Source organism: Microvirga arabica (genome assembly GCF_016811235.1).
In the GTDB taxonomy this organism is placed as follows: domain Bacteria; phylum Pseudomonadota; class Alphaproteobacteria; order Rhizobiales; family Beijerinckiaceae; genus Microvirga; species Microvirga arabica.
In genome coordinates this window covers 1-43,842 of sequence record NZ_JAFBID010000052.1, presented here as the reverse complement: position 1 = coordinate 43,842, position 43,842 = coordinate 1, and the positions used below count along the sequence as shown (strand labels likewise).

Sequence of the window (43,842 nt, the reverse complement as noted above, 5' to 3'; positions counted from 1 at the left end):
GCTATCTGCTGTCCACGCGCAGAGAGCCGCTCGGTGAGCATTGTCACAGCAAAGTCCAGCCGAAGCCGCGTCATCGCCGAGGCTCCAATGAACGTCAACCAGACTGTCGCATAAACGGCCGACTCGTCGATCCAGTAGATTGGCAGACCCGCATACCGGGTTGTGACATTGATCAAAATCAGCAGGGTCAGGACGCCCATAAAGCCCATGATCGCGACGCGCTCGAAAGCCAGCAGTCCATTGGAGAGGGCAACGACGGCGCGTACTGGCCAAGGTGGCATGTGGGAGCTGGGCGATGGCTCACATGCCAGTAATGTATTCGGTTCGTTCACTCGCACAGCTCCATTGCCAGCCAACTGAAAGCATACCGTATACAATCTACGGATCAACCAAGATGTAGGGCGTTTCTCCCCGCCATCCCGTAGAGGACGGTCCTGATAGGGCCATTGACACTCGGAGATGGGGCTGCTCAAGCAGCCTCAAGCCCATGGCCTCGCGCTCAAGGGGATCAAGAATGGAAAAGGCCCACGGGCGAGTGGGCCTCTTACCTGTCTCTTAGGCAGCGTATTTCTGCACGGTTCCGGGCTGCCTGCTCCACTCCGCATACCATGCGTCGAAGAGCTTGAGTTGGGATTCAGCATAGCCCCGCTGACTATCTGAGAGAGCATCAGTTTCGTTGAAATGAAGCGCATATTCTGGGTTACCCTTCAGCGCCATCAGATGCTTATAGTACAATACCAGATCCGGTCCCTCGTCGAAGGACGACAGAACGTGCAGCGCCTCCTCCAGCTCCTTTGCCCGCTGGCGGGCCTCGGCATCACCCTTCGCAGCGGCCTGGGCAAGAGCGCATAGGTGCAGTACCTCGCGGGGCAGGACGTTGCCAATGCCGGTGATCGCACCGGTGGCGCCGCAATTGACAAAGCCGTGGAACACTGCGGTATCGACACCAACCATCAGCGTCACACCGTCGTCCTGGCTGGTGATGTGCTCGGCCGCATAGGTCAGGGCCTCGGTACCGCCGAATTCCTTGAAACCGATCAGGTTCGGATGCTCGGCGCGAAGAGCAAAAAACAGATCACCACGGGTCGCGAAGCCGTAGTACGGGCTGTTGTAGATCACTGCCGGCAGATCGGGAGCGGCAGCGAGGATCGCCTTGAAGTGGTGGCGCTGAGCGGTGAGCGACGACCCGCGGGAGAGGACGCGCGGAATCACCATCAGGCCCTGAGCGCCGACCCTCTGTGCGTGCGCGGCGTGGGCCACTGCGGCGGTGGTGTTGACAGCTCCGGTTCCGACGATGACCGGCACACCGGCCTTCACCAGGCGCTCCACACCTTCCATGCGCTGCTCGTCAGTCAGGAGCGGCCAGTCGCCCATCGATCCGCAGTAGACAACCGCGGACATGCCGGACGCGATCAGTTCCTCGCCTTTGCGCACGAGAGCGTCGAAGTCGGGGCTGCGATCGGCCTTGCAAGGCGTCATAAGCGCCGGGATGCAGCCGGAAAAAATCTTGGGTTCCACGCGGTTCTCCTCCAGAAGCCAGTGTCTCTGCCCGCATAGCTGTTGTGGGCAGCTCTAAGATCCGCCAAGTTTTGGATCAACTGGCGATTTTATACAATCTACATTATGTCGAGTCAACACGTGTTAACAGGAGCAGCGGCACAAGCGCCGAGATAGGAGAGTGGCGTCTCTCCAAATAACCTCTACAGCGCCCGTCGGGCGCGCTCAGCCACAGCCATCCATGATGTTAGAAGGCGGAGAATGCGTCGAGTCGACGATGGTGGCGACCGTGTCGATGGCACGTGGCCTCCGCGAAGGTGCAGGCTCTGTCCAATCAAGGGTGCACTTCGGCCATGTTCACGCTCCTCACACCGTTCTGCCGCATCTCAATTGCTCTCGCTTTGCCAAACGTTGGGTGCGCGGTCGTGCTTTGGTGCCAGATTCCTCCCTAGCATCGACATAGCTGGATTTACCAGGCGCAGCGGTTGCGCGATCGGAAGCGGTCGTTAAGTCCTGTCGCGCGCCGTCATCACATCCCGTCTCCCTGCAGAGTTCATAGACGACAAGCCCGGTTTTTCGAGCCGACTGCGTTCTCAGTTCAACATTAGTGATGAAATGTGTCCACGGTTATGACGCGGAGGACAATCTGATCTGAAGGAGAACGCTCCGCTACGCGACAGCTCCTTGCACTTCTTCGCCTAGTCCCCACTCACACGGACCAAGAGATAGGTCTTTCGGACGCCTGAAAAGGCCACTGACCCGACGAGTAGTATGCAATATCACCCAAACTTTGCCCTCAAAGAAGAATTTCCATATTGCAAATTGTATCCAATATGCGAATGTCCTGCCCGCTGATCCTAGGCGGGACTGCCGGGTTCGGACATGAATAAACAGGGAACTAAATAATGAAACTGAGGACAACAGCGGCAGCTATTTTCATCGGCATGCTCGCCGCCATGCCTGCCAAAGCAGACAAGCTCGACGATATTATTGCCTCTGGCACCCTGCGCTGTGCCGTCACACTCGACTTCCCGCCGATGGGGTCACGCGACGAGAAGAACCAGCCGGTCGGCTTCGACGTTGACACCTGTAACGATCTGGCCAAGGCACTCGGCGTGAAGGCCGAGATCGTCGAGACCCCGTTCCCGGACCGCATTCCGGCGCTCGTCTCGGACCGTGCGGACGTAGGCGTTGCCTCGACCTCCGACACGCTGGAGCGCGCCAAGACCATCGGCTTCTCGATCCCGTACTTCGCCTTCAAGATGGTCGTCCTCACCAAGGATGGAACAGGCATCGACACGTATGAGAGCCTGAAGGGCAAGAAGACCGGCTCGACCTCCGGCACCTACGAAGCGATTGCACTCGAGAAAGACATGAAGGCATGGGGCGGCGGTTCCTTCCGTCCTTACCAGACACAGGCTGACGTGTTTCTCGCACTCTCCCAAGGCCAGATTGATGCGACCGTCGTCACCAACACGGTGGCCCAGGCCACGGTCAAGTCCGGCAAATTCAAGGGCTTCGTGGTGAAGGGCGATGCCCCTTATGTGACCGACTATGTCGCCTTGATTGGCTTGCGCCAGGAGCAGGGCCTGCTCAATTACCTCGACCTGTTCGTGAACCAGCAGGTCCGAACCGGCCGCTACAAGGAGTTGTACGACAAGTGGGTAGGCGGCGGTGAGGCGCCTGACCTCACAGTCAAAGGCGTCTATCGCTGATTGGCTGCTGAACGGGCGGAGGCTAACACCGCCTCCGCCTTTCTCAGGGCACCTCAGTTGTTTGGACCGCGTTCATCATGCTGAATTACACATTTCATTGGCGCCCGGCCTTCAACGCCCTTCCCGACATGCTGTGGGGCGCTCTGGTGTCCCTCCAGATTGCCGTACTGTCGATGGTGATCGGCGTCGTCCTTGCCGTGTTTCTGGCGCTCGGGCGCCAGTCGAATAATAAACTTCTCTATGGTTTCTCAACTGGATGGGTCGAGCTTGCGCGCAACACGCCTGCTCTGTTCCAGATCTACATGACGTACTTCGGTCTGGGCTCCTTCGGTATTCACTTGGATTCCTATGTGGCGCTTCTCGCTGGGATCGCCTTCAACAATGCGGGCTATCTAGCCGAGACATTCCGCGGCGGCCTTCGTGCCATCCCGCATACGCAGACACGCGCCGCCCGCTCGCTCGGCATGACCGCACCGCAGGCGTTCCGCCTCATTGTGCTGCCGCAGATGTTTCGCATCGTCTTCTATCCCATGACCAACCAGATGGTCTGGGCACTGCTGATGACCTCGCTTGGCGTTACGGTCGGCCTCAATACCGATCTCACCGGCGTCACGCAGGATCTGAACGTGCGCACCTTCCGTACCTTCGAGTTCTTTGCCATCGCGGCGCTCATCTACTACCTACTGGCCAAGCTCATCACCCTCTCATCGCGCCTCTTCGCCTGGCGTCTGTTCCGGTACTAAGGGAGGTTGCGATGTTCGAGACAAGTCTCACCTGGAACGACATTCTTTTCCTTCTCCAGGGTGCGGGAACAACGCTGACCATTACATTCTGGGCAGTGCTCGGCGGCACCATCCTGGGGATGCTCTTTGGTCTCATCCGTGCCACGTCACCGTGGTGGGTCAACGCGCCGATCGGGTTCGTGCTGGATATTCTGCGCTCAGTGCCCCTCCTGATCCAGTTCGTGCTCGCAAACTCATTCAAGTCCATCCTCAAGCTCCAAGTATCTGCCTTCACGGTAGGCTGCGTGGTGCTTGCTCTCTACACGGCGGCGTACTGTGCCGAGATTGTTCGCGGCGGCATCCTGGCCGTTCCGCCGACCACACGTCGAGCCGCCCGCTCCTTGGGCATGACCTACACGCAGGATCTGACCAACATCGTCTTCCCTATGGCCTTGCGTGTTGCGTTGCCCAGCTGGATCGGCCTCACTCTGGGCGTCATGAAGGACACAGCGCTGGTTCTCTGGATCGGCATCGTCGAACTGCTGCGGGCGTCCCAGGTGATTGTGACCCGCATTCAGGAGCCGCTGTTCGTTCTCTCGATCGCCGGTCTGATCTACTTCCTCATGAGCTTCCCGATCGCACGGCTCGGGGCGCAGCTCGAAAAGCGGTGGCGCGAAAATGATTGAGTTAAAAGACGTTCGGAAAAGTTTCGGCAGCCTAGAGGTGCTGAAGGGCGTCAGCCTCACCGTTCAGAAGGGTGAGGTGCTCTCGGTCATCGGCGGCTCGGGCTCGGGCAAGTCCACGATGCTCATGTGTATCAACGGTCTGGAGCCAATCCAAGGCGGGCAGATCCTCGTCGACGGCACGGATGTGCATGCCCGCAGTACGGACCTCAATAAGCTGCGGCAGAAGATCGGCATCGTGTTCCAACAGTGGAATGCCTTCCCACACCTCACCGTGCTCGACAATGTCATGCTCGCGCCCCGCAAGGTGCTGGGCAAGAGCAAGAAGGAAGCGGAGGAGATTGCGGTCAAGCAACTCACTCACGTGGGTTTGGGCGAGAAGCTGAAGGTCTATCCCTCCAAGCTGTCCGGCGGCCAGCAACAGCGCATGGCCATTGCGCGGGCGCTCGCCATGTCGCCGGACTACATGCTCTTCGACGAGGTCACCTCCGCACTTGATCCGCAGCTTGTGGGCGAGGTGCTGGACACCTTGAAGATGCTCTCGGAAGAGGGCATGACCATGATCCTCGTCACCCACGAGATCCGCTTCGCGCGAGATGTGTCCGACCGGGTCGCGTTCTTCCACAAGGGCCTGATTCATGAGATCGGCGCCCCTGACCAGGTGATCGGAAACCCGCAGAGGCCCGAGACCATCGACTTCCTGAAATCCGTTCTTTGAAGGTACAGGTATCGATCTCGCAGAAACTCATCTTCAGACAGCCCTGCTCGGAGAGCTCAATGCGTACGTCGAAAGTCGTTCATGTCGTCAGCTGCCATGCGGAAGGGGAGGTGGGCGACGTGATCGTCGGCGGCGTCGCGCCGCCTCCGGGCGACACAATCTGGGAGCAGTCCCGCTTTGTCGCCAGAGACGAAACCCTGCGTAACTTCGTCCTGAACGAGCCGCGCGGTGGTGTCTTCCGGCACGTGAACCTTCTCGTGCCACCGAAGAACCCGCAGGCGCAGATAGGCTGGATCATCATGGAGCCCGCTGACACTCCGCCCATGTCGGGCTCCAACTCCATCTGCGTGTCCACTGTCCTGCTCGACACCGGCATTATCCCGATGCAGGAGCCAGAAACCCGGCTCACTCTCGAAGCGCCAGGCGGCCTTGTCGAGGTCACGGCAGCCTGCCGGGCCGGCAAAGCGGAGCGGATCACGGTTCGCAACGTGCCCTCGTTCGCCGACAAGCTCGACGTGAAGCTCGAAGTGGAGGGCGTTGGCACGCTCACGGTGGACACAGCCTATGGCGGCGACAGCTTCGTGATCACGGATGCGACGGCGCTCGGCTTTGCGATCCGCCCCGACGAGGCGAAGGATCTGGCGGAGATCGGCATCAGGATCACCCGCGCGGCCAACGAGCAGATCGGCTTCAGACATCCAGAGCTTCCGGGCTGGGATCACATTTCTTTCTGCCAGATCGCGGCGCCGCTCGTTGACCGACACGGTGTTCCACACGGCGCCAACGCCGTGGTGGTGCGCCCCGGCAAGATTGACCGCTCGCCGACCGGCACGGGCTGCTCGGCCCGCATGGCAGTGCTTCACGCGCGCGGCATCCTGAAGGTCGGCGACAGCTTCGTGGGCCGCTCTATCATTGATTCGGAGTTCATCTGTCGGATCGAGAGCGAGGTGACGGTGGGTGGCAGGCCCGGCATCATCCCGTCGATCTCCGGACGCGCTTGGATCACCGGCACCCATCAGCACATGCTCGATCCCGACGATCCGTGGCCGGATGGCTACCGGCTGTCGGATACCTGGCCGCAGATGTAAACCTGTCGACACCGCTATATGAAAGCCTCGGACACGAACGGGCCTGGACCAAATGAGTGAAGAAATCACCCTCCCGCTGGACGAGGTTATGCGGATCAGCATCGACGTTCTCAAGGCAGGTGGTCTTTCCGACGACCATGCGCATGCCATCGCCGAGATCGTCTATGCGGGCCAGCGCGACGAGTGTCATTCCCACGGTATGTATCGGCTTCTCGGCTGCGTACGTTCCGTGAAGGAAGGCAAGGTCAATCCGAAAGCGGTGCCGGACGTGGTGGACCACGCACCTGCCGTTGTGCGCATCGATGCCCATTTCGGGTTCTCTCCGCTCGCGTTCGAGCGCGGCAAGCCGTTGCTCGTCGAGAAGACCCGCCGGACAGGCCTCGCCGCCATGGCGATCAACAACTGCTATCACTTCTCTGCTCTCTGGCCAGAGGTGGAGGCGATCAGCGCGGACGGCCTTGTGGCGCTCGCGATGACCCCGAGCCACAGCTGGGTTGCGCCGGCAGGTGGCAATAAGCCCGTGTTTGGCACGAACCCAATCGCGTTCGCCTGGCCACGCCCCGATGGACCGCCCTTCGTGTTCGACTTCGCCACGAGCGCTATCGCCCGAGGCGAGATCGAGCTGCACCGGCGTGCGGGCAAGCCTATTCCCACCGGCTGGGCCATAGACAGCGAAGGCAATCCCACTAACGATCCGACGGCCGCTCTGGCCGGTGCCATGCTGACCTTCGGTGGCCACAAGGGTTCTGCCCTCTCGGCCATGATCGAGCTGATGGCAGGTCCTCTGATCGGCGACATGACCAGTGCGGAATCCATGGCCTTCGATGAAGGGGTCGGCGCCGCCCCTTGCCACGGCGAGTTGATCCTAGCCTTCGATCCGAAGGTGTTTCTCGGTGCCGATGCCACGCAGCACGTATCCCGGGCCGAGAAAATGTTTGAGTCGATCGTCGGCCAAGGTGCGCGACTGCCCTCGCAGCGCCGCTATGAAGCCCGTGCGCGCAGCAAGGTGAACGGGGTGCACATTCCCAAGGCGCTCTACAACGACCTGCAGGCTCTCCTGGCACGCTGATGAAAAGAACCATCATGAACGAGGCCGTTTTCCGCGGTGCCGCCTTCGGTCATGGCGAGGCTGCGGGCGAGATCATCGCCAGCGACGTGGAGTTGAGCTTCTGGGGCGGCGTCGATCCACTCAGTGGTGAGGTCATCGACCGGCATCATCCCCTGAGCGGCCAGATTCTGACGGGCAAGGTTCTTGTCATCCCCAGTGGACGTGGCTCCTGCTCGGGCAGCGGAGTTATCCTAGAGCTTCTTCTCACGGGAAAGGCACCCGCAGCCATAGTGGCCGAGCGTGAGGATGATATCCTCACGCTCGGCGTCGTGATCGCGGAAGAAGTCTTTGGGAAATCCATTCCCGTGGTCGTACTCAACCCAAGAGAATTCCTACAGGTAGCCACAGCACGTTATGCACGGGTTGACGGCAATCGCGTTGTATGTGGCAATGATCCTGACGCAGTGCGGGCGCTGCCGCTTGCCGAAAGAGAGCCGAGAAACAATGTTTCTGATCTCAGTATGAGCAAAGCGGATCAGGCATATCTGGATGGCACCTACGGTAAGGCCGCGCAGGTAGCCATGAAAGTCATTCTACGCATGGCTCACCTACAAGGCGCCAATCGGCTGATCGACGTCACGCAGGCGCATATCGATGGCTGCGTCTATACCGGTCACGGGTCGCTGAGGTTCGCGCAGCAGTTGCGGGACTGGGGTGGGAGGGTTACCGTGCCGACGACGCTGAATTCAATCTCTGTCGATCACCGCCGCTGGCGTGTACAGGGCATCGACCCAGCCTTTGGAGAGCCGGCGAGCCAATTGGGTGACGCGTATATTGATATGGGCGCACAACCCACCTTCACTTGCGCACCTTACCTTCTCGATTCTGCCCCAGACAAAGGCGAGCAGATCGTCTGGGCGGAGTCCAACGCTGTCGTCTATGCCAACAGCGTGCTCGGCGCGCGGACAATGAAATATCCAGATTTTCTTGACATCTGCATTGCGCTGACGGGCCGCGCACCACTGGCCGGATGTCATATTGAGAGCGGCCGGAGGGCGGCTCTCCGGATCAACGTGCCGAAGCTGAAGAATTTTGACGATGCGTTTTACCCACTGCTCGGCTATCACGTCGGCCTCGTGGCTGCGAACAGGATTCCTGTCCTGACCGGGCTCGAACAGGCTGCGCCCTCACAGGATGACCTGAAGGCCTTTGGGGCTGCATTTGCGACCACCTCAAGCGCGCCCATGTTCCACATTCTCGGCGTGACACCCGAGGCAGTGACATTGAACGATGCAACCGGCGGGACAAGCGTTCCGACTGTCGAGATTTCCATTGAGGACCTGCTCCAGAGCTGGCGCGAGCTCGACAGTGCCCCCAGTTTATCGGTCGATCTCGTATCGCTCGGCAATCCGCATTTCTCCTTCAGTGAGTGCGAAAAGCTCGCCATTCTCTGCCGCGGTCGCACGAAGCATAACGACGTATCGGTTGTCGTGACCTGTGGGCGCGCCACACATGACAAGGTACGGAAAGCCGGGATTCTATCGGAGCTCGAGCGCTTCGGGGTTCAGTTCGTCACGGATACGTGCTGGTGCATGATCACCGAGCCGATCGTTCCACCGACGGCTGCAACGATCATGACCAATTCCGGCAAGTATGCCCATTACGGCCCGGGCCTCACGGGAAGAAGCTTCCACTTCGGAAGCCTCGCGGCTTGTGTTGAGGCGGCCTGCACTGGGGTCACAAGCGATGGATCTCCGCCTTGGCTCAGAGATTGTCTGAGGTGACATTGGCGAAGTGGTTTAGTCATTCTGCTAATGCGAACTGCAGATCATTGTAGAGCATAGCCGGCATACCTGAACCATCCTCGAGCATCCCTTGCGGTGATGATGTCGAGGGCTGGTTTGAGTTCCGCCTCCAAGGCTTCGAGGCTGCGGGCCGCTGTCGCCTTGAGCCGCTCTTTCACCTGGCCCCAGGCGTGCTCGATCGGGTTGAACTCGGGCGATTAGCGCGGCAGGTACACCAGTCCGATGCCGGCTTGGTCGAGCAGTTCCCGCACTTTGGCGGCGTGGTGCGGGTGCAGGTTGTCCAGCACCAGGATGGGATCCGGCACGTTCTGCCACTGGCGGATTTTAGCGTGGGTTCCCCGTTCAAGCTCGGAAGGCATTCTCAGGGAGCCGGTCTCCGCAGTCGCTGCAAGCCCGTTTCGTGAGTTTTCTGCGCCTGTGGTAGGGTATGCACAATTGGCTGTTCAGCCTTGTCTCTTAGACCCGCCAGCCTCCGCCCGCAACAGTTCCAGGCCTGCCGCTACATGGACGAAAAGAACCTCCACATCCTGCGTCTTCTTCAGCAGAATGCCCGGCTCCCCCTCAAGACTCTCGCTGGCAAGGTCGGGTTGGCGCGCAGCTCCGTCCGCGAGCGGATCGCCCGTATGGAGGCTGAAGGCATCATCCTCGGGTATAAGGCTGATGTGCAAGCGGACCATCAGGGAGGGGGAGCGGTCCGGGCTTTGCTGCTGATCCGGCTGAGGCGAACGCCGGCGCGGGAGACTGTTTCCCGCATCACAGCCCTTCTGGCCGTTCGCCGGTGCCTTTCCGTCAGCGGCGACCTTGATCTTGTGGTCGAAATCGAGGCCGCTGCCATGTCAGGTCTCAACGCTGCCCGGGACGAGATCGCTCTCATGCCGGACATCGCAGACGTCACAACGGCGATTGTTCTCAAGGATGGGAAGCCTGCCTGACTGGAGGTGATCGATGGTCGAGCCGCCAAAATGGCGGCTCGACCGCCGTATTGGCAGGTGCAGCCGCCGCTCCGTTGGTGCCAAATTCTATGAAACCACGAACCCGGAATGCTATTGTGACCATCCTCAACGACCCTCGCCCCGCCTTTTCAAGCGCTGAGGCGCACAGGCATCTGCGGGCGCACTTTGGCATTGAGGGTGAGTTGACCCCTCTGCCAAGCGAGCGGGACCAGAACTTCCTGGTCGAGACACCGGACGGGCAGAACTTGACGTTCAAGATCATGAACGCCGCAGAGCCTCTCTCAGCCATCGAGTTTCAGACCTCTCTTCTGCGCCACTTGGAGATTTGCGATCCAGGCTTGGACGTCCCGCGTATCCTGCCCACGGTGGACGGGCATGGTTTTGCTCTGATCGATAGCGCGTCAGGACGGCACGCCGTGCGCCTTGTCACCTATCTTCCAGGGCGCCCGCTCGCCGAGGAGGAAAAGACACCGGAGATCCTACATGGGCTCGGGAGGCTCCTCGGGCAGCTCGATCGCGCACTTGCCAGCTTTGGCCACCCGGGTGCACACCGCTCCTTCGATTGGGAGATCCGGACGACGCCCCTGTCGCGGGAGCGCCTGCAGGCCGTCACCGATCCCGAGCAGCGTCGCCTCGTGGAGAACGCTCTCGACACCTACGATGCCCGTGTCGCGCCGGTTCTGAAGCACCTGCGCTGCGGAGTCATCCATAACGACGCCAACGACTGGAATGTCCTTGTCGCTGACGGACGCGTGAACGGCCTCATTGATTTCGGCGATGCCGTGCATTCTCCCATCGTCGCCGACCTCGCCGTCGCTTGCACCTATGCAATGCTTGATGTGATCAACCCCATTGAGGCGGCCGCCCGGATTGTCGCCGGCTACCATGCAGAATATCCGCTTCAGGATGCAGAGTTTGTCGTGATCCTGGATCTGATCATGGCCCGCCTCGCCATCAGCGTCACCATGGCGGCAGCCCGCCGCGCGGGCGCTGCCGATGATCCCTACCTCTTCGTCAGCGAGAAGCCTGCATGGGATCTGCTGCGAAAGCTCTCGGTGATCGATCATCGCATCGCAACTGGCATCTGGCGTCAGGCCTGTGGGCTTGAGGCTGCCTCAGGTGCCCGTCGCATCCGGGAGTGGCTCTCTGCCAATCGCCGGAGCTTGGCGCCCCTCATGAACCCGCACCCGGCGCGCCAGGCAAAGCATATCCTGAGTCTCGGCAGCCTTGACGAGCCCTTGGCTGCTGCAAGCGCTGCCCAAGACAATGCTGGCGCCGACCGCGCCTATGCCGAGCTCGCGCGACAGCACGGGTTCACCCTTGGCCTGGGCCCCTGGGGGGAGCGGCGCGTCATCTACACTGCGCCTTTCTTCGAATCGGTGTTGGCCGAAGGCGAGCGCCGCAACGTGCATCTCGGCCTTGATATCTTCGCGCCGGCGGGAACCGAGATGTTTACGCCCTTGGCGGCGACGGTCGTTGCAGCCACGATCAACCCGGAACCACAGGATTATGGCGGGCTCATTCTACTCGAGCACGAGCCGGAGCCTGGCCTGCGCTTCTGGACCCTGTGGGGCCATCTCGACCATGCCTCAGTCCGAAAGCGCCGTATCGGGGAGCGGCTCGATGTTGGCAGCTTCGTGGCCCGGCTCGGGGACTATGCAGAAAACGGCGGCTGGGTGCCCCATGTTCACCTGCAATTGATCACGGTGCCGTACGAGGATGTCAGCATCATTCCCGGCGTCGGCGAAGAGGCGTTCGTCACAGTCTGGGAAGATCTCTACCCGCGCCCTTACGATTTCGCAGGCTTGGCGCCCGAAACCTTCGTGAGGAGCGGCCGCACAAGGGAGGAGCTGGTTCACAGGAGGCGCGAGCGGCTGGGGCGCAACGTCAGCATGTCCTACAGCACCCCTCTCAAAATGGTGCGAGGTGAAGGCGTCTGGCTCTACGACGATTCAGGACGTGCCTATCTTGACTGCTATAACAACGTCGCACATCTCGGACACTGCCATCCAAACGTGGTGAAGGCGATCGCACGTCAATCAGCGCTTCTCAACACCAATACCCGTTATCTCCACGATGCCATCATCGACTATACGGAGAAGCTGGCCATAACTCTCCCGAAAGAGCTCGACACCTTCTTCGTTGTGTGTACGGGCAGTGAGGCCAATGACTTGGCCTTGCGCATGGCGCGAACTGTCACGGCCCGAAACGACATGCTGGTGCTCGACTGGGCCTACCATGGCCACACGCAGGCCCTGATCGACATCAGCCCCTACAAGTACAAGAGAAAAGGAGGCGGTGGGCGGCCTTCCTTCACCCATGAGCTACCGATCCCGGAGGTCTACCGGGCACCCATTGCCGGGGCACCGGAGGAGATCGCCTGCCATTACGCCAGCGAGGCGGGAAGGATCATTTCCAGCCTCACGTCGGGAGGCCATGCTCCGGCAGCTTTCATCGCCGAGACGATCCCGAGCGTGGCCGGCCAAATCTTTCTTCCTCCGGGATACCTGAAGGAGGTCTACGCCCATGTTCGTCGTGCAGGCGGCGTCGTGATCGCCGACGAGGTGCAGGTCGGGTTCGGCCGTGTTGGAAGCTCCATGTGGGCTTTCGAGGAACATGGTGTAGTTCCAGATATCGTCACGATGGGCAAGCCCATCGGCAATGGCCACCCTCTTGCAGTGGTCGCAGTCCGGCGGGACATCGCGGACGCCTTCGCCAATGGCATGGAATACTTCAACACCTTCGGCGGAAATCCCGTCTCCTGTGCCGCGGGCCTTGCGGTTCTTGAAACCCTTGAGCAGGAGAACCTGCTTGCCAATGCGTCCGAGCAGGGCGCCTATCTCCTGGAGGGCATGATGGCTCTTCAGTCGAAGTACCCGGCCATAGGCGACGTGCGCGGCCGTGGCCTGTTCCTCGGGATCGAGATCGTGCGAGATCGTTCAACGAAGGAGCACGCAGGCGACCTGGCCTCCGGGATCTCCAACAGAGCAAAGGAGCTTGGTGTTCTCATGGGCACGGATGGGCCCTATGATAACGTCATCAAGCTTCGCCCATCTATGATCTTCGAGCGCGAGCATGCGGATCTGCTGTTGCAGGTTCTCGATCGGTCGATGGCTGACGTTCTGCAGTAATCCCAGACATGGTGCAGCGCTCAGCTCAATCTCTGCGGTTCCGTCCAGCAATCAGGGCGTGGCAAATCCAACGGCGCGCACGGCAAGGGAGCCCGAGTGCGGGTCACGGGTGAAGAACAGCCCGCCTTGGCGCGCTGAGTGCCCGGGAACGTAGTCGAGGATGGCCTTGCTGGTTTCCTCGTCTTCGCCGGCTGCGGTCACTTTCCCTTCGATCTCCACCTGTGCAGCAGCCTCGCCGGCGTTGTTGTAAGCCCGGAAGAGAACCCGGTAGCCGCCCTCTACCGGGGCCACGTTCTCGACCTCAACGGTAATCACGGGAGGCGTGGTTGCGCCACTGAAGAGCTGCCAGCCGATCACGCCGAAGATACCGAGCACGAGAAGGAGGCCGATGGCGGAGGCGAGCCACTCCAGCCACGGCATCTGTTGCTCCGCCTTCGCGGGGTGGATGTCATCTGTCCTCGACTTGCGGTTCATCACAGCCTCACACCACCAGCCGCGCCGTCGCGGCGCCCAGGGAGGCTGGGAAGCCCAGCACCACCAGCATGTTCGCGATCTCGGCCACGGAGACGCCATCTGTCCGGCCGAAGCTCCAGAGCACGTAAAGGCTCACCAGCAGGGCGACGCCGTAGCCGGCCAAAGTGAAATGCAGGAAGGTCGACAGGAAGGTGCCGCCCTCGGGCCGGTTCTCCTGGCCCGAGAACCCGATGCTGTAGACGAAGACGTGCAGAAGCCCGAGGGACAGCACCCCGAGCGCCAGGGCGTGCCACGGCGTCATCTGGAACGCGATCAGGATCATCTCCTCCGTCGGCGCCATGTTGAAGGCGAGGAACAGCGCGCCTGCCAGCATGAGAAAGAGCTCGCCGCCATATCCGGCCTCCCGCTTGCGCTCCTCCTCCGCATCCATGTCCTGCTCATCCCCGAGCTGCTTGCGCCCGAGCATGGCGCCGATGCTCGCTGGCACGCTCTGCAGCGCCACCCGTCCGACGATATCGCCCCAGCTCATGTCGAAGGTGATCACCGCAAGGACCACAAGCAGCACCGCGGACGTGATCACGCCGACGCCGAAGGCGGCGAACGCATCCATGGCGTCCTCCTTCAGGCTGAAGGTCTTCTCGAAGCCGGAGAAGTAGGAGAGACCGACCAACACCGCGAGGGTGAACCCCATGAGCAGCAGCAGCCGGCCACGGCCCATGGAGAACCCGAGCGACCACATCTCCATGGTCATCAGCAGTGGGAGGCCGAAGATGATCGCCCCGCCGAAGGCGCGGGCCAGGCCAATGGCATAGCGTTCGCTCGTCACGGTCACCTCGTTCATCAACCCAATCCGGGCCCTCCTGCAGGAGCCGCGAAGCTTGGCCTTGAGGAGGAACCCGCCGCCCGACCCTGGGTTCCCCCCTGCCGCTCAGGATGCATGCCTTCGGATGGACCTGCCGCACCGCCGCGGTTCCGGGACGGAGGTCGAGACGCGAAGGCTCACAGACTCCACGGCTACGTCCATTAGGTCCCGGAGCTGTCCGGCTGGGCGCGGCATCCCTGGTACGTGTCCCCCGAGACCCAGGCCGCGAAGCCGAGAACCCCGATGCCATAGACCGCGAGGACTCGCGCGGACTCGATCATCATTGCCCCGAGTCCGCCGAGCACCAGGCATACGCCGCCGAACAGAATGGCAGCCATGAGAGTTGCGCGAAGGCGTGTCATTGGATTGCCTTCCGGCTCAGGAAATCGATCTGGGGCGCAGGATCAGTCGGTCCTGGATCGAGCGGATCCCCGGCGTGTTCTCGGCGGCAACCAGAACCGCCTCGCGTTCGGCCGCCGAGTCCACCAACCCGGCGATGTCCGCGTTGCCGCGATGCACCGAGATGTTGATGAGCCGGTGAGACGGCGTCACCACCTTCACCCGTGACGTCAAGTCCCGCAGGATGGCATTGTCCGTAGGGGGCCTGGCGAAAAGGGAAGGGCGGTGGCGCGCGACGGCCTTGACGAGATCGCTGCGGCTGACGATGCCCACGAGACGATTTCCGCGCACGACGGGGAGGCGCTTGAGACGCCGCTTCTCCATGACCTGGGCGACATCCGCGAGCGTCATGTCCTCGGTGGCCGTGGCGCCCCCCGATGTCATGACGTGCCGCGCCTTCCTGCCGTGGGCCCGGACGTAGTCGGCTGCCTCGGCGCTGATGTCGACAAAGACCTTGCGCCACCAGGAGCGCCGGCGCTCGGTTCCGATCTCGGCCCGGCGGATCAGGTCACATTCGCTCACGATGCCCACGAGACGCCCATCGACGCCAACCACCGGCACCGCACTGATCCTCTTGCCGGAGAGGACATTGGCAATCTCGCTGACTGGGGTTGCGGTCGAAACGGAGACCACGTCACGCGTCATGACATCGGCAACCGTCATGGGGTGCGTCGACCTGCGGTTCGTCTGGGGCGCGTCGGGTGCGGCGGCCGGACGTCGAGCCTCGTGGTTTTCGCCGCTGGGATCGGCTCCTTGATGCGGGCTGCTGACAGCCTCCCGTCTCAAGCGCCAGGGCCAGAGCGTGATGCGGCTGGTGCCATTCGGGGCAGGGGAGCCGTCGAGAGGCAGCAGAAGATGTGGGGTTAGCGGCTCATGAGTCCGGTGAGATCGTGCGTTCATGTCTTCTCCTTCGCGTCGCGGCGTGCAGGGTTCAGGACGAGGTTAACCCGGGCGCAACCCGCGATGACCCCTTGGGATGGGGCAGGTTGTTCGAAATTGTTCCGGAAACGTCATTCCCCAAAGGGCAGGCTGCCGGATGCGGGCAGGCCGGCCTTCGGGGTTCAGTGGCCTGCTTGCAGGCACCCCGTGCGAAAGCGAGAAAAATGGTGCAACGTAGTCATCATGATTTAGATATAAGTAAAAATTTTGTGATTTCAAGAACCCAGCGCCGATGCAAGATGACTTTGAACCGGATAGGCAGTAATCCTAAGTAAAAAGCTCCCATGTCCGTTGTTTTTAAAGGCTTGGGAACTCCCTCTGATGAGAAACGCCCTAAGCCCAGGCCCGGCAGGGTTCGTCACACGAAGAAGGGCAGCCCGCGTGTCCTCAGGGTTGGCGCAGATGTCTCTCCGCCGCGATCGCCTGGGCGGCTCTGATCCAATGCCTGAGCCGGCCTGCACCCTGCCGGTTGAACGCCGCTCGCCGCTTGAGATCGTCGAACGAATCGCTGGGGCGGGCACGCTCGAACAGATCCCGGGCCAATTCCTCGGCATCTTGCGGCATGCTCGGGTAGGTGTGTGCAAACGATGGTCGATGTGAGGAAACCGACACAGTGCTCTCCTCTCCAATATCGCAGTCGGCGGCTCGTGCAGATGGGCTTTTTGCTGATCCAGCAGGACAATCCCTCAGGGGTGCATCCGCTGGACGTAATCCCGCGCGATCTTGCTGACCTGGCTGGGACTCAGGCCCAGACGGCAAGCGATGGTCGCGTAGTTCAGGCCTTGTGCCTTCAGCAGCATGATGTACTCGCAGCGCTTGTTGACTTCGGCCTGACGCTTGGCTCGCTCTTCGGGCGTCGAGACCCGATAGCTCAAGGATTTCTTTTTCGATTCTTTGTTCATCTCACTCAGCTGACCTATCGTGAGGTTCCGGTCATAAAAGGAGTTGCTTTCCGCCCCGCCAAGACCGTGCTGAGCAGCAGGCGAATTGAGTCGGTGCCGATCAGCTGTCGGATTTCTTTGCTCAGATTGTTTGGAAAGCCTCAGGAGCCCCGGGTCCACGCACCAAGCTGCGGGACACGGGGTTAGTGTCCTGCGATCAGAGTTCCGGCGTGGCAGAGGCCACGGACATATGCTAAGAGCCACATCATGATAGGATCAACTTAGGCCGATCGGCTGTTTTGTCAAATGATGCTTTCCGACGCAGTCGTTCAACTTGACATTGGCGACTCTGTAGCCGACCTTAGTTGTGTCATGAACACATTCCGCACCATTTCTACTTTGCGTGCAGGCCGCCTGAAGACGGGAGCCTGAGCCCCGGACGTCACGTCGAGTCCGGGGATGAGTGCTCGAAACCTGAATTCGTCCATCGATTAGCTCTTGCAGTTGCACGGCGGGCTGATCCGCCCGCGGACGAATTCTCTTGCAAACACAAGCAAGCCGTCAGGAACAGCACGCTCGTCGGAGCGGCTGGCTGGTGAAGTCATGTCAATTCTCATTTTTGCAACGATCGTCACGCTGACGATCGCACAACTCGTGTTCTGGGAGACACTCGGCGAGACGCTCGGTTTCGCAGCGTCGGTGAGCGTGTTGGGGCTTTCCGCATCGCTTTCGCTGATCCTGGCGGCCTATGTCGCAGCGACACACGCGTTTAGGCCGGAACAGCACCGGTAATTCCTTGTCGCAGCCCAACATCGAGGAAGTCCATCATGCATCGTCATGACCGCCGAACTGTGTGCAAAACTTGCAAACGCAATCTGCCGCGGGCTGCCGTGCGATGTCCCTGGTGTGCCTACGGGATCGACCCCAGGTGCGGTGAGCACATCGCAGAGAGCTGGACGCCACCGACCGGCAACGGGCAGGGCCGTGAGCGGCCGGTCACCCGAATTCCAGAATCGTAATCAATCGAAAGGACCATACCAATGATGAGCAACAGTCTCAGCTCCCCAATCCGGATCAACGGGTTTCAGATCGACCTTGGAGAGGCGCTGCCTCAACATGTTCAAGAGAGGCTGCTCACGACGACTGAGACGTACTTCCAGGAGCTGAAGCACGGAGCCGTCGGCTTCCGTCGCGAGGGTCAATCGTATTGCTGTACGATCAATATCCAAGTCGGCAACTTTCGGATGATGATCGGTGAGGCGTCAGCGCCCGACTGCTATCGAGCCTTCGACCTCGCGCTTGAAAAGGTTGCGGTGCAACTTAGACGGAGGAAGCGTCGTCTCGACGGTGCCGTACGCGAGGAAGTCCTGGCAGGAGCCACTGCGTAACAACGAGGAAGGGCCGGAGTTAACTCCGGCCCTGCTGTTCAGGCGAGCAATCCAAGGTGGCGATGGAGCCTGGTCAGGGCTGGGCCGAGACATCCTTCTGGCGTGCTTCAGGGTGACGGATCACCTGGATGACCCGCAGCGTCCACCGTTCGCCGGTTGCCCCGCGCCATTGCATCGACTGCCCTTCCGCCAGGCCGATCAGGGCAGAGCCGAGAGGCGACAACACGGAAATCCTGCCGACCTCCTGATCTTCTTCGCCGGGGTAGACGAGGGTGGCCCGTCGGACCTGGTCGGTGATCCCGTCCTGGAAATCAAAGATCGAATGCATGGAGATGACGTTTTCCGGGAGGTTTGCGGGACTGACAACCTTTGCCCGGTCGAGTTCAGCCTCCAGCCACCGCGCCGATGGCGGCACCCTTCGAATCCGCATGCCAGCCGAGGCAATCCGTCGAAGCCGGGCATGATCGGCCGTGGAAATGATGACGGACGCTTCTGACAAAGACACTTTCTTCTCCTCAAATTGATGATCGTCTTCAGGCGGATCTCCCGCCGAAAGGGATTGGCAGCCAGATAGACCTCAGCGGGCTGTCTGACGCTTGGCTTGGCGTAGGGTTGACGACGGACGAGACCCCGAGCGCAGGACGCGTGCCTGGCACCCGGGCTCAGGAGCCTGAGGGGAGGCGGGCCGTTCTAACGATCGAATGGAAAGGGTTCGCGAGCCTCGACATCGTAGCCTCAACATAGGCTGCAACGACAGCGATTCAAGAAAGCAGGCTTATCCAAGCCTCGATCCGTCTTTTCAGGAAGCTCTTAAGGATAGCCATCAGCACCAGCTTGAACTTACCTTCCAAGATCGCGTTGGTGTCATGTCATGAACGCACGGACCATCTTGCAGCGATTGCTCTACCGAGGAGGCCTCCTCCAAACTGGCACTTAAAGCCCGTGACGGCCTCCAGGAGCCGTCCGGGTCATCGCATCTGAATCCTGTTTTCTCGAAAGCATGAGGCGGCCTGAGGTTTTGGGCCGGCATTGGCGGTGGCACCTATCACGATGGCGTCTCTGATCACACGAGAACGCATTATTCCAAGACTGCGAACCTGCGACACAAAGCATGGCATCGGCCATTTGAGCCACGTTGCGGCTGGGGAGGTTTGTCTCGATCGTTGCACGGTCCAACAGGCGGTTGTCGCTCGTGGCGAGCACTCAACGTTCGGGTTCGGGCGGGGGGTTGCGATCCCGCACGCCATGCTTTCCGGCCTCGAGCACCCGTTGGGCGTTTTCGCCCGCCTTCGACCAGCCCAGGACTTTGGCGCGGCCGATGGAATCCCGTCGGATCTGGCATTTCTTCTCCTGAGCCCTGAAGGCGACGACCCAACGCATCTGCGGGCGCTGGCCTGCGTGGTGCGGCGTTTGCGGGATCCCGAGGTGGCTGAATGCCTCAGATCAGCCGATGACGCCGAGGCTCTTTACACACTGCTGACGAGCGACGCCTGGCGTGAGCCCGATGAGCCCGGGTCCGGACATTCCGCCACACCACAGGCCTACGATTTGACAAACGAGGCAATGTGCACCACCTTTAACGTATTATGTTGAGCATCGCACAATATCGTCGCGGTCTGCACCGGGCAGGCAACCTCATCGCGGGCAAGTAGCCCCGAGCTCAACGCGCGTGCGCGCCCCGAGCTCGGGGCGCTCCAGGATATCTAAACCTTCAGAGATCTTGTGAGGCCGGCTGCTGACGCAACCGGTACCGCGGTATGCTTATCAACATCTTCAAACGCATCCTCCGCATGGCGGAGAACGACGCCGCATATCCAGCAGACCGACACAGCAGGCTGCGGATCGATGGAGCGCGTCCGGAGTCTGAGCGTCCCACGGCAGAATTTCTGGCGAGGACGCTCAGGTCAGCACTTGCCCAGAAGCACGCTGAAAGCAGAGGAGGCCGTGCCGTGCAGCAGTCACCGAACGATCCACCAACTAATCCTGGAGGCCACGACACGGAGCAGCCGGATGGCAAGATTGTCCGGTTCATTCCGCGGCGACGCAGTGAGCCGGAGCGGAGCCCCGAGCCGCCAATGCCGGATGACGATGACGATCCAGGACCAAGTGCAGCGTAACCTGCACGAGCATCCACAATAGAACAGGAGACCGAACATGACGAAGAGAACCAGCGGTGGGGCCAAGCCCCGCATCACCTTGACAGCAAAAGATTACGAGAAGCTCTCGGTACTCGCCAACGCGGCCGCGCACACCATGCCCGAGGTCGCAGCCGAACTGAGCGAAGAACTCGACCGTGCACATATCCTTGCTGCAGGCCGCCATCCCGTCGATACGGTTTGCATGGGCTGCGAGGTGGATTTCCGCGACGACGTAACCGGGCGGGTGCAGACGGTGACCCTCGTCTACCCGAACGAGGCCGACATCTCGAAGGGACGCATTTCGGTCCTCACCCCAATCGGCACGGCGCTGATCGGATTGCCCGTCGGCAAGTCGATCGATTGGACCACCCGCACCGGGGACACGAAGCGTCTGACAGTATTGCAGGTCCGCGAACCAGCCGCTGCGGAGCCCCAGCCCGCTTAAACGCACATGCCCCGTGCACGCCACACGAACGATGCTCCACGCGGCCCCCGGTCGCGTGGTCCACCCTTGCCTTGTAACCGGCAGAATTCCTGCCAGCGGAGAACTGAATGGAAAAGACCAACCGCCTCAGCGTGATTGCCACCCCTGACCTGCGCCCGCCGGCGCACGGTTTTGAGGGCCGCTCGCGTCATGCTGATCGGGCCACACCTCTCGCGATCCTGCCCTCAACGCACCAAGCGGCCGATGACGGCCGTCTCGACCATTTTATCCAGCGCGATGGGCTACTTTTTGCCGGAACGCACCTGATCGTTGACCTCTGGCATGCATCCAATCTGGATGACCTGCCTGTCGTCGAGCAGGCGTTGCGGGATGCTGCTGATCGAGCCGGCGCGACGTTGTTGAACGTCGACCTCCACAACTTCTCTCCGAATGGCGGCATCTCCGGCGTGGCGATCCTGGCGGAGAGCCACATCTCGATTCACACTTGGCCCGAAATCTCGTACGCGGCGGTCGATGTGTTCATGTGTGGGAACGCGCAGCCCCATAGGGCCATCGAGGTCCTCAAGGGCGTGTTCCTGCCCGGGATGGTGACGCTCGCCGAGCACAAGCGGGGGGTGATCCTATGACGTGGTTTCAGGAAAAACTTTATGATCATTACGCCCAGACGCTTTCCATCGAGAAGGTGCATTACCACTGGCGGACCGAGTTCCAGGACGTGCTGATCTTTGAGAACGCGATCTTCGGCAAGGTGCTGGTGCTCGACGGCGTCGTGCAGCTGACGGAGCGTGATAACCACATCTATCACGAGATGATCGCCCACGTTCCATTGGTGGCGCATGGTTCCGCACGGAACGTGCTCATCATCGGCGGTGGCGACGGCGGCACCCTGAGGGAGGTGCTGAAGCATCCCGTTGAGCGGGCCACGCTGGTCGAACTCGACGGCGAGGTCATCGACCTGTCGCGGCGTTACCTGCCCAAGGTCTCGGATGGGGCTTTTGCCGACCCGCGAGCCAACGTGCTGGTGATGGACGGAACACACTATATCGCGGAAACCCGGGAGAAGTTTGACGTCATCATCATCGACTCGACGGACCCGATCGGACCAGGGGAGCCGTTGTTTACGGCCGCGTTCTACAGGGCGTGCCGGGCCCGCCTTCGTCCCGGTGGGATGATTGCGGTCCAGAGTGGTGCTCCGTTCTTCCAGCCGAAAGAACTGGAGGACGTGTGCGGACGGTTAGCTGGCTCCTTTGCCGGAGTGCGGCCCTACCTGGCACCGGTCCCGACTTATGCCGGCGGCATGCTGGCGCTCGTCGCGGCCGGTGAATCCCGCGATGCATTGCGTCCACCCTGCAAGGTCCTTCGCGAGCGCTTCGGCCCGCTGGAAGGCCAGACGCTCTACTACACGCCGGAGGTGCACCGGGCGGCGTTCACCCTTGCTCCCTCGTTCGAGCCGTCCTTCCGGAGCGACGATCCGATGCCGGTGGAGTTCCTGCAAACAGGAACTTGAGCCCCGCGGACGGCTGCCGATCTGGCACCGCCCCGGGGACCCTCACCAGCCTTCGTTTCAGATCATCATGGCTCCGCCCTTGCTGCGGAGCCATACAGGAGGACACCATGACTATCGTTCCACCGCCTATGACGACCCCGCTGCGCGAGATCAATCCGCCCAAGTGGCCGAGTCCACGCGGCTATTCGCATGCAATGGCCGGCACGGGCACCTTCGTGTTCATTGGGGGGCAGATCGCCACCGACAATGCGGGAAGGGTAACGACCGTCGGGCTTGTTCCTCAGGCCCGTCAGGCTTTGCGGAATCTCCGGACAGTCCTTGCTGAGGCAGGCGGGGCGCCTGAACATATCGCCCAGATGACCTGGTACGTGCTCGACATCGATCACTACCGGGCCATGCTCCGGGAACTCGGTCTGGTCTACCGCGAGATCATGGGCCGCCATTATCCGGCGATGGTGCTGGTGGAGGTCACGGGACTGGTCGAGCCGGCCGCCATCGTGGAGATCGCGGCAACGGCCATCCTTCCGCCAGGCTGCCCGCTTCCCGCGGACGGACGCCTGGCGAGTGAACTGAACCTCGATACCCAGAATTCGAGCTGGCTGACGAAGGAGGCCCGTCATGAATGACTTCCTGAAACTTCCCCCGATCACTGTGCCAGCCCGGGACTACAGCCGCCTGATGCGGACGGCACGGGAACTGGCCGAGCAATGCCATCCGCTCGCTGCACCGCTCCTGCAGGAACTGCACCGGGCGACCGTGTGCACTGCGGACGAGCTCCCGGCCGATGTCGTGACGCTGGACACGTTCGTGACATACCGGATGGGCGGTCAAGACACGCCGGACAAACGCATGCTGATCCACCCGGACGACCACATGTGGCCGCCGGCCGAACTGTCGGTTCTGAGCCCGGTCGGGTTGTCCCTTCTTGGGCTGCGTGCCGGCCACCGGATACCCGTGATCGGTTCAGCCCTGGCCTCAGATGCCTGTGTCGAGGTCGAAGCGGTCGGGCCGCGGGTGACCGGAGCCTTCGTGCCCTTCGGGACCGCGCCGCCGGATGGCACGGGCACCCGGTGGACCTGATGCGGATTCTGCTCACGCGCCCAGCGGGGCAATCCGAGGAGCTTGGGGCTGTTCTCTCAGCCCATGGCGTCGAGTGGCTTGGCGAACCGCTGCTGAGGATCGTTCCAGCCCCTTGGGATCCCAGCGTCCTTACGGGCAGAGCAGCGCTCCTGGTCACGTCCGCCAACGCCTCGCGGGAATTGCTCCGGATGCCCGGTGTTCGTCGGGATCTTCCCGTCTTTGCGGTCGGGCCGGCCACAGCTGCGCCGCTCCAAGCTGCTGGCTTCTCGGACGTCGATGCCGCGGGCGGAACCGCAGTGAGTCTCATCGCCCACGTCCGGCAGCACGCCGATCCGCAGGCGGGGCGGCTGCTCCACCTCAGCGGCTTCGACGTCAGCCTCGACCTCGGAACGGGCCTCGCGCCCGCCGGTTTCACGGTTGACCGGGTGGTCGTTTACCGCGCGGTCGCGGTCGAGCGCATGAACGCAGGGGTCATGCGAGAGATCGGCCACGACGGGTTCGATGCCGCCATGTTTCTGTCGGCCCGTACGGCGGCCGTGTTCTGCAGCCTGGTCATCGCAGCCGGAATCGTGGATGCCTGCGGCCGCATGACGGCCGTCGCGATCAGCCGCAAGGTGGCGGAGGCGCTCCGGCCAGCCGGTTTCCGACAAGTAGTGGTGGCCGCATCCCCGAGCCTGGATGGCGTCCTCGATGCCATTCTGCGCTTAACAACGCAAGACGCCTGACGCGCCATCGTTTTGTCGCCACTGCCCGGCCTGATGTCGGGTTCTCCCGATAGGAACGAGAGGTCCGGCCCCCATGTTCGATGCGATGTTTCTGGCGATCCTGGTCGGGGCTGGGCTGATCGTGATCTCCGCGGTCACCAGCCTCGTCGCCTTCCGGATTGGCGCGCCCTTGCTCCTCGTCTTCCTTGTCATCGGCCTCCTGGCCGGCGAGGACGGCCCGGGTGGTCTCCAATTCAGCGACGCCTCGGTAGCATACTTCATCGGGAGCTTGGCGCTTGCCGTCATCCTGTTCGACAGCGGCTTCAACACACGATTCAAGTCCCTGCGCAGCGCCGCGGCTCCCGCGCTCCTTCTAGCGACGGTGGGTGTCGTCGCCACGGCCGCCCTTGTCGGCGTTGCGGCCCATTTCCTGTTCGGTCTCTCATACCTTGAAGGCTTCCTGCTCGGCTCGATCATCGGCTCGACCGACGCTGCCGCGGTGTTCTTCCTTCTACGTGTCGGCGGCGTCACCATTCGGGACCGCGTCCGGTCGATCCTCGAGGTGGAGTCGAGCTCGAACGATCCCATCGCCATCCTGCTCACGACGGCCCTGGTCGACTTATTGGTGGCGAGCAAGGGCGCGGCTGGGCTGTCATGGGAGTTCGCTTGGCAGGTGGGCGAGCAGATGGGCCTTGGATTGGCGCTTGGCGTCGGCGGCGGCCTCGTTATGGCCGCAGGGATCAACAAGCTCAACCTGGAGGCAGGCCTCTATGCGGTGGTCACCATCGGGGCTGCCCTTCTGACGTTTGCGGCCACCGGGCTGGTGGGCGGCAGCGGCTTTCTCGCCGTTTACGTCGCCGGTCTGATCGCCGGCAACGCGCCCGCACGGGGCATGGCCTCGCTGCGGCGGTTCATGGACGGACTCACCTGGCTCTGCCAGATCGTCATGTTCCTGCTGCTGGGCCTCTTCGCGACCCCGTCGCAGTTCCCGCAAGCCGTGGTGCCGGGGATCGGCATTGCCGTCGTCCTGATGTTCTTTGCCCGTCCGGTGGCGGTGTGGCTGTGCCTTCTGCCCTTCCGCCTCCGTCAGCAGGAGATCGCCTTCATCGGCTGGGTGGGCCTGCGCGGGGCGGTGTCGATCCTGCTGGCCCTTCTGCCGATCATCGGAGGGCTTCCGAACGGGCAGACCTTCTTCAACGTCACGTTTCTCGTAGTGCTGACGTCCTTGGCCCTGCAGGGGTGGTCCCTTAGGCCTGTGGCCAGTCGCCTCGGCGTCGTGGTTCCGCCCGCCCTCGGGCCGCTGGAGAAGATCCAGTTGGAGCTGCCGGGCACGGCGCGGCACGAGCTGGCGGTTTACCACATTGTTCCGGATAGCCCGGTCGCCCAGGGCCAGCGCCTACCCCGGTGGGCACGTCCCTCGCTGATCATCAGGGAGGGTAACTCCATGCGCCTTCACGATGCGGGGCGGATTCAGTCCGGAGATTATGTCTGCATCTTCGCGGCCCCGCGCCTTATGCCGCTGCTCGACCGGCTGTTTGCGAGCCCAGTTCCTATCCCGCCCGAGGACCCGTTGTTCTTCGGGCAGTTCACACTTGATCCGCAGCAGCCCATTGGGCTTGTCGCGCGGAGCTATGACATGCCGCTGCCGCGCGATCCGGACATGTCTGTCGGCGAGTTCATCCGGCGCAGACTGGCCGGCCATGTTGAGATCGGCGACAGGGTCGGCCTCGGCGGCATCGATCTGATCGTGCGAGAGATCGACGGATCAGGACTGCCGAGGGTGGTAGGTCTGCACCTCGGCAGCGACGACGAACCCCGGTTGAACTGGCCGTTCTTTCTCAACTGGCATGATCTCAAGGCAGCCGCCCGTGCCTGGTGGCGAACGCGGCGTACTCATGCAGAACCTATGGAGCCGGCGTCCCCAACTTCCCCGAGAGCCGAGGACAGCCGCAGCGTTTAATTCCGTGCATCAGGCTTTGCGTCCGCTCAGTGGAGCCAGTATTCGCAAAGGCCCGCAACTGTTCCGAGCAGCAGGAGCCCCCAGACCACCGAGCGCATCAGCCGTTCCATCGCCGGCTCCGGGGCACGAAGGCAGCGAGGCACTGGCTCCCGCTGGGCTCCGATCATGCTCCTGTTGGGCAGACTGCCCGAACACGCTCTGTTCACCTGATCCTCCTGCCTCAGCGTGCGATGATGCAAGCCGCCGTCACCCGTTAGCCGTGAACGTCAGCCACTGTTCCGAGAGCTGACGGCCCAGGTCATCTGGAGCCGTCCTGCCGCCGATTGTGACGTGGTTCCGGGTCGACCGCCGAACATTCACTTTCGAACCTTGCGTTCGTCACGAGGGTGTTGGATTCCTGAGTGAATGGCTACCCGGTAGATCAGGTAGCAAGCCAGGATGAGCACGACGGAAGCAAGCTCCTGGTCCATCATGACAGTTCCCTCCATGGCTCAACGAAGCGTCCACGCGGCTGGTAGAGGACGTGCAGGAGCGTCAGGCTGCGCCATCCCTTCGGGGTTCGCCATGTGATCGACTGGCCCTCGCCAAGGCCGATCAGCGCTGCGCCTTCCGGCGACAGCACCGAGACCCGATCCGGCTCGCCATCGTCTTCGTCGGGATAGACCAGTGTGGCGCATCGGACATCCCAGGTGACGTCATCGCGGAATTCGAGCCGCGAGTGCATCGTGGCCACCGATGGTGGAATGTCACCGGGCGTCAGGATTGTCGCCCGGATCAACTCGTTGGCCAGCATCGCCGCTGCGGGGCGGTCCTGCTGGAAGTTCAAGCCGAACGATGCGAGAAACGCGAGACGGTCGTAATCGCCCGCCGAGATCGTCACAGGTGGAAGATTCTCTTGTTTGATCATGATGTCCTCCATTTGCCTCAAGCCCACGTGATGCCGCCAGGATTGCGGGTTACAAGCGGACCGTCGTCCAGGAACCGGAGGCCGATGCCCTCCACGAATACCTCGTGGGTCTGGCCATCGTCGTCCTGGAACGGCATGCGATCACCGACCCGCAGGCCGAGAAGAGCGGTACCGAGCGGCGTTGCGACTGAGACTTCGGCACCAGGCCAGATCAGCTCGTCGGGATGAACGAGCAGATGCGCACGCGATTTCGGCTCGTCGTCGATGCGATAGATCACGCGGCAGTTTGTGGAGACGACATCCTCCGGCAGTGCCGCCGGGTGACAAACCTCTGCCCGACGCAGTTCGGTGAGCAGGAAGTCAGGTGTCCGGCGGCTGTGCTTCTGCCGGATCATCGCGGTGAACAGCAGGCGGTTGTAGTCGTTGGCCGCGAGGATGATCGGGGGAAGATCGTGCTGCGCGTTCATGGAAAACCTCCTCAAGCCGGTTGTCCTACTGAGGGCGAACGCCCTCCTGCAGGGTGACTGGCAGCCATAAGAGACCGACACATGCCGGGTGGCACATGCAGCGGCTCAATGATGATGAGACAGAGAGTTCATGCCCCAGAGCTTTGGCAACCACGGCGGGTCAACCGGCTCCTGGGGCTTACCTGCCTGCTTTGAGGCAGCCCGCGTGCGCCAAAAAGCAAAGATTTTTCACGAGCTTAATCATGACACTTACAAGATAGCCCCATTACCTGCGAATGCAAGCCTGCGGGCGACGCAGGCGCTTGCGGGAAGGGGTACGGACCCTGCTAGGACAGTGGCCGGATGCGCATGTTCCGGATCAACGCAGTCTTCCCCGAGATGTTGCACTCCGCAGCGGAAGTCGCCATTAAGGCTTTCTGACGGCTACCTACCTTATCTGCATCACCGACACAGGAGTAAGATCAATTGCATGCAGCCTCCATGCTGGACCAGGCCCTGACACGCCTTGATGAAGCAGCCCGGCACCTCGACCTCGACGCGGACGTTCTCGAAAAGTTGAAGTACCCGCGCGAGACCACGAAGGTCCGCCTGATGATCCGCATGGACGACGGCTCGCGCAAATCCTTCATGGCCTGGCGCTGCCGCTATGACGACACCCGCGGCCCGACCAAGGGTGGCATCCGCTTCCACATGGCCTCGACCATGGAGGAGGTGGAGACGCTCGCTTTCTGGATGACCTTCAAGTGCGCAGTGATGAACCTGCCGTATGGCGGCGGCAAGGGCGCCGTGCAGGTCGATCCCCACACCCTCTCGAAAGCCGAACTGGAGCGCCTTTCGCGCGCCTACGTTCAGGCCTTCTCCAAGATCATCGGGCCTGACCGGGACATCCCGGCGCCGGACGTCTACACCAATTCGATGATCATGGGCTGGATGGCCGACGAGTACGCTTCCATCGTGGGCGAGGCGACGCCGGCGGTGATCACCGGCAAGCCCATCGCGCTTGGCGGCTCCCTCGGGCGTGACGACGCGACCGCCCGCGGCGGCTACTATCTTGTGCAGCGCTTGGCCCGGCAGCTTGGGCTGGAGCCGGGAGCAAGGGTGGCGATCCAGGGCTTCGGCAATGCCGGCCAGCACATCGCGCGGCTGCTTGCCGGCGACGGGTACAGCATCGTGGCGGTCTCGGACTCCAAGGGTGCGATCCATTGCCCATCCGGGCTCGATATCGAGAAGTTGATGGCCACCAAGAAGCAGGGATCGGTCGCGAGCCTTGCCGGAACGCACGGCATCTCCGCTCTTCCTGCCGACGAGATCGTCTCGGTTGATTGCGAACTGCTCGTTCCGGCTGCCTTGGAGGACATGATCCACGAGGGCAACGCCGCCGGCGTGAAGGCCCGTGTCGTCCTCGAACTCGCCAATGGCCCGGTCACGCCCGAAGCCGACGCAATCCTGGCCGCCAAGAACATCGTCGTTCTGCCAGACATTCTGGCAAACGCGGGCGGTGTCACCGTCTCGTACTTCGAATGGGTGCAGAACCGGCAGGGCTTCTACTGGCCCGTCGAGGACGTGCATGCGCGGCTGAAGTCGATGATGGAGCGGGAAGGGGACGCCATCTGGGCTCTCGCCCGGGACAAGGGTATTACCTTGCGTAGTGCCGCCTACGTGCATGCGCTCTCGCGGCTTGCGGGTGCCATCGAGGCGCACGGCACGCAGCAGTTCTTCACGAGCTGACGCCGGGAACGACACCATCATGAAACCACCGCCCCGATTACGGGGCGCGAGTGGGCCGCGGCGTCAAAACGGTGCCGTGGTCAGCCTGCCGCGCGCCCTGTCGAAGCTCGGGTTCTGCTCCCGGACGCAAGCCGAGGTCCTGATCACGGAGGGACGCGTGTGCGTCGACGGCCGGGTTGTCCGCAACGTGACGGCCCGTGTCGATCCGGGACGTGCCCGCATCACCGTTGACGGCCAACCGGTCGCGGCCGAGCGCAAGGTGTACCTGATGCTCAACAAGCCGCGTGGCCTGGTCACGACCCGCGACGACCCGGAGGAGCGGGCCACGGTCTACGACTGCCTGGAAGGGCTCGACCTCCCGTTCGTTGCGCCCGTGGGTCGGCTGGACAAGGCGAGCGAAGGCCTGCTGCTTATGACGAACGACACACGCTGGGCGCAGCGCGTGCTGGATCCCGCGTCGAACGTCGAGAAGGTCTACCACGTCCAGATCGACAAAATGCCGGACGAGAGCATGCTGGCACGTCTCCAGGCAGGCATGGTGCTCGACGGCGAACGCCTCGTTGCAAAGTCGGCAAGCCTGCTCCGTGCCGGCACGCGCACCGCTTGGCTCGAAGTGGTCCTGAGCGAGGGCAGGAACCGCCAGATCCGGCGCCTGCTCAGCGCCGTCGGGGCACACGTGCTCCGCCTCGTGCGCATCGAGGTGGGCGGCGTGCGGTTGGGGGATCTGCCGAGAGGCGCGGTCCGGCATCTCACGCCAAGCGAGAAGGCGATGCTCGACGTTCCAGTCCGGGCCGCGCTGGCCCCGGTCAGGCTTCCACAGGGGCGGTCAGCCCCAGGTCGTTGATCTTGGCCCGGACCTCGGTGATCGGGCGCTTCAGCTTGAGGCTGATCACCGAAGCGGGCGCGCCCTCCCTGACCAGGGCAATCAGGGTTTGGACGGCTTCATAGGTCCAGTGGGATCCGGTTGGGTTCATGAACACCTCCAGCTATGTGCCATGCTTCCCCTTGAGGTAGGATGGGGTCGCCGGGAATCCAACAGGGGCGGTTGCGGCCGCCTCCGCTGTCTGCTGGTTCAACAACGGGAGGGGCGACATGACCACCGCTGAGCGCTTTCTTTGCGAAGCCATCGATCTGGCGCGCGACAACGTTCGCAGAGGCGGGCGCCCCTTTGGGGCGGTCCTTGTCAAGAACGGCGCCATCATCGCCACGGGCGTCAACGAGATCCACACAACCCAAGATCCGACCACCCATGCCGAACTCCAGGCGATCCGCGCCGCAAGCCGGGCGCTTGGAAGCTCGCGCCTCGATGGCTGTGTGATCTACGCCAGCGGTCATCCCTGTCCGATGTGCCTTTCGGCCATGTATCTCACGGGCATCCGCGAAGTGACGTACGCCTACTCCAACGAGGACGGCGAGCCGTATGGTCTTTCGACGGCGGCCATTTATGCCGAACTGGCAAAGCCGCCGGCACACCAGTCGCTCAAGGCCACTCATCTGCCCCTCCGCCCTGATGCTGAGGGCGATCTCTACCAGATGTGGCGGGACGCTGCTCAGGCGAAACCTGAAGGGTCCGGCTCCGGCAGTTCCGCGTAGACGATCCCATCGTTTGTCAACCGGGCTGCGGGAGTCATCGACGCCGGCCCGATCTTGCCAGGTCCGAGGATGTGGAACACCGCACGGTTGGAGGCGAGCAGGTAGTCGGCGATAATCCGGCGGTGGCACCGCCACCACACCGCCTCAGCGCACATGATCGCCGTGACGCTCCGGCCACCGAGGTCGGTCAGGCGGTCGAGCCCCTCGCGAAACCGGCCCGTCAGGGCGTAGTCGGCATAGTTCCGGAAGCTCGTGTTCTCCCAGAAGCTGTTGGGGGATGGCTCGGCCTGGTGCTGCCTGCCGCGCAGCCCGCCAAGCTCGGCAATGTGCTCGTACCCGATCTGGTAGGCCGCGAGGCTGTCGGGCAGGGCGTCGCGGTTGAACTGCGGGTTCGTCCGGGAGCGTGGAACCGTTCGGACATCCACCACAAGGCGGACGTTCGCCTCGCGCAGGAGATCCACGAACTCCGGAATGGGTCGGGTGGAGTGCCCGATGGTGTAGAACGGGTTTGCCATGTGGTTTCAGTGAGGGCTCGGGGGAGCGGATGCCTCCGCCAGCTTCTGCTTCAGACCTCTGATCTCCTCGAAGCGGCTGGTCACGTCGCGCATCACGGCAGCGAGGCCTTGCATCTGACCTTGCTCGTCCTTGAGCGGCACGATGGTGAACTCCAGCGAGATCCGCTGACCATCTTTGCGAAGGCCCGGTACCGAGAGGAGGTCGCCTGCGCCGTAGTGGCTCTCACCGGTTGCCATGACGCGGTGGAAGCCTTCCCAGTGGCGCGGGCGGAGCCGCTCCGGGATGATTAGATCGAGCGACTGCCCCAGGGCCTCGTCGGCGCGATGGCCGAAGATCCGCTCGGCACCAGGGTTCCACACGCGGATGATCCCGTCGTGGTCCGTCGCCACCACGGCGTCGGCAGCCGCGGAGAGAATGGCGTCAGCCACAAGCCGGGACATGCCCATTCGGGCCTCCTTTGCTGTCCAAGTCATCTGGAGCGGGTCGGGCAAAATGCCACCTCGGGCGTCTTCCCGTTCAGGAGGCGGATGGGCCTGGCGCGCTTGGATCCTCCAGTCTGTAGTGGATCGACTGGAACCGGATCCTGCCGTCCCGGATGACAAAGCTGTCCGCTCCTTCCGTCGCGTTGAAGCGCGACGACCAGCCTCGCCAGATGAGCAGCACGTACGGGCCGTTGACCCGCTTGGCCAGGAACTCGTAGCGGGCATCGGGGAGCTGTTCCCGGAGCCGCCGCGCCGACATCCGGATCGCGTCGTGTCCGCGGGCATTGGAGTTCACGGTGAGCAGGACGACGTCCTCGGCGTAGTTGCGGCGGAGGTCCTCCTCAAGGCTCCCTGCCACTCTGAGCCTCAGGTGATCCTCAAAGACCTCTTCCGCCGAACGCGTCGTGATGCTCCCGGCGTCAGTGCAGAAAGACACTGTGAGTCCCCATTGGCTGCGAGCGATTGCTCAACTCCAGATTTCTTCTGCGTATCTTCCGTTTGATCTCCCCAACTGTTTGCATGGCGATGTACAAGTTGCGCCTGGCAGCCATGAGCGCTCTGCTCTCTATCATCACGCCGGGATCGTCGGAGAGAGAAAGCCTTTGATATTCAGATCGGGCGGAATGAAGCGTGATCAGCGCCCAGTCGAGGGCCTCATGCAGAAGGTGCAGTTGCTCGTCGTCCACGGCCTTGCTCTCCCATGCTGGCGATCCTGGGCTGCACCGGCGTGCACGGTTTCAACCGTCTGTCCGCAGCCCTCTTGCCACACCAGATTGCGATGTCCTTTTCGGAGCCTTGCATGGCCGGGATGATCATGGGCAAGTCTCTCCCACGTGCCCGCCCTTTGAGACATTCCGGTGGCTGCGCCGTGCGCTAACCCGTTGCGTCGAGGTTGGTAGATAAGGGCATGCTTAGCAAATGAATTATCTTGCTCTCTGAGACCACTTTCATTGCTCTACTGAACGTAACAGTGGCAAACTACAGCCTTCTCAGTGTACGCGACGTGACAGGCCATCCCGTGCCGCCGCCGGCCGGCAGCACGGCGCGGTGAAGCCACGGATCAGGCTCCCTGGTTCGAGACAGCAACCCGGTGGCGGTAGACCATCTCCCATCCGCGCCATCCGGTGTAGAGCAGGAGGAGAACCACGACGAGGGAGATGAGGAGACCTGTCGGCAGCACGGCAGCGTCCCCAGCCTCGTAGCGACGGTACCAGTTCCACAAGGAGAGGAGCACCACGATCACGTTGCCGACCATGTGGTGCCATGCCGCCGACAGACTGCGAATGCGCCTGTCCCCGAGAAAGTCGGTCAGGCCGGCAAGGGCCGCAAGGGCCGCCATGACGAGGGCGGCGCCCAGGAGATACAGCGAGGCTGTGCTCCAGGCCGTATTGCCCGTGTTCCAGAACAGCAAGTCACACACAAGGGTGGCCACCAGGAAAGCGATTGGGAAGGGGATCAGCATCGGATGCAGCGGGTGTCCGGCGACCTGTGCCGTGCTTTGGGGATTTTGGGTCCGTACGGTATTTTCGGCTCGCATGATGTCCTCCATTCCTCACTCACCGGAAAGTTCGGACACGGTGATGTCCGTGGCACTGTGGGCTGCAGCACCGTCATTCTTCCACGTGCTCAGGCAAGCCGAGCCGCTTCAGCACGGCGTCTGTGATCCTGGCACAGCGGGCACCTGCGCACGGGAACACGTCGTTCACGGCGGCGGAGAGCGTCCTGTCGAGGGACTGGCGCAGAAGACGTCTGGCGCGGTGAAGCCGTGTCTTCACCGTCTCTGGCCGCAGTCCCAGGTGAGACGCGGTCTCCTCGACGCTCATCTCCTCGACGTCGCGCAGCATGAAGACCACACGGAAGTGCTCCGGCAACTGGTCCACGGCGCGTTCGAGCAGGCGGCGCACCTCGGCTTGGGCGGCAGCCGCCTCCGGGTCACTATCCTGGCGCGCCGACGGCAGATAGATCACGCGAGCCTCTCCCTGATCGTCGATGGCATCGATGTCCTTCAAGGCGACCGTGAGGCGCCGCCGTCGCAGCCGGCCCAGCGCCTCGTTCAGCGCAATGCGTGTGAGCCAAGTCGAGAGCTGCGCCTCGCCGCGGAAGCCGTCCAGGTGGGTGAAGGCACGAACGTAGGTCTCCTGCACTACGTCTTCAGCCTCCGCATCATCATTGAGGACGCCGCGGGCGGCACGGAAGAGCCGACGGTTGTGCCGCTGCATGATGAGCTGGACCGCAGCGCCGTCCCGGCTGCGGGCCCGCTCCACCAGCGCCCCATCATCGAGCCCGTCCAACCCTGTTGCCGTGACCGTTGCCGTCTGCATGGCCAAGCTCCTGTTGCTGCTTATTAGATGGGACATCCGGACAAAGGTTCCCGGACTGGACCAACGATGGGAAGGGCAGGCTTTTTCAGTGCGACGGGCGCCCGGATGGCGGGAGCCGCCGAATCATCTGCGTCCGGGCGGCCGCTTCCGGGCCGGTGATCTCTGTGTCAGAGCCCGATTGTCTGTCCAGGCTCACGTGGAGCCGGCGGTGGATGGGTGGGAACACTAACCCCAGAGCAAGGCCCCAGAGCAACTGGGCCAGCAACAGACCGACAGCAGGATAACCGCGCAGGATCGGTTCGTCCGGCATCCATTGCAGCAGCGGGATGGGGCCAAGCATCCAGAGGACGAAGCCGAACGCCATTCCGAAGAGCCAGCCGCCCCGTGGGTCATTGGCTGCCCGCTGGAACAGCCAGCCGTAGAGGATCCCACCGAACAGCATCAGGCCGACATAGGCGAACCCGGCAATCAAGACGGACGTGCTGGTTGCCCGGGCGGGTTCGTCGAGGGACTGGAACCCGGCAAGAACCGCCAACGCCGGAACCGCCGCCAGCACGCCTGCCAGGGCTCCTGCGAGAAGCGGCCGTTGGGCTGGGCCAGCATCGAGGCCGTGGGCGTGTAGCATCCTAAGCATGAAGCCTCCTCGCATCCCGTGCCGTGATCCTCGACGCTTCTTCCAGCACCGCCTCAATGGACGCTGCCTCGCTGAGATCAGAAGCGAAGAGGCGCACGAGATGCTGATAGGCAAGGCCGACCGTCCGCGGATCCCGGTTGAGGTCGAACAGGCCAACTGGATTGACATTGCCGAGCGGATCCCGCTGGGCGATGTCCCAGTCAACCTGATCGGTGAGAGAGTACCAGGTGAAGCCCACCACCGGTACGCCGGTTTGACGGATCAGCTGCACGTTGTGCCACTGCCGCCAGAGCCAGCGCGGTGCTTCGCGCGCATCCATGCGGTTGGTCTCGGTGTGCATCATCGGCCGCTGGTAGCGCTGGTAGTATTGGCCGGCAATGGCGTACCAGCCAAACAGCTCACCCAGCGTCTGTGCATGGCCATTGCTGTCGATGAGCTTCTCGTTCCACTCGTAGTAGTCTACCCCGAGGATCGAGCGGCTGCGCACGTTCTGCTGCATGAACCATGCGTATTCCTCGGGTGGCATGCCGTGCTGGTAGAGGTAGGCCCGCATGTCCTCGTGCACGGGGCGGGCGTACAGGAGATCAAGCGGCAGGAAGCGCCGCTCGTTCTCGAAGGCGGCGATGCGGCGGACCTCGGGATCAGGGCAGCAGGGCTGGTAGAACTCGCCGCTCTCGCTGTTGACGAACACGGCGTCCGGGCGCTCGGACGCAATCGCCTGCATCATCAGCACGTTGGCCTTGGCGAGGTGACGAACGGCCGTGACGAAGGAGCGTTCGTCCCGGCGCTGCTCGTTCCACAAGCCTTCGAGCGCGCTGAGCTTGGCGCAGACATACATCTCGTTCACGGGCGTGTAGAACTGCACCCATGGATAGCGGAGGGCAAACGCCCGGGCATAGTCGGCGAGCGCCTGCGGCACCTCCGGGTTCTGGAAGTTCCGCAGCCAGTCCGGCAGGCCGAAGTGGCACAGGTCCATGATCGGCACGATGCCGAGCCGCTGCATCTCGGCAGCAACCTCATCCAGAAAAGCCCAATCATATTGGCCGGGTCCGCGATGGATGAGGTGTAGGGGAGGCCCATAGCGCAGGTAGCGAAGGCCGAGGTCCCGCACGAGCCGAAGGTCGGTGGTCCAGTGGCGGTAGTGACCGCAGGCGGCCATCTGATCCATGCGCCATCGCCCGCCCTCGAGGGTGGGGTAACTGCACTCGATGCCGGTTGCGAACATGAACCTGTGCTCGACCGGACCGGGAGCCACATTGGAGGAAGGATGTGATCCAATGGGCTGACGAGTCAGGCGTGGGGGCCGGTTTGCCTGATAGCCGACAGGCCGGGTGTAGAGCAGGCCCAGCACACTGCCCCAGATCAGGTGGCCGACCGCGATGGACAGCGGTTCGTGCGCGCCGCCGCTCAACCCGAACAGGCCCGAGGAAGACAGCTGGCCGCCCAGGACGAGCGGGTGCATCAGGTCGAACTGCGGATGCATGATGAAGATCGCCAGCGGCATGGGCACGAAGGCGAACGCCAGGCCCTGGAGGACAGGGCGCAGCGGCAAGACGGACCAGAAGAAGTAGGCATAGAAGACAGCCCAGATTGCGCCGACCATCAGGTGCAGCAGCATGCCGGCCAGCCAGGCCTCCCATGCCGGCGCATGAGGGAGCGCCAAGGTTCCGAGGGTCATGACAAGGTCGAAGAAGGGCACGCCAGCCCAGATCAGCAGCCGGGCAACGATCTCCCAGGCGATGGCGCCCGCCATGCCGGCGAGAACCGCCTTCGAGTAGGCAACCGAGCGGATCATGTCGCCCTCATCGATATCCGGCAGGGCCCCGGTGGCTGATCATTGGATGGGCGGGAGCCCAAGAAGGTTCCCGCCGCTGGCGCAACCGGTCTCTATGCAGGCCTGACGATGCCTCGGCGCATGATCTCTTCGACAGGCGGGAACGCCCGGAGCGCGCTTTCGGGAAGAGGCTCCGAGCCGGCCGGTTGCGAGGATGAGCTGATTATCGGTGAAGTGCCGGGCTGACCGACGATGATCCGGCCGACCATACCGGCATGCTCGTGCGGGACGCAGTAGAAGTCGTAGACGCCTTCCACCGTGAGCGTGACCGCAAAGCTTTCGTTCGGGAGCAGGTAGTCCGAGTTCCAGGGCTTGGCCCCTTCAGGGATGCGGAGCGGGCGCTCGAAGTTTTTCGGGTGGTAGGCCGTGGCCGTGTGCGAGTTGCCGGGGTCCAGGTTGATCCAGCGGATCGTCTGCCCGGGCTCGATGCGCAGGCCGAGCGGATCGAACCAGACATGCGAGCCATCCGCATTGCCCTGCATCCGGATCTCGACCGCCTCAGCAGCGTGTGGGTGCCGGGGCCATGCCAGACCGGCGAGGAGAGCCCCGCCAGTCTGCAAGACGTGTCTGCGCGAGATCATCACTTTGCCGCAACCCGTTGCTCGTCGGCCTTGGGTACGTGCCACAGGACGACATGGGCATGAGGCTTCTCGACGCCAGGGTGCCCTGCGTTGAAGTAGACGTCCACGTGATCGACCTTGCCACCAGGGGCGGCGAGATCGTCGAAGCGCTTATCCTTGTTCGAGAGATCCTCGACAGGCAGCATATAGACGGTGCTGACCAGACGACCCTCGCGGTCGTAGGCCAGGAACGGACCGGCCGGCAGGGTCTTGGGATCGACATAGAGCTGACCCAGCCCCGGCAGGAAGTCCGGCAGCTTCACGAGCTCGCTCACCTTCTTGTAGGCGCCTGTCGGCGGGGCCTTTTCGACCTGATCGGCAGCCAGGGCTGGCAGGCTGAAGGCGGCAACTAGGGCAAATGCGGCGACAACAGTTCTCATGGCATCCTCCGGTGGCACGCCAGACCTGTCTGTGATCTGCGCGTCCCCATTGGATGGAGGCTGACCCGAAAGGTTCCCGGCAGAAGCAACCGCGCTGCGGGGCCGGTCATTTCGCTACACCACCAACCGGCTCCAGGAGCCGTACCTCTCCCGGATTGGGCCACGGCGGATGCTGAGTGCCACAAGGGCGGCGCCGCAGGCGACGCTGGCGACAGTCGCAGGCATGCCCGCCCCGTAGATGAACGGGGTGGCAAACAGCGCGAGCCCAAGCGGGATATTCAGAAAGCGCAGCGGCCTTGCGACTTCAGCCGCAGCAAGCGAGATCACCGTCAGGACAAGCGAGCCGATCAGATGATCGGAGTTCGCCATGCTGCCTTCTGCTCCGAGCGTGATGCCCGTGAACAGCAGGGACAAACCGATCAGTCCCGAAAGGGCGATGTTCCATGGCAGGCTGACGCCTCCGCTCACCATGTCCTTGATCACGGCGCCAGCTGATCTATCGAACTCATCGGCAGTCGAATCCGTGTCCTGTGCCTCCTGCATGTCGTCGGTGTCGCCCAGGAGGAACACGCGGAGCGCGTTCCGCCCCCTCTTGATCCGGCGGCGCATGAACTGGAACGTCGCGATCATCTCATCGAGGGAATAGGGAATCTGCACCAGGATCGCGGCGGCGCCGATCAGGGCGATGATGCTCCAGGTCCCGATGACGATCGGCTGGATAATGATGAACACAATCGAGACGACACCCAGAGGCGCGATCATCAGGCCGAAGAGGATCACCAGCCAGGGCATGGTGCGCCAGCGGCATCGCGAGCCGACCAGCCCGGTGAGGATCTCCAGCAGGTAGGTGTAGCCGCCCAGCGCGGCATCGGACACCGGCCATGCCGTCGAGACCGGCGAGGTGATGATCTCCTCCGTTCCGTTCTGGGGATCGGAAGGCGAACCGGAGAAGAAGGGATCCCAGACATCGGGGATGTGACCGAGCTGGTAGGCCGCCAGGTAGCGGGAAACGTAGAGGCCGACGAGCGCTAGGATGATGATCGGCAGACGCTGTACCCAACTGGACGGGTTGTAGCTCCAGCCCGGCGGCACGACTGGCCCGGTAAGCGCGGCGACCGCCGAGGAGCCGGGCTCGGGCTTCGTGCAAACGGCAAAGCCGAAGATCAGGAAGCCGACAAGCGTGTCGGAAAGGTAGGCGGCGGCACTTTGTGTCGAGAACAGGAAGGGAATCGCCATCACGGCTGCACCAATGCCCGCGCAGATCCAACGGGCCCACTGCGCCCGCCAGGACAGGGCCACCGTCGCAAACATCATGAGGGCACAGCCCAGGACGATTTCGCTCCAGCGCAGGAGTGGCTCCGGGACGTCGATCAGCACCGGCTGGGTGGTGAGCCAGGTGCCAAGACCCATATTGGCAAAGTGCGCCCAGAGGTTGGCGCGGTGCTCGGACTTGATCTTCGCCGTGTGTCGGGCGCTTAACTCGTCCGGGTTTCTCCCCAGATCAGCCGCGTCGCTCAGCCAGGCCGGGGGTGTGACCCCGTTCGCCTTGTACCATCCGGCTGGGTCCGCCTTGAGGGCTGCTGCGAGCCGAGGCAGTTCGTCCCTGAGCCGGTGCCGGGGCTCCCATCCAAGGAGCTTGCGGGCCCGTCCGACGTCGAGGGCGTAGTGGTCATCGGCCATGGCAACCATGAAAGGCTTGATGAACGGCTCCTCGCCTCCATCGACCAGGTCAGGGATGACAGGCTCCAGCTCATCCTGCGCCCAGACCCCGGCAGCAGCCACGAACTTTGGCAAACGGAGCGTCGGCCAGTTGTCTTCGCCGTGCAGGAGCCGGCCGAACTCGTCCTGGAGCGCCTCATATCCAACAGCATCGGGCTCACCGATCAGGATCTCGGCATGGGGCGGCAATGCGTCGCGACGGTCCACCGTACGGCGGAAAGCATCAAGCATGTCCACTCGGTGGAGCATGGCTTGGCCGACGAGCGTGCTGCCGGAATAGAAGTGGCTCTGGAAGTTGCGCTCGTAGACGCTCGCGATCTGCTGTGCCATCGTGGGCACGGTCGTATGCTCGTCATAGACGCCGGCCAGCCTCAGGATGACATAGGGGATTTGCCTGTGCTCGGCCCGGATCACCTCTTCGGCTGCGGCCTTCGACCTGGGATAAGCCCAGCGCGGATCAATCGGCTGCCGTTCGTCGATCCGTTCGCCGGGACGGCAAGGCGCATGCACCAGCATCGTGCTCGCATAGACGAACTGCTCGACTTCGAACTCTTGCAGGGCGCGCAGCAGGCGGCGGGTGCCCTCGACCGTGACGGACTGATAGAGAGGGTGATCGTCACCAGTAAAATCGAAATACGCGACGAGGTGGACAACGCTGGCAATGCGTGACCCGAAGGTGTCGCGGAATTTGCGGAACGCCAACTCCATTGATGCGTCGGACGTGAAGTCGACGGGGATGACTGGAAAGTCAGCCCCTTCCGCCACACGGTCGAGACCCACGGTTCGATAGTCGCGGCTGAACACCTTGCTCAGCGAGCGGCCCAGATTGCCGGTTGCGCCGGTGATGAGGACGATGGGCCGTTGGTCGGTGGATGAGGTCAAGAGATGAGTGCCATGCAAGGCTGAAGATCCTTAATCATTGCTGGCGTTCAACAAGCTACCCGCCAGAAGCGCGGCATAGCAGATGAGGTAGTTCACCAGGGCGAGGGCGTAGAGACGGCTTGCCTGATCGGATTCCGAGGTCCGCTCCGCTCTCAACCCGCGGCCAAGCGCGGCTCCCCCGAGCAGGCCGAAGGCGAGGACCGCTGTCCGCAGACTCTGTCCGAGACCCTGGCTGCCGAACGCATCCATGATGATGCAGACGGCCAGCACAAGAGAGGCCCTGGCAAATCCCGTGAGCGCAATACCGTATAGAACCGCTTTGAGGTTCGGTGCCAGCGCCGTTTCACCCTGGGTCGGTGTCATGTCTACACCATCTTGTTCTGAAAGCCTGATTGTGCTGAATGGTCGAGCCACCAGGGCCGAACGCTTTCAGGGTGATCTCCCACCCTCAGCCGCTTAGAAGACGTAGGCGGTGGCCGGCACTATCGAGAGGTGATCCTCCACCGCCTTCACCCCGGCCTGATTTTCCGCGGCGAGGCGGATGGCGTGTCGCTCCTCCTCAGATTGGACAATGCCGAACAGGTGAACGACACCATTCTCGACGACGATGTTCTTCGCTGCGAGCTGGGCCCAGGACTGCTCTTCGAGTTCGTCGGTCAGCCGCTCCCGGATGATGCGGTCGGCAACATCCATCGGCCTCGAAACATCGGCGGTCGCCAGGACCTGAAGCAGGTTGCTTCTGGTCACAATGCCGACGAGCCTCCCATCCCGTAACACCGGCACGCGCTTGATCTGGTGCTGCTCCAGAGTTCGGGCAGTGTCAGCGACTGACGTGGTCTCTACGACCGTGACCACCTCTTTCGTCATGATGTCGCTGGCCGTCCGACCATGTGATTTGGCATAGTGCTGAGCCAGCACCGCAGGGCCGTTGAGGAAAGTCTGCCACCAGGATCGGCGCTGTTCACCCGCCAATTGTGCATGCCCGATCAGGTCGCCTTCGCTGACAATGCCGAGCAGCCGCTCCTCGTCATTAATCACCGGAACGCCGCTGATATGATGGTCGCAGAGCAACTTTGCGATTTCGTGGATTGACGTTTCGGGCCTGACCGTGATGACGGCAGTTGTCATGACATCCGCGGCGGTGAGCATCCCTGCCTCCTCTGGGTGCGCGCTGACGAGAGGCTTGTGCAGGTATGCCGGTCATCGGCGCCATCGGTCGACAAGAACGAGGGTATGTGCGGACAGGGTACGTGACAAACGAATTCATTTGCAGGTTCAAACCAATTTTATTGCACTTTGACTGCCTCTCGATCCACCAAGCCGTTCAAGATCAAGTCTCGGAGGACAGCGGCGTCGTTGATCTCGTCCCGGGCGGAGATTACGAGGGTGATCCGTCCTTTGGGGGCGGGCTCGCAACTTTTCCAACACTTCCCCGTGTTCATGCACCTCGGCTGCATAGCGGCGGCAAATGCCACAACCGGATCACCTCTTCGGTTTGCTCCCCCAGAGACTGCAGATGATCCCCACGGGTAAGAGCTCGAGCACCGGAACTGCGTATTGCCTACCGATCTTCGGACAAGGAAGCGATCATGAGGCTGGCGTGAGCAAAGGCTCCGCCGGCCCGCATCTCGGCGGCCACCCAGACCGCCTCCATCAGTTCCTGCGCTGTGGCCCCGGCCCGCTGAGCGGCCTTGGTGTGCCCCTGGATGCAATAGGGGCACTGGGTGACGTGTGCGACGGCAACGGCAATCAACTGCTTCGTCTTGGTGTCCAGAGCACCGTGGGCGAACACCTGGCGGCCGAACGCGTCGAACGCCGCCTGCGTGTCAGGCGCGAGCTCCCGGCGCCTGTGCGCCAGCTCGGGCGATGGTTCGGGATAAAGCTGACCAGCCATATTGGCCTCCTACCAGACCACGGTGCCTTCAAAGCCTCCCGGTGGATGAGCCCTGGCACCGCAGGGCTTCCGCAGTAGGTCCCCGCTCTGCCTCGTTTCAGCCGGCAAGCATCCGGAGCGACAGGGTCTCCCCTGATTGATCCTTGCCGCCGATGGGAGCATCTTCGTCGGATGGCGGCTTGCGGTCCCGAGCGACCCAGGACTTGAGATCCGACGCGTTGATCAGCTGGAACAGGTAGAAACCGTTGTAGTGGACGCTCATTTCAGCCGACTGATGATCGAAGCCTGATGAGCCGCTGGCATAGTCCCGCACGCGCCCAACGAAGCTCCACGGCGGCCCCGTGATGAAGGCAGGCACGGGCCGGACTTCCGGAACCGCGCAGATAAGCTCCGTGCGGTCGGCATGGCGGAACAGATTGTAGTGGCACATGTTCAAGCCCTCCGTTTTTGGTGATCCCGCCTCTTGCCTAGAGTGCAATGGCGCACCAGGCGAGCAGGGCCAGGGAGCCAGCAAGAAAGCTGACGGTCAGCCATTGTTGGCGCGTGTTGTCGGCGGAGACGGCCGCAGAAGGTGGTGTTCTGGCGGGCTTCATGATCATCCTCCATCGTCTCGTGCGACTGAACCGGTCCGCCGGTGCTACTCATCCCGGTAAGAAGCGATCCAGCAGGATGGTGCAACAATCCTCTCCCTAGGCCGGGAGGCAGGCAAACGAAATTGTTTGCTCTGTATTATCAAGATCTTTGGAGTTCATCTTCCTGCGGTGCGGGTCATAGGCCTTCGCTTGTCTGGCGCAGCATCATGCAAAACCTTTGCTGATATCCAGCAAGAAAATGCATTTGCCAGAACTTGGTCGTTGCCCGACCGTTTGCTCGGTTGGAGGCCGAAGGTATGGATGACAGAGTTGGCCAGAGCATGCTGCACGCTGGCGGACATGGCGATCACCCGACGTTCTGGCGCCGGTGGTTCTACTCGACGAACCACAAGGACATCGGAACGCTCTACCTCATCTTCGGCTTCACGGCCGGCATTATCGGCGGCCTGCTCTCCATCGGCATGCGCCTTGAGCTCCAGGAGCCGGGCCTCCAATACTTCTCGAATCCGCAGGCCTACAACGTCTTCGTGACGGGCCACGGTCTCATCATGATATTCTTTGTTGTGATGCCCACCCTGATCGGCGGCTTCGGCAACTGGTTTGTGCCGATCATGATCGGCGCGCCCGACATGGCCTTCCCGCGGATGAACAACATCTCGTTCTGGCTCCTCGTGGCCGCCTTTGGCCTGATGATCCTGTCCCTGTTTACGGAAGGTGCTCCGGGTTCAACCGGCTTCGGCGGCGGCTGGACCGCGTATCCGCCGCTCTCAACCGTCGGCCATCCGGGTCCCGCCTTCGATTTTGCAATCTTCGCCATTCATCTTTCGGGCGCCTCCTCGATCCTGGGTGCGATCAACTTCATCACCACGATCCTCAACATGCGCGCTCCGGGCATGACGCTGCACAAGATGCCGCTGTTTGCCTGGTCCATGCTGGTGACCGCGTTCCTGCTGCTCCTGTCGCTGCCTGTTCTCGCAGGCGCGATCACGATGCTGCTCACCGACCGCAACTTCGGCACGACCTTCTTCGATCCGTCGGGCGGTGGCGATCCGGTCCTGTACCAGCACCTGTTCTGGTTCTTCGGCCACCCCGAAGTGTACATCATGATCCTGCCGGCCTTCGGCATCGTGTCCCA

51 protein-coding genes are annotated in these 43,842 nt (G+C 62.5%); 23 read left to right on the top strand and 28 right to left on the bottom strand.

Features of this window, described 5'->3' with window-relative positions; genetic code table 11:
* On the bottom strand, positions 1 to 281 hold a 281-nt coding region (locus JQC81_RS21710; protein WP_203273864.1), incomplete at its 3' end, for a TRAP transporter small permease.
* Between the two features lie 274 nt (positions 282 to 555).
* Positions 556 to 1,518 carry a dihydrodipicolinate synthase family protein gene (locus tag JQC81_RS21705; protein ID WP_203273858.1) on the bottom strand — a complete coding sequence of 321 codons (963 nt, stop codon included), beginning with the start codon at positions 1,516 to 1,518 and terminating at the stop codon, positions 556 to 558.
* An 884-nt stretch (positions 1,519 to 2,402) separates the two neighbouring features.
* Here JQC81_RS21705 and JQC81_RS21700 point away from each other — a divergent pair.
* The 7 genes from JQC81_RS21700 to lhpI all read left to right on the top strand — a co-directional run bounded on the left by JQC81_RS21700 (position 2,403) and on the right by lhpI (position 9,255).
* A complete protein-coding gene (locus JQC81_RS21700; protein WP_203273856.1) occupies positions 2,403 to 3,212 on the top strand; it encodes an ABC transporter substrate-binding protein in 810 nt (269 codons plus the stop codon).
* A gap of 77 nt (positions 3,213 to 3,289) precedes the next feature.
* Positions 3,290 to 3,955 (top strand): amino acid ABC transporter permease, encoded by a 666-nt coding sequence (locus JQC81_RS21695; RefSeq protein ID WP_203273855.1) that lies wholly within the window; start codon positions 3,290 to 3,292, stop codon positions 3,953 to 3,955.
* 11 nt (positions 3,956 to 3,966) lie between these two features.
* On the top strand, positions 3,967 to 4,620 hold the full coding sequence (locus JQC81_RS21690; protein ID WP_203273853.1) for an amino acid ABC transporter permease: 654 nt from the start codon (positions 3,967 to 3,969) through the stop codon (positions 4,618 to 4,620).
* The gene (locus tag JQC81_RS21685; protein ID WP_203273851.1) at positions 4,613 to 5,335 is read left to right on the top strand and encodes an amino acid ABC transporter ATP-binding protein; all 723 of its coding nucleotides are present in this window, start codon (positions 4,613 to 4,615) and stop codon (positions 5,333 to 5,335) included. The genes JQC81_RS21690 and JQC81_RS21685 overlap by 8 nt, the downstream gene beginning before the upstream one ends.
* A 59-nt stretch (positions 5,336 to 5,394) precedes the next feature.
* Positions 5,395 to 6,423, top strand: a complete 1,029-nt coding sequence (locus tag JQC81_RS21680; RefSeq protein ID WP_203273850.1) for a trans-3-hydroxy-L-proline dehydratase — start codon at positions 5,395 to 5,397, stop codon at positions 6,421 to 6,423.
* A 52-nt stretch (positions 6,424 to 6,475) separates the two neighbouring features.
* The gene (locus tag JQC81_RS21675) at positions 6,476 to 7,492 is read left to right on the top strand and encodes an Ldh family oxidoreductase (RefSeq protein WP_203273849.1); all 1,017 of its coding nucleotides are present in this window, start codon (positions 6,476 to 6,478) and stop codon (positions 7,490 to 7,492) included.
* 14 nt (positions 7,493 to 7,506) lie between these two features.
* The gene (gene lhpI, locus JQC81_RS21670; protein ID WP_246520571.1) at positions 7,507 to 9,255 is read left to right on the top strand and encodes a cis-3-hydroxy-L-proline dehydratase; all 1,749 of its coding nucleotides are present in this window, start codon (positions 7,507 to 7,509) and stop codon (positions 9,253 to 9,255) included.
* Positions 9,256 to 9,473: 218 nt separating this feature from the next.
* Here lhpI and JQC81_RS21665 read toward each other — a convergent pair whose 3' ends face one another.
* Positions 9,474 to 9,635 carry a hypothetical protein gene (locus JQC81_RS21665; protein ID WP_203273847.1) on the bottom strand — a complete coding sequence of 54 codons (162 nt, stop codon included), beginning with the start codon at positions 9,633 to 9,635 and terminating at the stop codon, positions 9,474 to 9,476.
* Between the two features lie 90 nt (positions 9,636 to 9,725).
* Here JQC81_RS21665 and JQC81_RS21660 point away from each other — a divergent pair, with 90 nt between their 5' ends.
* Positions 9,726 to 10,208: an Lrp/AsnC family transcriptional regulator gene (locus tag JQC81_RS21660; protein WP_203273846.1), complete on the top strand. Its 483-nt coding sequence runs from the start codon at positions 9,726 to 9,728 to the stop codon at positions 10,206 to 10,208.
* A gap of 116 nt (positions 10,209 to 10,324) precedes the next feature.
* Positions 10,325 to 13,360 (top strand): aminotransferase class III-fold pyridoxal phosphate-dependent enzyme, encoded by a 3,036-nt coding sequence (locus tag JQC81_RS21655; protein ID WP_203273845.1) that lies wholly within the window; start codon positions 10,325 to 10,327, stop codon positions 13,358 to 13,360.
* A gap of 51 nt (positions 13,361 to 13,411) precedes the next feature.
* On the opposite strand, the gene JQC81_RS21650 is transcribed toward JQC81_RS21655, so the two are convergent.
* The 5 genes from JQC81_RS21650 to JQC81_RS21630 all read right to left on the bottom strand — a co-directional run bounded on the left by JQC81_RS21650 (position 13,412) and on the right by JQC81_RS21630 (position 16,936).
* On the bottom strand, positions 13,412 to 13,834 hold the full coding sequence (locus tag JQC81_RS21650) for a hypothetical protein (protein WP_203273844.1): 423 nt from the start codon (positions 13,832 to 13,834) through the stop codon (positions 13,412 to 13,414).
* Between the two features lie 7 nt (positions 13,835 to 13,841).
* On the bottom strand, positions 13,842 to 14,675 hold the full coding sequence (locus JQC81_RS21645) for a TIGR02587 family membrane protein (RefSeq protein WP_210347239.1): 834 nt from the start codon (positions 14,673 to 14,675) through the stop codon (positions 13,842 to 13,844).
* A gap of 182 nt (positions 14,676 to 14,857) precedes the next feature.
* Positions 14,858 to 15,058, bottom strand: a complete 201-nt coding sequence (locus tag JQC81_RS21640; protein ID WP_203273843.1) for a hypothetical protein — start codon at positions 15,056 to 15,058, stop codon at positions 14,858 to 14,860.
* Positions 15,059 to 15,074: 16 nt separating this feature from the next.
* Positions 15,075 to 15,995 (bottom strand): CBS domain-containing protein, encoded by a 921-nt coding sequence (locus JQC81_RS21635; protein WP_203273841.1) that lies wholly within the window; start codon positions 15,993 to 15,995, stop codon positions 15,075 to 15,077.
* Positions 15,996 to 16,720: 725 nt separating this feature from the next.
* A complete protein-coding gene (locus JQC81_RS21630) occupies positions 16,721 to 16,936 on the bottom strand; it encodes a helix-turn-helix domain-containing protein (protein ID WP_203273840.1) in 216 nt (71 codons plus the stop codon).
* Positions 16,937 to 17,518: 582 nt separating this feature from the next.
* Between JQC81_RS21630 and JQC81_RS21625 the strand changes: the two genes are divergently transcribed.
* Both JQC81_RS21625 and hpf read left to right on the top strand, forming a co-directional pair.
* Positions 17,519 to 17,707, top strand: coding sequence for a hypothetical protein (locus tag JQC81_RS21625; protein ID WP_203273838.1), 189 nt, complete (start codon positions 17,519 to 17,521; stop codon positions 17,705 to 17,707).
* A 248-nt stretch (positions 17,708 to 17,955) separates the two neighbouring features.
* Entirely contained in the window at positions 17,956 to 18,303 is a 348-nt protein-coding gene (gene hpf / locus JQC81_RS21620) for a ribosome hibernation-promoting factor, HPF/YfiA family (RefSeq protein WP_203273837.1), read from the top strand.
* A gap of 73 nt (positions 18,304 to 18,376) precedes the next feature.
* Here the strand turns inward: hpf and rnk (JQC81_RS21615) are convergent, their stop codons facing one another.
* On the bottom strand, positions 18,377 to 18,808 hold the full coding sequence (gene rnk / locus JQC81_RS21615; RefSeq protein ID WP_203273836.1) for a nucleoside diphosphate kinase regulator: 432 nt from the start codon (positions 18,806 to 18,808) through the stop codon (positions 18,377 to 18,379).
* 545 nt (positions 18,809 to 19,353) lie between these two features.
* On the opposite strand from rnk (JQC81_RS21615), the gene JQC81_RS34430 reads away from it, so the two are divergent.
* From JQC81_RS34430 to JQC81_RS21575, 8 genes are all read left to right on the top strand, one after another.
* Entirely contained in the window at positions 19,354 to 19,896 is a 543-nt protein-coding gene (locus JQC81_RS34430; RefSeq protein ID WP_376772432.1) for a PTS sugar transporter subunit IIA, read from the top strand.
* 561 nt (positions 19,897 to 20,457) lie between these two features.
* Positions 20,458 to 20,886 (top strand): nucleoside diphosphate kinase regulator, encoded by a 429-nt coding sequence (rnk, locus tag JQC81_RS21605; protein WP_203273833.1) that lies wholly within the window; start codon positions 20,458 to 20,460, stop codon positions 20,884 to 20,886.
* Between the two features lie 107 nt (positions 20,887 to 20,993).
* Positions 20,994 to 21,512, top strand: a complete 519-nt coding sequence (speD, locus tag JQC81_RS21600; RefSeq protein ID WP_203273832.1) for an adenosylmethionine decarboxylase — start codon at positions 20,994 to 20,996, stop codon at positions 21,510 to 21,512.
* Positions 21,509 to 22,393 carry a polyamine aminopropyltransferase gene (speE, locus tag JQC81_RS21595; protein ID WP_203273830.1) on the top strand — a complete coding sequence of 295 codons (885 nt, stop codon included), beginning with the start codon at positions 21,509 to 21,511 and terminating at the stop codon, positions 22,391 to 22,393. Before speD ends, speE begins: the two co-directional genes overlap by 4 nt.
* 107 nt (positions 22,394 to 22,500) lie before the next feature.
* The gene (locus tag JQC81_RS21590) at positions 22,501 to 23,019 is read left to right on the top strand and encodes a RidA family protein (RefSeq protein ID WP_203273829.1); all 519 of its coding nucleotides are present in this window, start codon (positions 22,501 to 22,503) and stop codon (positions 23,017 to 23,019) included.
* Positions 23,012 to 23,473, top strand: coding sequence for a GreA/GreB family elongation factor (locus JQC81_RS21585; RefSeq protein ID WP_203273827.1), 462 nt, complete (start codon positions 23,012 to 23,014; stop codon positions 23,471 to 23,473). The genes JQC81_RS21590 and JQC81_RS21585 overlap by 8 nt, the downstream gene beginning before the upstream one ends.
* Positions 23,473 to 24,198, top strand: a complete 726-nt coding sequence (locus JQC81_RS21580) for a uroporphyrinogen-III synthase (RefSeq protein ID WP_203273826.1) — start codon at positions 23,473 to 23,475, stop codon at positions 24,196 to 24,198. Before JQC81_RS21585 ends, JQC81_RS21580 begins: the two co-directional genes overlap by 1 nt.
* Positions 24,199 to 24,271: 73 nt before the next feature.
* Positions 24,272 to 26,137, top strand: coding sequence for a potassium/proton antiporter (locus JQC81_RS21575; RefSeq protein WP_203273825.1), 1,866 nt, complete (start codon positions 24,272 to 24,274; stop codon positions 26,135 to 26,137).
* A 469-nt stretch (positions 26,138 to 26,606) separates the two neighbouring features.
* Here JQC81_RS21575 and JQC81_RS21570 read toward each other — a convergent pair whose 3' ends face one another.
* Entirely contained in the window at positions 26,607 to 27,044 is a 438-nt protein-coding gene (locus JQC81_RS21570; RefSeq protein ID WP_203273823.1) for a GreA/GreB family elongation factor, read from the bottom strand.
* A gap of 17 nt (positions 27,045 to 27,061) precedes the next feature.
* Entirely contained in the window at positions 27,062 to 27,511 is a 450-nt protein-coding gene (locus JQC81_RS21565) for a GreA/GreB family elongation factor (protein ID WP_203273821.1), read from the bottom strand.
* Between the two features lie 480 nt (positions 27,512 to 27,991).
* Between JQC81_RS21565 and JQC81_RS21560 the strand changes: the two genes are divergently transcribed.
* The gene (locus JQC81_RS21560; protein WP_376772433.1) at positions 27,992 to 29,239 is read left to right on the top strand and encodes a Glu/Leu/Phe/Val family dehydrogenase; all 1,248 of its coding nucleotides are present in this window, start codon (positions 27,992 to 27,994) and stop codon (positions 29,237 to 29,239) included.
* Between the two features lie 19 nt (positions 29,240 to 29,258).
* Complete coding sequence (locus tag JQC81_RS21555; protein ID WP_203273818.1) at positions 29,259 to 30,083, top strand: pseudouridine synthase; 825 nt, start codon at positions 29,259 to 29,261, stop codon at positions 30,081 to 30,083.
* On the opposite strand, the gene JQC81_RS21550 is transcribed toward JQC81_RS21555, so the two are convergent.
* Entirely contained in the window at positions 30,046 to 30,213 is a 168-nt protein-coding gene (locus tag JQC81_RS21550; protein ID WP_203273817.1) for a hypothetical protein, read from the bottom strand. The genes JQC81_RS21555 and JQC81_RS21550 overlap by 38 nt on opposite strands.
* 118 nt (positions 30,214 to 30,331) lie before the next feature.
* Here JQC81_RS21550 and JQC81_RS21545 point away from each other — a divergent pair, with 118 nt between their 5' ends.
* Complete coding sequence (locus tag JQC81_RS21545; RefSeq protein ID WP_203273816.1) at positions 30,332 to 30,832, top strand: nucleoside deaminase; 501 nt, start codon at positions 30,332 to 30,334, stop codon at positions 30,830 to 30,832.
* Here the strand turns inward: JQC81_RS21545 and JQC81_RS21540 are convergent.
* From JQC81_RS21540 to JQC81_RS33950, 16 genes are all read right to left on the bottom strand, one after another.
* Positions 30,790 to 31,347, bottom strand: a complete 558-nt coding sequence (locus tag JQC81_RS21540) for a DUF488 domain-containing protein (protein ID WP_203273815.1) — start codon at positions 31,345 to 31,347, stop codon at positions 30,790 to 30,792. The two genes, JQC81_RS21545 and JQC81_RS21540, sit on opposite strands and share 43 nt — an antisense overlap.
* A 6-nt stretch (positions 31,348 to 31,353) precedes the next feature.
* Complete coding sequence (locus tag JQC81_RS21535) at positions 31,354 to 31,794, bottom strand: PAS domain-containing protein (RefSeq protein WP_203273814.1); 441 nt, start codon at positions 31,792 to 31,794, stop codon at positions 31,354 to 31,356.
* A gap of 70 nt (positions 31,795 to 31,864) precedes the next feature.
* Positions 31,865 to 32,266: a nuclear transport factor 2 family protein gene (locus JQC81_RS21530; RefSeq protein WP_203273812.1), complete on the bottom strand. Its 402-nt coding sequence runs from the start codon at positions 32,264 to 32,266 to the stop codon at positions 31,865 to 31,867.
* Complete coding sequence (locus JQC81_RS21525) at positions 32,250 to 32,516, bottom strand: hypothetical protein (RefSeq protein ID WP_203273811.1); 267 nt, start codon at positions 32,514 to 32,516, stop codon at positions 32,250 to 32,252. Before JQC81_RS21525 ends, JQC81_RS21530 begins: the two co-directional genes overlap by 17 nt.
* Positions 32,517 to 32,890: 374 nt before the next feature.
* On the bottom strand, positions 32,891 to 33,367 hold the full coding sequence (locus tag JQC81_RS21520) for a DUF2231 domain-containing protein (protein ID WP_203273810.1): 477 nt from the start codon (positions 33,365 to 33,367) through the stop codon (positions 32,891 to 32,893).
* Positions 33,368 to 33,440: 73 nt separating this feature from the next.
* Complete coding sequence (locus JQC81_RS21515; protein WP_203273809.1) at positions 33,441 to 34,151, bottom strand: RNA polymerase sigma factor; 711 nt, start codon at positions 34,149 to 34,151, stop codon at positions 33,441 to 33,443.
* Positions 34,152 to 34,236: 85 nt separating this feature from the next.
* A complete protein-coding gene (locus JQC81_RS21510) occupies positions 34,237 to 34,785 on the bottom strand; it encodes a hypothetical protein (RefSeq protein WP_203273808.1) in 549 nt (182 codons plus the stop codon).
* Positions 34,778 to 36,580, bottom strand: a complete 1,803-nt coding sequence (locus JQC81_RS21505) for a family 1 glycosylhydrolase (RefSeq protein WP_246520569.1) — start codon at positions 36,578 to 36,580, stop codon at positions 34,778 to 34,780. Before JQC81_RS21505 ends, JQC81_RS21510 begins: the two co-directional genes overlap by 8 nt.
* Positions 36,581 to 36,672: 92 nt before the next feature.
* Entirely contained in the window at positions 36,673 to 37,200 is a 528-nt protein-coding gene (locus JQC81_RS21500) for a plastocyanin/azurin family copper-binding protein (protein WP_203273807.1), read from the bottom strand.
* Complete coding sequence (locus JQC81_RS21495) at positions 37,200 to 37,619, bottom strand: DUF5602 domain-containing protein (RefSeq protein WP_203273806.1); 420 nt, start codon at positions 37,617 to 37,619, stop codon at positions 37,200 to 37,202. Before JQC81_RS21495 ends, JQC81_RS21500 begins: the two co-directional genes overlap by 1 nt.
* 114 nt (positions 37,620 to 37,733) lie before the next feature.
* The gene (locus JQC81_RS21490; protein ID WP_203273805.1) at positions 37,734 to 40,220 is read right to left on the bottom strand and encodes a vitamin K epoxide reductase family protein; all 2,487 of its coding nucleotides are present in this window, start codon (positions 40,218 to 40,220) and stop codon (positions 37,734 to 37,736) included.
* A 30-nt stretch (positions 40,221 to 40,250) separates the two neighbouring features.
* A complete protein-coding gene (locus JQC81_RS21485) occupies positions 40,251 to 40,583 on the bottom strand; it encodes a hypothetical protein (RefSeq protein WP_203273804.1) in 333 nt (110 codons plus the stop codon).
* Positions 40,584 to 40,676: 93 nt separating this feature from the next.
* Positions 40,677 to 41,369 carry a CBS domain-containing protein gene (locus JQC81_RS21480; RefSeq protein ID WP_203273803.1) on the bottom strand — a complete coding sequence of 231 codons (693 nt, stop codon included), beginning with the start codon at positions 41,367 to 41,369 and terminating at the stop codon, positions 40,677 to 40,679.
* A gap of 412 nt (positions 41,370 to 41,781) precedes the next feature.
* Positions 41,782 to 42,114 carry a carboxymuconolactone decarboxylase family protein gene (locus JQC81_RS21475; RefSeq protein WP_203273802.1) on the bottom strand — a complete coding sequence of 111 codons (333 nt, stop codon included), beginning with the start codon at positions 42,112 to 42,114 and terminating at the stop codon, positions 41,782 to 41,784.
* 97 nt (positions 42,115 to 42,211) lie between these two features.
* Positions 42,212 to 42,544 (bottom strand): hypothetical protein, encoded by a 333-nt coding sequence (locus JQC81_RS21470; protein ID WP_203273801.1) that lies wholly within the window; start codon positions 42,542 to 42,544, stop codon positions 42,212 to 42,214.
* 37 nt (positions 42,545 to 42,581) lie between these two features.
* On the bottom strand, positions 42,582 to 42,707 hold the full coding sequence (locus JQC81_RS33950) for a hypothetical protein (RefSeq protein ID WP_281400359.1): 126 nt from the start codon (positions 42,705 to 42,707) through the stop codon (positions 42,582 to 42,584).
* Positions 42,708 to 43,003: 296 nt separating this feature from the next.
* Between JQC81_RS33950 and JQC81_RS21465 the strand changes: the two genes are divergently transcribed.
* Positions 43,004 to 43,842, top strand: an 839-nt coding sequence (locus tag JQC81_RS21465) for a cbb3-type cytochrome c oxidase subunit I (protein ID WP_246520568.1), incomplete at its 3' end; no start/stop codon positions are given.

Excerpts from the sequence above, each read along its gene's own strand:
- JQC81_RS21700 (WP_203273856.1), top strand. The coding sequence starts at position 2,403 with ATGAAACTGAGGACAACAGCGGCAGCTATTTTCATCGGCATGCTCGCC.
- JQC81_RS21695 (WP_203273855.1), top strand. The coding sequence starts at position 3,290 with ATGCTGAATTACACATTTCATTGGCGCCCGGCCTTCAACGCCCTTCCC.
- JQC81_RS21690 (WP_203273853.1), top strand. The coding sequence starts at position 3,967 with ATGTTCGAGACAAGTCTCACCTGGAACGACATTCTTTTCCTTCTCCAG.
- JQC81_RS21685 (WP_203273851.1), top strand. The coding sequence starts at position 4,613 with ATGATTGAGTTAAAAGACGTTCGGAAAAGTTTCGGCAGCCTAGAGGTG.
- JQC81_RS21680 (WP_203273850.1), top strand. The coding sequence starts at position 5,395 with ATGCGTACGTCGAAAGTCGTTCATGTCGTCAGCTGCCATGCGGAAGGG.
- JQC81_RS21675 (WP_203273849.1), top strand. The coding sequence starts at position 6,476 with ATGAGTGAAGAAATCACCCTCCCGCTGGACGAGGTTATGCGGATCAGC.
- lhpI (WP_246520571.1), top strand. The coding sequence starts at position 7,507 with ATGAACGAGGCCGTTTTCCGCGGTGCCGCCTTCGGTCATGGCGAGGCT.
- JQC81_RS21665 (WP_203273847.1), bottom strand. The coding sequence starts at position 9,635 with ATGCCTTCCGAGCTTGAACGGGGAACCCACGCTAAAATCCGCCAGTGG.
- JQC81_RS21650 (WP_203273844.1), bottom strand. The coding sequence starts at position 13,834 with ATGAACCGCAAGTCGAGGACAGATGACATCCACCCCGCGAAGGCGGAG.
- JQC81_RS21645 (WP_210347239.1), bottom strand. The coding sequence starts at position 14,675 with ATGAACGAGGTGACCGTGACGAGCGAACGCTATGCCATTGGCCTGGCC.
- JQC81_RS21640 (WP_203273843.1), bottom strand. The coding sequence starts at position 15,058 with ATGACACGCCTTCGCGCAACTCTCATGGCTGCCATTCTGTTCGGCGGC.
- JQC81_RS21635 (WP_203273841.1), bottom strand. The coding sequence starts at position 15,995 with ATGAACGCACGATCTCACCGGACTCATGAGCCGCTAACCCCACATCTT.
- JQC81_RS21630 (WP_203273840.1), bottom strand. The coding sequence starts at position 16,936 with ATGAACAAAGAATCGAAAAAGAAATCCTTGAGCTATCGGGTCTCGACG.
- JQC81_RS21625 (WP_203273838.1), top strand. The coding sequence starts at position 17,519 with ATGTCAATTCTCATTTTTGCAACGATCGTCACGCTGACGATCGCACAA.
- hpf (WP_203273837.1), top strand. The coding sequence starts at position 17,956 with ATGATGAGCAACAGTCTCAGCTCCCCAATCCGGATCAACGGGTTTCAG.
- JQC81_RS34430 (WP_376772432.1), top strand. The coding sequence starts at position 19,354 with ATGGCGTCTCTGATCACACGAGAACGCATTATTCCAAGACTGCGAACC.
- rnk (WP_203273833.1), top strand. The coding sequence starts at position 20,458 with ATGACGAAGAGAACCAGCGGTGGGGCCAAGCCCCGCATCACCTTGACA.
- speD (WP_203273832.1), top strand. The coding sequence starts at position 20,994 with ATGGAAAAGACCAACCGCCTCAGCGTGATTGCCACCCCTGACCTGCGC.
- speE (WP_203273830.1), top strand. The coding sequence starts at position 21,509 with ATGACGTGGTTTCAGGAAAAACTTTATGATCATTACGCCCAGACGCTT.
- JQC81_RS21590 (WP_203273829.1), top strand. The coding sequence starts at position 22,501 with ATGACTATCGTTCCACCGCCTATGACGACCCCGCTGCGCGAGATCAAT.
- JQC81_RS21585 (WP_203273827.1), top strand. The coding sequence starts at position 23,012 with ATGAATGACTTCCTGAAACTTCCCCCGATCACTGTGCCAGCCCGGGAC.
- JQC81_RS21580 (WP_203273826.1), top strand. The coding sequence starts at position 23,473 with ATGCGGATTCTGCTCACGCGCCCAGCGGGGCAATCCGAGGAGCTTGGG.
- JQC81_RS21575 (WP_203273825.1), top strand. The coding sequence starts at position 24,272 with ATGTTCGATGCGATGTTTCTGGCGATCCTGGTCGGGGCTGGGCTGATC.
- JQC81_RS21570 (WP_203273823.1), bottom strand. The coding sequence starts at position 27,044 with ATGATCAAACAAGAGAATCTTCCACCTGTGACGATCTCGGCGGGCGAT.
- JQC81_RS21565 (WP_203273821.1), bottom strand. The coding sequence starts at position 27,511 with ATGAACGCGCAGCACGATCTTCCCCCGATCATCCTCGCGGCCAACGAC.
- JQC81_RS21560 (WP_376772433.1), top strand. The coding sequence starts at position 27,992 with ATGCTGGACCAGGCCCTGACACGCCTTGATGAAGCAGCCCGGCACCTC.
- JQC81_RS21555 (WP_203273818.1), top strand. The coding sequence starts at position 29,259 with ATGAAACCACCGCCCCGATTACGGGGCGCGAGTGGGCCGCGGCGTCAA.
- JQC81_RS21550 (WP_203273817.1), bottom strand. The coding sequence starts at position 30,213 with ATGAACCCAACCGGATCCCACTGGACCTATGAAGCCGTCCAAACCCTG.
- JQC81_RS21545 (WP_203273816.1), top strand. The coding sequence starts at position 30,332 with ATGACCACCGCTGAGCGCTTTCTTTGCGAAGCCATCGATCTGGCGCGC.
- JQC81_RS21540 (WP_203273815.1), bottom strand. The coding sequence starts at position 31,347 with ATGGCAAACCCGTTCTACACCATCGGGCACTCCACCCGACCCATTCCG.
- JQC81_RS21535 (WP_203273814.1), bottom strand. The coding sequence starts at position 31,794 with ATGGGCATGTCCCGGCTTGTGGCTGACGCCATTCTCTCCGCGGCTGCC.
- JQC81_RS21520 (WP_203273810.1), bottom strand. The coding sequence starts at position 33,367 with ATGCGAGCCGAAAATACCGTACGGACCCAAAATCCCCAAAGCACGGCA.
- JQC81_RS21515 (WP_203273809.1), bottom strand. The coding sequence starts at position 34,151 with ATGCAGACGGCAACGGTCACGGCAACAGGGTTGGACGGGCTCGATGAT.
- JQC81_RS21510 (WP_203273808.1), bottom strand. The coding sequence starts at position 34,785 with ATGCTTAGGATGCTACACGCCCACGGCCTCGATGCTGGCCCAGCCCAA.
- JQC81_RS21505 (WP_246520569.1), bottom strand. The coding sequence starts at position 36,580 with ATGATCCGCTCGGTTGCCTACTCGAAGGCGGTTCTCGCCGGCATGGCG.
- JQC81_RS21500 (WP_203273807.1), bottom strand. The coding sequence starts at position 37,200 with ATGATCTCGCGCAGACACGTCTTGCAGACTGGCGGGGCTCTCCTCGCC.
- JQC81_RS21495 (WP_203273806.1), bottom strand. The coding sequence starts at position 37,619 with ATGAGAACTGTTGTCGCCGCATTTGCCCTAGTTGCCGCCTTCAGCCTG.
- JQC81_RS21485 (WP_203273804.1), bottom strand. The coding sequence starts at position 40,583 with ATGACACCGACCCAGGGTGAAACGGCGCTGGCACCGAACCTCAAAGCG.
- JQC81_RS21480 (WP_203273803.1), bottom strand. The coding sequence starts at position 41,369 with ATGCTCACCGCCGCGGATGTCATGACAACTGCCGTCATCACGGTCAGG.
- JQC81_RS21475 (WP_203273802.1), bottom strand. The coding sequence starts at position 42,114 with ATGGCTGGTCAGCTTTATCCCGAACCATCGCCCGAGCTGGCGCACAGG.
- JQC81_RS21470 (WP_203273801.1), bottom strand. The coding sequence starts at position 42,544 with ATGTGCCACTACAATCTGTTCCGCCATGCCGACCGCACGGAGCTTATC.
- JQC81_RS33950 (WP_281400359.1), bottom strand. The coding sequence starts at position 42,707 with ATGAAGCCCGCCAGAACACCACCTTCTGCGGCCGTCTCCGCCGACAAC.